This window comes from Paenalcaligenes sp. DL 309 (assembly GCF_057475285.1).
Window position 1 is genome coordinate 1 of the sequence record NZ_JBYBKW010000010.1, and the last position, 44,787, is coordinate 44,787.

The 44,787-nt window shown below is 39.4% G+C and carries 39 protein-coding genes; 8 read left to right on the forward strand and 31 right to left on the reverse strand.

Annotated elements, in window-relative coordinates; genetic code table 11:
• Positions 1-20: 20 nt before the first annotated feature.
• From AC2UZJ_RS11070 to AC2UZJ_RS11140, 15 genes are all read right to left on the reverse strand, one after another.
• Complete coding sequence (locus AC2UZJ_RS11070; RefSeq protein WP_486950217.1) at positions 21-728, reverse strand: hypothetical protein; 708 nt, start codon at positions 726-728, stop codon at positions 21-23.
• Positions 729-943: 215 nt separating this feature from the next.
• Positions 944-1,183, reverse strand: a complete 240-nt coding sequence (locus tag AC2UZJ_RS11075) for a hypothetical protein (RefSeq protein ID WP_486950218.1) — start codon at positions 1,181-1,183, stop codon at positions 944-946.
• An 11-nt stretch (positions 1,184-1,194) separates the two neighbouring features.
• Complete coding sequence (locus tag AC2UZJ_RS11080; protein WP_486950219.1) at positions 1,195-2,919, reverse strand: DUF7146 domain-containing protein; 1,725 nt, start codon at positions 2,917-2,919, stop codon at positions 1,195-1,197.
• Between the two features lie 68 nt (positions 2,920-2,987).
• Complete coding sequence (locus AC2UZJ_RS11085) at positions 2,988-3,380, reverse strand: hypothetical protein (RefSeq protein WP_486950220.1); 393 nt, start codon at positions 3,378-3,380, stop codon at positions 2,988-2,990.
• A 629-nt stretch (positions 3,381-4,009) separates the two neighbouring features.
• Positions 4,010-4,540, reverse strand: a complete 531-nt coding sequence (gene radC / locus AC2UZJ_RS11090) for a RadC family protein (protein ID WP_486950221.1) — start codon at positions 4,538-4,540, stop codon at positions 4,010-4,012.
• Positions 4,541-4,614: 74 nt separating this feature from the next.
• Positions 4,615-4,872 carry a hypothetical protein gene (locus AC2UZJ_RS11095; protein ID WP_486950222.1) on the reverse strand — a complete coding sequence of 86 codons (258 nt, stop codon included), beginning with the start codon at positions 4,870-4,872 and terminating at the stop codon, positions 4,615-4,617.
• Entirely contained in the window at positions 4,853-5,233 is a 381-nt protein-coding gene (locus tag AC2UZJ_RS11100) for a hypothetical protein (protein WP_486950223.1), read from the reverse strand. Before AC2UZJ_RS11100 ends, AC2UZJ_RS11095 begins: the two co-directional genes overlap by 20 nt.
• A 70-nt stretch (positions 5,234-5,303) precedes the next feature.
• Positions 5,304-6,866, reverse strand: a complete 1,563-nt coding sequence (locus AC2UZJ_RS11105; protein ID WP_486950224.1) for a VWA domain-containing protein — start codon at positions 6,864-6,866, stop codon at positions 5,304-5,306.
• 68 nt (positions 6,867-6,934) lie between these two features.
• Complete coding sequence (locus tag AC2UZJ_RS11110; RefSeq protein WP_486950225.1) at positions 6,935-8,071, reverse strand: DUF3150 domain-containing protein; 1,137 nt, start codon at positions 8,069-8,071, stop codon at positions 6,935-6,937.
• Positions 8,072-8,291: 220 nt separating this feature from the next.
• Positions 8,292-9,299, reverse strand: a complete 1,008-nt coding sequence (locus AC2UZJ_RS11115; protein ID WP_486950226.1) for a YqaJ viral recombinase family nuclease — start codon at positions 9,297-9,299, stop codon at positions 8,292-8,294.
• Between the two features lie 66 nt (positions 9,300-9,365).
• Positions 9,366-10,328, reverse strand: coding sequence for a phage recombination protein Bet (gene bet, locus AC2UZJ_RS11120; protein WP_486950227.1), 963 nt, complete (start codon positions 10,326-10,328; stop codon positions 9,366-9,368).
• Positions 10,329-10,398: 70 nt separating this feature from the next.
• Positions 10,399-10,875, reverse strand: a complete 477-nt coding sequence (locus tag AC2UZJ_RS11125; protein WP_486950228.1) for a single-stranded DNA-binding protein — start codon at positions 10,873-10,875, stop codon at positions 10,399-10,401.
• A gap of 64 nt (positions 10,876-10,939) precedes the next feature.
• Positions 10,940-11,410 (reverse strand): hypothetical protein, encoded by a 471-nt coding sequence (locus AC2UZJ_RS11130; RefSeq protein ID WP_486950229.1) that lies wholly within the window; start codon positions 11,408-11,410, stop codon positions 10,940-10,942.
• Between the two features lie 4 nt (positions 11,411-11,414).
• Positions 11,415-12,380 carry an AAA family ATPase gene (locus AC2UZJ_RS11135; protein ID WP_486950230.1) on the reverse strand — a complete coding sequence of 322 codons (966 nt, stop codon included), beginning with the start codon at positions 12,378-12,380 and terminating at the stop codon, positions 11,415-11,417.
• A 93-nt stretch (positions 12,381-12,473) separates the two neighbouring features.
• Positions 12,474-12,869 (reverse strand): hypothetical protein, encoded by a 396-nt coding sequence (locus tag AC2UZJ_RS11140; protein ID WP_486950231.1) that lies wholly within the window; start codon positions 12,867-12,869, stop codon positions 12,474-12,476.
• A 709-nt stretch (positions 12,870-13,578) separates the two neighbouring features.
• On the opposite strand from AC2UZJ_RS11140, the gene AC2UZJ_RS11145 reads away from it, so the two are divergent.
• Positions 13,579-14,499, forward strand: a complete 921-nt coding sequence (locus AC2UZJ_RS11145; RefSeq protein WP_486950232.1) for an ATP-binding protein — start codon at positions 13,579-13,581, stop codon at positions 14,497-14,499.
• Positions 14,493-14,783 carry an STAS-like domain-containing protein gene (locus tag AC2UZJ_RS11150; protein WP_486950233.1) on the forward strand — a complete coding sequence of 97 codons (291 nt, stop codon included), beginning with the start codon at positions 14,493-14,495 and terminating at the stop codon, positions 14,781-14,783. The genes AC2UZJ_RS11145 and AC2UZJ_RS11150 overlap by 7 nt, the downstream gene beginning before the upstream one ends.
• 120 nt (positions 14,784-14,903) lie before the next feature.
• Here AC2UZJ_RS11150 and AC2UZJ_RS11155 read toward each other — a convergent pair whose 3' ends face one another.
• The 4 genes from AC2UZJ_RS11155 to AC2UZJ_RS11170 form a co-directional block, all read right to left on the reverse strand.
• Positions 14,904-15,095 (reverse strand): hypothetical protein, encoded by a 192-nt coding sequence (locus AC2UZJ_RS11155; protein ID WP_486950234.1) that lies wholly within the window; start codon positions 15,093-15,095, stop codon positions 14,904-14,906.
• Positions 15,096-15,114: 19 nt separating this feature from the next.
• On the reverse strand, positions 15,115-16,089 hold the full coding sequence (locus AC2UZJ_RS11160) for an SDH family Clp fold serine proteinase (protein ID WP_486950235.1): 975 nt from the start codon (positions 16,087-16,089) through the stop codon (positions 15,115-15,117).
• A gap of 670 nt (positions 16,090-16,759) precedes the next feature.
• Complete coding sequence (locus AC2UZJ_RS11165) at positions 16,760-17,008, reverse strand: hypothetical protein (protein ID WP_486950236.1); 249 nt, start codon at positions 17,006-17,008, stop codon at positions 16,760-16,762.
• Between the two features lie 108 nt (positions 17,009-17,116).
• Positions 17,117-17,398: a hypothetical protein gene (locus AC2UZJ_RS11170; RefSeq protein ID WP_486950237.1), complete on the reverse strand. Its 282-nt coding sequence runs from the start codon at positions 17,396-17,398 to the stop codon at positions 17,117-17,119.
• A 417-nt stretch (positions 17,399-17,815) separates the two neighbouring features.
• Here AC2UZJ_RS11170 and AC2UZJ_RS11175 point away from each other — a divergent pair, with 417 nt between their 5' ends.
• From AC2UZJ_RS11175 to AC2UZJ_RS11185, 3 genes are all read left to right on the forward strand, one after another.
• On the forward strand, positions 17,816-18,091 hold the full coding sequence (locus AC2UZJ_RS11175; RefSeq protein WP_486950238.1) for a helix-turn-helix domain-containing protein: 276 nt from the start codon (positions 17,816-17,818) through the stop codon (positions 18,089-18,091).
• Between the two features lie 258 nt (positions 18,092-18,349).
• Positions 18,350-19,162 carry a hypothetical protein gene (locus tag AC2UZJ_RS11180; RefSeq protein ID WP_486950239.1) on the forward strand — a complete coding sequence of 271 codons (813 nt, stop codon included), beginning with the start codon at positions 18,350-18,352 and terminating at the stop codon, positions 19,160-19,162.
• 161 nt (positions 19,163-19,323) lie between these two features.
• A complete protein-coding gene (locus tag AC2UZJ_RS11185) occupies positions 19,324-20,172 on the forward strand; it encodes a hypothetical protein (RefSeq protein WP_486950240.1) in 849 nt (282 codons plus the stop codon).
• 269 nt (positions 20,173-20,441) lie between these two features.
• Here AC2UZJ_RS11185 and iscB read toward each other — a convergent pair whose 3' ends face one another.
• The 10 genes from iscB to AC2UZJ_RS11235 form a co-directional block, all read right to left on the reverse strand.
• The gene (gene iscB, locus AC2UZJ_RS11190; RefSeq protein WP_486950241.1) at positions 20,442-21,776 is read right to left on the reverse strand and encodes an RNA-guided endonuclease IscB; all 1,335 of its coding nucleotides are present in this window, start codon (positions 21,774-21,776) and stop codon (positions 20,442-20,444) included.
• Positions 21,777-22,096: 320 nt separating this feature from the next.
• A complete protein-coding gene (gene traN, locus AC2UZJ_RS11195; protein ID WP_486950242.1) occupies positions 22,097-24,832 on the reverse strand; it encodes a conjugal transfer mating pair stabilization protein TraN in 2,736 nt (911 codons plus the stop codon).
• A gap of 144 nt (positions 24,833-24,976) precedes the next feature.
• On the reverse strand, positions 24,977-25,243 hold the full coding sequence (locus tag AC2UZJ_RS11200; protein WP_486950243.1) for a hypothetical protein: 267 nt from the start codon (positions 25,241-25,243) through the stop codon (positions 24,977-24,979).
• Positions 25,244-25,421: 178 nt separating this feature from the next.
• The gene (locus tag AC2UZJ_RS11205) at positions 25,422-26,438 is read right to left on the reverse strand and encodes a TraU family protein (protein WP_486950244.1); all 1,017 of its coding nucleotides are present in this window, start codon (positions 26,436-26,438) and stop codon (positions 25,422-25,424) included.
• On the reverse strand, positions 26,422-27,093 hold the full coding sequence (locus AC2UZJ_RS11210) for an EAL domain-containing protein (RefSeq protein WP_486950245.1): 672 nt from the start codon (positions 27,091-27,093) through the stop codon (positions 26,422-26,424). The genes AC2UZJ_RS11205 and AC2UZJ_RS11210 overlap by 17 nt, the downstream gene beginning before the upstream one ends.
• Positions 27,090-28,391: a TrbC family F-type conjugative pilus assembly protein gene (locus AC2UZJ_RS11215; protein WP_486950246.1), complete on the reverse strand. Its 1,302-nt coding sequence runs from the start codon at positions 28,389-28,391 to the stop codon at positions 27,090-27,092. The genes AC2UZJ_RS11210 and AC2UZJ_RS11215 overlap by 4 nt, the downstream gene beginning before the upstream one ends.
• Before the next feature lie 28 nt (positions 28,392-28,419).
• Positions 28,420-28,965, reverse strand: a complete 546-nt coding sequence (locus AC2UZJ_RS11220; RefSeq protein WP_486950247.1) for a S26 family signal peptidase — start codon at positions 28,963-28,965, stop codon at positions 28,420-28,422.
• The gene (locus AC2UZJ_RS11225; protein ID WP_486950248.1) at positions 28,958-29,194 is read right to left on the reverse strand and encodes a hypothetical protein; all 237 of its coding nucleotides are present in this window, start codon (positions 29,192-29,194) and stop codon (positions 28,958-28,960) included. Before AC2UZJ_RS11225 ends, AC2UZJ_RS11220 begins: the two co-directional genes overlap by 8 nt.
• Before the next feature lie 107 nt (positions 29,195-29,301).
• Positions 29,302-31,758 carry a type IV secretion system protein TraC gene (traC, locus tag AC2UZJ_RS11230; RefSeq protein WP_486950249.1) on the reverse strand — a complete coding sequence of 819 codons (2,457 nt, stop codon included), beginning with the start codon at positions 31,756-31,758 and terminating at the stop codon, positions 29,302-29,304.
• 18 nt (positions 31,759-31,776) lie between these two features.
• Complete coding sequence (locus AC2UZJ_RS11235) at positions 31,777-32,499, reverse strand: DsbC family protein (protein WP_486950250.1); 723 nt, start codon at positions 32,497-32,499, stop codon at positions 31,777-31,779.
• 292 nt (positions 32,500-32,791) lie between these two features.
• Here AC2UZJ_RS11235 and AC2UZJ_RS11240 point away from each other — a divergent pair, with 292 nt between their 5' ends.
• Positions 32,792-33,772: an endonuclease gene (locus AC2UZJ_RS11240; protein ID WP_486950251.1), complete on the forward strand. Its 981-nt coding sequence runs from the start codon at positions 32,792-32,794 to the stop codon at positions 33,770-33,772.
• 222 nt (positions 33,773-33,994) lie between these two features.
• On the opposite strand, the gene AC2UZJ_RS11245 is transcribed toward AC2UZJ_RS11240, so the two are convergent.
• Positions 33,995-34,141, reverse strand: coding sequence for a hypothetical protein (locus AC2UZJ_RS11245; protein ID WP_486950252.1), 147 nt, complete (start codon positions 34,139-34,141; stop codon positions 33,995-33,997).
• Positions 34,142-34,341: 200 nt separating this feature from the next.
• Here AC2UZJ_RS11245 and AC2UZJ_RS11250 point away from each other — a divergent pair, with 200 nt between their 5' ends.
• Together AC2UZJ_RS11250 and AC2UZJ_RS11255 are read left to right on the forward strand one after the other, a co-directional pair.
• A complete protein-coding gene (locus AC2UZJ_RS11250) occupies positions 34,342-41,844 on the forward strand; it encodes a sacsin N-terminal ATP-binding-like domain-containing protein (RefSeq protein ID WP_486950253.1) in 7,503 nt (2,500 codons plus the stop codon).
• Positions 41,837-44,488 (forward strand): DEAD/DEAH box helicase, encoded by a 2,652-nt coding sequence (locus AC2UZJ_RS11255; RefSeq protein ID WP_486950254.1) that lies wholly within the window; start codon positions 41,837-41,839, stop codon positions 44,486-44,488. Before AC2UZJ_RS11250 ends, AC2UZJ_RS11255 begins: the two co-directional genes overlap by 8 nt.
• A 97-nt stretch (positions 44,489-44,585) precedes the next feature.
• Here AC2UZJ_RS11255 and AC2UZJ_RS11260 read toward each other — a convergent pair.
• Positions 44,586-44,787: integrase core domain-containing protein (locus tag AC2UZJ_RS11260; protein ID WP_486950255.1), on the reverse strand; the 202-nt coding region annotated here is incomplete at its 5' end.

Below are 44,787 nucleotides of genomic sequence, written 5' to 3' on the forward strand. Positions count from 1 at the left end.
AATCGAGGGATATTTACCCGTCAGCGAAAAGTAATACCCCTCTGGAGGCCACAGATGGCGGGGCCTCCAGAGCACTTTGTCGTTTTTGGACGGAAAATCCCTAGTACCCCATAGCGCTTATTCTTATAGGCCATTACTTCAGCTGGAATGGGTTGGCGCTCTAGCTCAGGGTGTGATAATCGTCTTAAGAGAGAGCGAAGCGGAGAGCTAAGGTCATTGCCGGAATCAATTCTTTCTTCATAGCGTTCTACAGCGTGATTACTTATAGCTACACGGCCTAAAGCAGCGAAATCAGTGGGTTCATAAGGCATCTGAAATAACTCACTATCCACAACTAGATCGTTAAACTCTAAGCCTGACTCATCACCTGTAGGTACATATTCATTTTTTCTTTTCACAGCATAGCTTAGCTCAGTTAATCTAACGCGCAGGAATCGGGCATAAGGTATGGCTTCTTTCTTAGCGGATCGTCCTAATGCTAATTTCTTTATAGCACCACTTGAGGAGTTGATCCGTATACCTTTACCATCAATCGTTCGTGCGCCAAAGACTTGGTTTATTACTAATAAGTAGCGAATTGCACATATTTCTGCAATCAATATGGATTCATTATAAATTTCAGGTAAGTTAACACATAAAACCCCTCTTTTTACTCCACCTGTAGACCATAAAACATTAATAGTTTTTGGGTCATTGGTAGTAACAGGCTTAGTATTTAATTCCATCATTTTTACACTCCTTATTTAAAACAAGACTTCATTTAAAATAATCGATTCAGCCTTTAATTGAGTAATTAACATGATACACTTCTTTTTATTTTTGCAAATACTGGTATTAAAAAGCCGACTAAACGAATAGTTGGCTTATAGAAATGGTTTAGCATAAAAAATGAGGGATTAACCCCGAAAAGGGAATTAATCCTTTCGGGGTTAAAATTAATTAACTAACATTCTGTACTGCCAATCCACTGCACACCTAAAAAAGCATTTGCCCCTTCAGCTATAATCTCTTGAAAAAGAGTTAAATCTAAAGAAACTAGCTTTTCATGCGTCCATGGACCGGAAGTAGGCAAAATGGTAGCGATTTCATTGTCATCTAAGTCACGAATAATCAACGCTTCATGATTAAAGCCTTGGATTATGCATGGTTCGAATGAGTTAAGCCTATCTGTTGCAAAGTACATGGTTTCACTCCTTATAAACGCTGTAGATCGTTTGAACGTTCTACTTTGCTATATCTATTGGCCTTATCAAAAAAACGCTTGATATGACTTGCGGAAGGAAAACCTAAAATACCTTGCTCAACGAGAACATCGTTCCAGTCTAAGCTTTTTTCTCCATTTGGAATGGGGTAAGCAGGTAGTAAAACTCCTACTTTTAACCCTTTTTCCTCAAGAGTGTTTTTTAGATAATTAGCTGCTAACTCACCAGTTAACGAATTATCTAAGTCAGCCCAAATTAAAACGGTATGAACGCCTTCTGGTATTTCAACAGACTTCATAAGCGTAGCGTTTACAGTAGACCATGTAGGTATACCTGTAGCCCTAAACGCAGATAAAGCTGTCTCTACACCTTCAGCAATACCTAAATAACCCTCTTTAGTAGGATCACCTAAGCGTATTGCACCACCGTTTACATCTAAGCCCTCTGGTATAGGCATCATTTTCTTTGCTTTAGCTACAAAAGGTTTTGTTTCCTCTGTACCTTCAGTCAAATAAATACGATGCAATGTAATAAGGTTGCCATCTACATCACGAATCGCAGCAATAATGGCAGAGAAATTCCCTTCCAGTTTGCGATCTTTGTTGTAGAAAGGTAGTGCTGGATGAAAACGAAAACAGTCACCTTCTATAAGCATTTTCTTCCTTACAGTGATTTGACGACTGTTTAGGTATGCCCATACTGGATAAGCGCGTTCTGAAGTTATCGGAAAACACTCATTCCAAAGCTGTTGATGCTTAGTAGAAAGTTGGGAGTTGTAAGCAGCCCTTCTTTTCTCGCTTTCAGCCATACGGTCTTGAACCTTTTTCACCCAATCTGGTGTTGTATCTATGCCTGATTTTTCTTGCTCATTGTGCTGTAAAACAGTCACTTCTGAGTTAAAAGAAATATCAGATACATCATCTTCGATAGGAGTAGACTCAACCACAATTAAGCTCTCAAATTCATCATTTGATGCTTGGCTATGATTGACTATTTCCCATTCATTTCTATGAGCAGAAATCTCTTGCTCACCTACTACACCTTGATCAGAAACAATTTCTTGCTTAATAGTTACGTGCTTTTTACCTAATGAAAGTAAGGTGATTTCATTCCCTTTCTTGGCCTTAGCAGCTTCTATGGCGCGTGATAAGTCTGCGCCCCAAATAACTTGCTTATAGCCAGTAGAATGTTGAATGACAACAAAGTAACTTTCTGATTTTGATGGGTCGTTTCTATATGGAGCTGAGCCAAAATCAACTAAAGTGCCACGTGCTTTTTCTTGAGTTTGACCAGGCGTAGGCTCATTAACTTGTGTACGCTGTACACTTTGCTTTTTGTAGGTTTTCTTGAATGTTGGTTTTGGTTGTACTTGTTCAGCACGCCCTTTTTTTGTTAAATGTTTAGGTGCATTTACAAAATCGCCAACCGCTAATAAGCAGTCTTGGAAAGACAACCCTTTTAGCCACATTAACAAGCCAAACCCATCTGGGCGTGGGCCGCAGGTATTACAAATCCCCCCACCTGTACGGTGAGCGTCTTTGAATAGCCTAAACCCATCCCCCTTACGCTTAGCTGTACCATGTACAGGACAAGATGCATGCCTTCCAGGAGCCTCTAAAGCTTTAGATAGTTCTGGTGCAAGTCCATACAAAACGGCCAGCCAATTATCACCTAAGATATGTTTTACTTCTTCTATTTTATAAAAATAAGACATCATATACTCCTAATAATAAATAAGACGTAATGACTGTGCTTATGCTTAGCATTACGTCAAAAGACAAGGTTTTAATGAATCCAGCGCGAGGCTATTTCATTGAGACAAACGTATTTTTCAATGTGTTTGTACCCAAGGTTAAAAGCTGCTTTGATTGCACTTTCAGGAGTGGAATACACTCCATGACCAAAAAAACCTTTTCGGTCAAATAAGGCGTAGCGATACGCATTACTTTTATCACTAGGTTCTTTAGTAATGATTGCCCACTGAGAACGGTCTGTATGAGCCAAGATAAGCCCTAGTAAGCCGTTTTCTTTTGTGTGGTTATGTATTTCTATCCATTGATCATAGCGACTAGATAAAGCGCGTTTAAGTGCATTATCTTGAAGGCTATTTAATATAGATAGCATTTTAGAAGATGGCTTAATTGCATGAGCCATCTGTTGAGTAGGGTACATTTTCATGATGTGCGCTCCAAAAATAAAAAAGAGGCACACCACCCTTGTAGGGCAATATGCCCCACAGGGATGAATAAACTGGGTAACGTCAGTTAAGACGCTAGGCCCAATTTAGGCTGAGTTTATAAGCGTAATCCTAAAAATAGGCTGCTTATCTGGGTAGGTTACTGATTGTTTTTATAGGCCAGCTACCTAATTAAAAACTACCAACTGGCAGTTAAGAAATTGTTTTCCAAACACCGTTTATATAAAAGACGACGTTGTAGAACACAGTATAAAAGCTGCATTTTTATTAGATTAGTTTAATTTTCTTTCTGAGAAGATGCCGCACCTCTTGGTAGTCCAATCCAAGAGCAGTACAGCACAACACAAAAGATAGCCCCTTATTATCATCACTGAATACCCAGTCCATAATTTCAGATCGGGAAACGGAGGAAGCCCTAGAACTATTCAGTATTTTCAAATTAGCATGTAAAAACTCCTGAATGAAAACGACTAATTCCGAGTCATGCCATTCTATTTGAGTAAACAAATCTAACTGTCGATTTAGCGGCTGCTTAACTTTCATGATTGTGACCCTCCTGTTAAGAGAAAGGGCCACTTGCCCCTATCGGGGGAAATGGCCCGATAGGGTTTTATAGATAGCCTTCTTCCGAAAAAGAAATGCTTTTTACACCTGCAATAAGTATGTGATCTAACAACTTAACATCTATTAGATCAAGTGAATCTTTAATGACTTTTGTGATGTGTATGTCTGCATGACTAGGCTTATCTGTACCACTAGGATGATTGTGAGAAATAAAAACAGCTGCTGCATTAAGACGCAGTGCCGTTTTAGCGATCTCCCTAGGATAAGCGATAGTGCTGCTAATCGTGCCATGAAACATTTCCCGATATTCAATTAAACGTAGCTGATTATCAAGAAATAGACACGCAAACACCTCATGTTCAAATCCACTTAACTTCGCGCTTAAAAAAGCCTTAACCATGTATGGCTGATTCAGTGTTTTACCCCTGTTGAGAACACGGTTAACCTGAACACGAGCTGCCAGTAAGACTTCTTTTGTTGGTGCTAGTTTATACTCACCTGCTTCATCTTTAACGTATAAAGCTTGGGTTTTTGAATTTAAATCATCGAAAGATAAAAGTTCGTTTTGTGTATTCATGACTGACTCCATCAATAAAAAAGGAGCCAGCCCTAACGGGTGACTCCCGCTAGGATGAATAAAGCTAATAGTAGTTAAAAGTAAAAATCAGGGTAAGGATTAATAGGATGTTCACTTTCTACTTTCTTCTGATTATGAGCATTTGCCTCAACTTCTGGCACATATTCAAATTCAGGTGAAAAAGCAGGGTGAAAACTCCGATTCCAAACAACTATATCGTTGTCTATATCTAAGTACCCATGTTGTTTTAAATCTGTGTCATAGCAATACAGCCAACGCCTACCGTTTACGGTAAAAGGTGTCTCAGTGCCATCACAGGCTGGAACAAGCATAATCGCCTCCTATCGCTACAAAACATTCAAGCTGACTCAGTTCCTCTATAGCAAAAACCAAGTTTTGCTGACGATGTGCTGATATCATGTTTTGTTTGTTAATGGCTTCTAAATAGAAAAATACCGCATCTATCCAGCACCAATAGGCTTTAGCTTGTATTCCACCAAAATGCGTAATAGTACCTGCATGGTAGCGAAACATAGAGGCAAGAGCTTCTAGGTTCGACTTATCATAAAGATAACTAAGCACTTCGTTTGTAGTATGGTCTAAACTTTTTTGAGCTATGTGCAGTATGTATTTTGTTGATTGCAAAATACGTTGCTCTAACTCAGAGTTATTTATTGGTTTTGGGTGGTTCATAATGACCTCTGTATAAAAAAGGGGCCATTACACCCAATTATGGGGATCATGGCCCCATAGGGTTTTTAAATTAAGCTGCGACTAACATATTTTCCATGAGAGAAAATAACGTTGATCTTAGTTCTGAAACTTTGTCGATATTGATGCTGTTTTTAAAGTAATTAAAAACAAGAGGTGAGCTGATGCCGATACCTATAAAATCAATACCGCTATTTTCACTAAGAGCAATAGCTTCTTTTGCTTCACTTGCGCTATTTGGTTCACCATCTGTTATCACAAGAATAATCTTACGTTCTTGTTTAACTTTGGTTAGTTGATAGGCTGAATACCATATACCTTCAGCCAATGGGGTTGTGCTGTGAGGTATGTAGTTAAAGCAACTTGCTCTTTGTCTCACCTTTTCACCGTGCTTAACAACGGAAGTAACTTTGTGGCTTCCACCGTTGAAGTAAGTAACCGCTACATTTAGCCCGTTAATTGACTCTAAGGCTAACGCAAGCGCAAGAGCAGACTCTTGAGCTACTTCAGCGCAGGTCTTTTGTTCGGTGCTAGAGGTTGCAGGGTTTCCCATAGAACCACTCATATCAACTAAAATATGAACGGCTGTATTTGGTCTTACTCGCTCACTAGGTGTTGTGAAAACTCGATAATTACCAGACACTACACGACTAATGCGTGCAGAATCTATGCGCTTACCTCTACGTTCAGTCCTTTTCGCAGTATGATTTTTAGCTTGTACTAAACCATATAGCTGTTGACGAATACGTGTTGATTCACTTGCTACATGATCCAGTAAAGCAGTGTTTTTAGGGTTAGGGTATGTACTCTTAGCTTCTGTTATTTGCATGTAAGACGATGAAGATAAAACCTCATTAAAACCTTGTAAGGTTTCTTTGAGCTTATCCCTAACATCCCCTTGCAGTTCATCTTTTGAAGCATTGAGAGCAGCTTTTATTGGGTTTTGACCTTGATCTTGGCTATCACCTTGATCTGAGCTGTCGCTTTGATCTTGGCTGTCACTTTCATTTTTAAGTAAAGCGATTATTTCTTTAGCTAAAGTAGCGACTTCAGCAGTAGATAAGGTTGTTTTAACGTTATCAAGAATAGATGTTATTTCATCTACTACATCTAACGAAATTACATATCCAATCGCTTTTTTAGCAGCATCTAAAAATGGTTTTAATACAGCTTGATCCATGTAGTGATACTGCAAATAATATAAACAATATCCAGCAATAACTTGTGCTGGGTGACTGTTTTTATCAAGCATTTCATAATGGCCTTGCTCAGCCATATATTCTGCTACGGCGTTTAAAGTGGAAAAAGCACCAGGGTATATTCGGCACATTTCACGCTCAATACGGGTATCTTCAAGAATATTGAGTAAATCCCCATAAAGATTGTCAGGGCGATTAATAAACTCAGTAAACCGCACATGAGCCGCTTCATGAGCTAAATAGCCCCAAATCACATCCATGTTTTTAAAACTATCGGAAACGTATGGAATGTTGATTTCTTTACCGTTGGTATATGCCATATTACCGCCGACATTTACCTTTACGCCAAACTTTTCCCCATACGCAGCCGCCACAATGGGCAGTGCGTTGTGGATGGTTTTTTGATGCTTTTTCATAAGATGCTCCAAAAAAGGAGGCATCTACCCCAATAGGGGTATGCCCCCTAATGGGTGATTAAAATGAATTAGAAAAACTTCCAGCTAGGAGTCTGATCAGCTTGATCGTCACCTGCAACTGAGACTAGTTCTTCTATTTCTGGTTGTAATAAGTCAGAAAAGAAATCATCAATATCTGGGAATTCATTCTGCTCATTATCATTTTGATCCTTGTCAGTTTGTGTAGGGCTAACTTTTTCAGTAGCCTCTACATCTATAACATCTAAGGGTTTTGACGAGGGTTCGGGATTATCTACATCCTTTAAGTCTGCTATTTCTAAAGACGTAAAAGAAGGTGGAGTACCATCCTCTGCTTGCTTGCTCTCTGTTTCAATACTGATAGTACCTGCTAGATACTGATCAACCTTTGATTCATCGGAGCAAATTAAAACAGCACCTATGACTTGCCATAAGTAGGGAGTTGTTAAATAACGCCCTTCTGCATGTTGATAACTTTCAACAGCAGCCTTAATTAAATCAGCAAGTGGCTGGATACGGTTACTTAAAAAGGCTAAGCCCTCTAGCTTCTCACTCCAACCCAGTAGGGTTGATCGAGTGCGGATATTTAGAGTGTCTTTGCCTAACAAGTTATTAAGATAAAAAGCTTTGGCCTCATTGATGATCTCAGCTATAAGATCGTCACCAAGGCCATTTATTTTTCGATTTATTCTTTCATCATCTTCCTCAAGAGGTGTGATTTTGAATATTTGGTAATCGAAACTGATACGCTTTTCAACTTCTTGGTTAGTTAATGAGCAGGCTCTAATTGCTTCTTCCATTTCTGGATTTTCTAAAGCCCATTGATCAATCGCTTGATCATACTCATTAAGAAAAACCTGTTTCTCTTCCTTAAATTCAGCTTCAATAGCATCAAGAAACTGAACTATTTGGTCAAGTTTGCTAATAGGTACAGCGTACCCATTCATAAACGGCATACCTACACGATGCAATATGCGCCGGTAAGATTGTCGTTGGGCGTGGAATACCTTCAGTCTGGAAGTATCAATGATTTTTTTACTACCAAGTTGGGCTACTCGCTCAGGTGGTAAAGAGCCACCAACGCCTAGTTTAATATCCTCTGGATTAAGTTTAGTTTGTCCACTCCAAATAGATAAATCCACTTGAACCACAGCTAAGGACTCTAATTGCTTAATTTTTTTAGACATAATACGCACCTTTAAAAATAAAAAAAGGGCGCATTATCTTTTCCCATACAGGACGAAGACATACGCCCTGTGAGGGTTATAAAAATAAATAAAATACTTGTTGTTTTAACAGGCAAGCTACCTGCTTTAAAAACTACCATTGGTAGTTAAAAACTTACTTTCCTTTATTCTCTGTGAAAAAACATAAAGGAAAGTAGGGGGCCTCCCCTACTATGTTTTCCTAGAAGAAAGACCAAGTGGCTTTTTCCTCTATAGTCTCCAAAGGCTTAATCGCCTCACTATCTGCTAAGTGACGAGGCATCACAGAATCCGATACTGTCACTCGACAACGTAAGGAGCTTTTACCTCTATATTGCTCTAAGAGATCAGGATCATAAATTTTCTGATCCTTTAGGTATTTCTCATAGTTGATACGACCAGATACAGCATATCGTGTCACCATGAGGCCACAATAATCAGCGTGAAGATAGTCACCCATTAAGGTATGCATTTCTTCAAGCAGTGGCTTTTTTTGACTCTCTAACTCTTTGAGTTGAGCTTTAAGTTCACTTGCTTTATCTTTAATGGCGCGATACTTCTCAGCTAAATAAATCCACTGATTTGCATCGTCCTCTTGAGGAATATACAAGTCTTTTTTCGGGTCTTTTTCAGGTTCTTTTTTATCCATCACAGCTTGATGAAACTCTTTTGCTTTGGATAACAGCTTACTAAGTAAGGGCTTATCAACAGAAATAGTAAATATTTTCAGTTCACCCTCAAAGTAAAACACGAGGTAGCCCTTTTGGGAGCCTGTGACTAACAGTTGATGTTGAACTTGTGCATAGTACATTTTGTACGCTGCACTTTGTTCGCCTTCTGTAGAAACTTCATCCCATGTTTTTTGACTTGGGCATTTGATTTCAACAGGACAGCCATCACTCGTAATACCATCTAAAGACGCTCTAAATATGTCGTCAACGCTAGATTCCGCACAGATCGGCATACATATATCATTAATATGCTTTTCAAACGCTTCTCGTGCTATTGGCTCAAGCTCAACGCCTTTTCTTACTAAAGGATTAAGGGAGAGATCAACTGGCTTCATATAGCCTGTTTTTTCAGCCCATAAGCGCCACACGGTTTTATACGGTGAAAGCTCTAAAAGAATAACAGCGTCCGTTGCCGTCACTCCTTTATTGCGCCATGCTAACCACTCGTCACCCTCTTGAGTAAGATTAATAATTTTCATGGTTTTGCTCCTTTGTGAAAAACAAAGGAATAACCCCTAGTAGGGGCTATTCCCTACTGGGGTTAATTAATAAAATCCGACACTCTCTCCAAAAGAAGCTTGTTCAATCTGTACATCAGGAACGATCATCTGTTCTGGCTGATTAGATTGAGCAGGTTGTTGTAGTTGTTCAGGTTGAACATCATGAGCGACCGCTTTTGAAGTTGGAGTTTGATTTTTATTTTGCTCAGCCTCTTTCAAGAGAGCGTTAAGTTTTTCTTGAGTCTCATTACAAAAATTATCCTCTACATAGTGATATGCAGGTTGCCAATTTTTGTATTGCTTTGATCTGCTTATGAGTTTGGCAAGAATATCAGATATTTCATCTTCGTTTAACGTTCTATTAGCTGAGTTTCTTTGAGACTTAGCTGCGGGCTGCTGTGTAGAAGATTGATGCGTGGAAGCATTTGTATCTACTACGTCAGCACTACCCATATCAACAATTCGTTTAGCCTCATCTTCGTCATAAATACCACCAAATGAGAAGGCGATTCTCGCGCATTGGATAAGTCCTTTGTGGCGTAGCATACGCTTAGGATGCGTTTGCCAAGGGCTTGCATACTTTGATAAACGGTATACTTCATCAAGGTATTCACGGATCGTTGTTGCAACTTTACGGTCTTTACGATGGATGGTTACATCTACCCATTCAGGGCAAGAAACGATCATCCCTTGTAGCTGGATCATATTTTCTGAATATGAAAACTCAACGCCGTCAAAATGAGGATGCTCATTCATGATGCGAGTCCAACCATCAACACTAACAACAGGTGTAACCCCGTTCATAGTGGGATAAGCGTAAATCTCTTTAGTAAATGGGTTTAAGTTGTATTGCTGAATGACTACCAATAGTGCAATCATCTGCTCCTTTGTGACTTCTGCATCATTTCGTTGTCTAAATGCAGTATTCATTAAGGTAGACAATACATCTTCTTTTTTAATACGGAATCTGTCTGAGAAACCGTCTAGTAACATTTTTTCGTTGTTCATGTAGCTTACTCCAAAAAAAAGAGAGCCACACCCCTAAGAGGGCAAGGCCCTCTATTGAGGTTAAAACAAATTAAAAGTCAGGGTTATTCATCCAACCATCTTGCTGCGGCACTTGCGGCTGCTGCTTTTGTGATTGCTGTTGCTGTCTTTGTCGCTGTTGCATTGGCTGTTGCTGCTGCGGCTGCGATTGAGACGAATTAGCTTGTTGAGAAGCGTCACCAGTGGCGTTTAATGGGATCAATTGATCCGCATGAACCTCTGTAACCCACTGCTCTACTCCTTGGTCATTCACCCATTTACGTTTTCGGCTTTTGCCTTCCACGTAAACACGAGAACCTTTTTTCAGGTCTTTTTTAGCTTTATCAGCTAAATAACCATTAACAATAATGGTATGCCAGTCAGTACGCTCTTGCCATTCACCAGTCTGATTTTTCCATGACTCAGAAGTGGCTACGCTAAAGCGTCCGAAAGGATTACCTTTACTGTTTTGACGGATTTCAGGGTCTTGACCGACAAAGCCTAAGATGGTGTGTTTATTTACTGTCATGATTTTCTCCAAACGGAAGCAAACCACGGCCCCCTTTGGGTTAGCAGTGAGCTTCCCACAAGGGTTAAAAGTAAAAGTTGATATTATGTATAGACTGAATATCAGTCCATTGAAATGGTTTTTCTACCAAATTCAATTTAATAGCCTTATCTATAAACTCGTCAAAATCAATATCTAAAGCCTCCACAGAGTCTTTTATCTCAAATAAATCTCTATGATGAGGTAACGCTCTTCCAGCACTGTTATACAAACGAAAAATACAATCTACATGATGCTCATAGTAGATTAAGCCTAATAATGCGTCTGCACATCCAGCATTGAAAAACCTTCCGAAACCCCAGAAGTTATGTTGCTCAACGCTATTGATACGTTTTGTACCGTGAGGAACAAAATCAATAGGATTTTTAGAGTTGATAAATTTTGAGGGTTCTAGTGGTATATCAAAAAAAGAGTGTATTGCTACTCTTGTTTCATTTACCTCTTCCTCATACGAGTCATAGCCTATTAATTCCCAAGAAATTTTGTACTCTTCCATGGCATTACGTCCATAGATCACCAAAAACATCTTTAGCAATTCGAGTAATAGCTTCTTTTTCCTCTGTTGAAGAACGGATTAATAAGGTTTGATTTAACGCCTCAGCCATTGGGTTAGGCGCTCCATTAAACATCAATGAAAGCTTAGCCCAACGAACAAGCGTTCGTGTTGACATAGTAAGACTAATTTGTGAGCCATGATCTTCGTTTCCCATGAATAATCTTCTGATTTCATTTGCAATCCGAACCATGCCTTCTTTAATTGCTTTAGGTAATGATGGCGCTACTTTGTCCAAGATAGACATTTCAGTCTCATCATCTGTATAGCCTACTTCCATAAATCTATAACGATCCATAGAAGCTAGGTTTTGCATTAAGACCCCTTGATAGAATCCTGTTGCATCCCCTGAACCTACTGAATTACCAGTAACAACTATTCTAAACATGTGGTGAGGTTGAACAATCTCACCTGCGTTTTGAGAAATTACTAGAGGACGGCCTTCTAAAATATCATTGAGTCCTGCCATTTCTGCTGGATCGGCAAGGTCAATTTCATTGATTAAAAGGATATGTCCATACTTCATGGCGGTCGCAAGCGGCCCATACATGAATTTCATGGTAGGTGTATCACCTGCACTTTCAGACACTAAGGTATGGAATCCAATTAAATCGGAAAGCTCCATACGTCCATGCGCGGTAATTTGCTGAACAGGCCAGTTAAGCCTAGCTGCAAATTCAGTGATAAGGGAAGTTTTTCCTGACCCGGTGGGGCCAGTGATAAATAGTCCATCCCCTTCTGGAAAAGGTAAAAACGCACTCAGGTAGCGGATTAAATCCTTTCTGAACACATACTTATCATCTTTATTGGGAATAAATGGATTGGTATCATCCGAGTAGCCTCTAATTTGAATTTTAGAAGGGATTTCTTGGATGTTAGTTATTTCAGCGAGTGAAAAGTTTTGAATGGTCATAATACGCACCTTTTTGGATATAAAAAAAGGGCGCACTTATCACCATATAGGGCGAGTAAGATACGCCCTATGAGGGTAGATTAAAGCATAAGACTAAGAGAGAAACTTACCAAGCCGCACATAAGTAGGTTCGTCATATTTGCTCCATTCTTCAGGAGTCGTTGGCATAACAAAACCTTCTTCACCGACTTCTGGAACATAGTCAGAAGATGAAGTTGTCTCGATAACACTTTCTTCTATAGTATTAGCTACAGATTTTTGCACTACAAAAGGTTCTTCACCTCTTGAGTGTTGGGTAGACGTGTTTTCAATTACAAATTGAACACTATCTCGATTGGTTTTTACTGAATTACGATCACGGTTTACTGTGTGATCATTTTTCAAGTAAAGATATTTAATATAGTAAGCACCTGCTAAGAGCAGATTGTAGGCAACTTTTAGCAGTAAGAAGCCGACTACTATTACTATAATATCTAGTAAATTAAACATCGTAAGACTCCAAAAAATAGAGGCTTACGAATTTACCCATTCAGGGGTTCGTAAACCCCTTGGGTGTAAAATAAAATACTTGTTATTTTTGGATGCAAGCTACATCGCTTTAAAGTCATAAAAATGACTAATGAAATTTAAATGTAGCAAAAAGAAGAGAAAATGGCAATCAGGCTATATGTTTTTGAATTTAAAGGAGGTTGTTTAAACCTTACTCTTCAATATTGATGAAACTTTAATCAATATGCTACTTTTCCCTCTTCTAGCTCATGCTCTGGCTTCATTTCACAGGCTTCCAGACCAGCGTATTTATATTTTCAGTTGTAATATGTGATGCTACTAATTTCAGGCTGGCTGCAAACATCACTGATCTCCATGCCCGCATCCGCTGCTTTTAATACAGCAATAATTTTCGACTTTGCAAATCATGTTTTTTCATAATTATTTCCTACGCAAAATATCTAAGAAAACACTAATTATGACTGTCTCAGTTTAGGGGAAATGGAAAAGTTAATAAAAACACCGGTCAAAAGCATGAGCAACAAGGGCTAATCTATTATGGAACGCCACAGTAAAGTAAATCTAATATCTATGATTTTTATATAATCCAAAACTGGACTAAAACTTAGTAAGATTATATGCTTACATCTTTTAAGCTCATAGAGTCATACGTTAAATTATACTATTGACTCCTAAGAAAAGGTTGATAATGCTTCAAATAAAAAATCAAAATTCCACGCTAAATGGTGAGTTGATAGATGTTTTCAATCAGGAGACTATGTATTATTTAGTATCTAGCATTATCGATGAAAATCTTGATGTAATACATGGAAATGTTTTTTTAGATTTCTCCCAACTAACTAATATCAGTGCGGGTGGTATATGCGCATTATCAAATGTTATTGAACTCATCCAAAGATCAGGTGCAAATATTGAAATCCAAAACACGGAAAAATCTCCATGCTTTAAAAAGCTAAAAGATTTTGGATTTATAAGCAACTATGTCAACTTTGAAGAGCCTGCTGAAAAGAACCTCTGGCATAACCCTTTGCATAAACTCACTACTGAACAGACTTTCTCATACCTTGAATACAACTTTATCCCTTGGCTATCATCTGGTTTTAACTGTGATGTCATTCAATTAGATTATATAAAAGCTAGCCTTACAGAAATTTTTAACAATGTTTTTGATCACTCTGCCGTTGATGTATTTAGTTTATGCGCATATAACAATCTTACTAAGGGTGAACTTAAAATATGCGTTTCTGATTTTGGAGTTGGTATTCCAACTAAGATCAAAACAGCATTTCCAAATCTCACAGATAAGAGTGATATGCTGGCAATTGCAAAAGCTCTAGAAGACGGATTTACATCTCAAACCACACCAAGAAACAGAGGTGCTGGATTACATTTACTGTGCAAATGGATTGTTGAGTTACATCATGGCGTCATTAATATTCACTCAAATCATGGTATATATAGAGTGAGCAAGAATGATCGTGGGCAGCGAGTTACACGGGGTGAACACTCCCAGTGTATTTATCCTGGAACCATGATCGTAATAGATTTGAAAAAGGAAATGTTTTTAGGAAAAAAATCACCCTTAAGAGAAGAGGAGTTCGAATGGTAATTAAAGTATACAACCTAACGCCAGAATGCCAAACAAATGCAGATGGCCTTAAAGTGTTTCAAGTAATTGCACCCATGCTAAAAAAAGGGGAGCTTGTAGAGCTATCTTTTGAGAATATTCGTAGCATTCCATCCTCTTTTGTTAACACAGCATTTATCGATTTACTTGAAATTATTTCTTTTGATCAAATAAGGAAACAATTGAAGTTTTTGAATACTACCCCACAAATAAATGATGTAATTAAAACTCGATTTGCAACTGAGCTGACTAGACAGAAGCAATGAAAATAGAACTCATATAAAATCCATATTTTAAATACCAAAAGCCCCTAAGAGGTTGGCTATTTATCCAATCTCTTAGGGGCTTTTGGTAGGAACAGCGTTAAACTGCATATCACACTTAGTTTACCAAGGTTGCTGTAATCGCATTCTTTCTTGCTGCTTATAAATAAAGGAGCTAGCTTGAGCTAAATGATTATTTTTTGCCATAGATTTTTGTAACTGATCATAAAAAACATTGCTTTGAGCCTCTTTTTTAGAGGCGCTCTCCTGCTTTTCTAACGCTTCTTTGAGTTCTTTTATACTTAAAGTTAACATTTCTTAATCCTAACATTTATTAAAAAGATTTTTCTGAATAAGAGTCCTGATTTTGCTCGCTTTTATTAGATCTATCGCTTTGATCTTGATGTTTCCGATTTTTCTCGCCCTCATTAGAACCATCGCCTTGAACTTCGCTGCCATCTTCAGATAAGAAAAAGTCAATTAAGTTTAACACTATAGGACTGGAGCGATCCATTGAAATACCCAACATTCTTGTAGTTAAGTTTTGTAACGGTATTATTTCTGGTTGTGGCGCGCTCACATTTTCAAATAACTCTTTTGCCTCTGATCTATCAATAACAAAACCGTGGGTAGGGTAGCTATGAATTAGTTTGTTCAATGCCTGATCTTTAAGTGATTTTGTTTTGCTGTTTAGGCGCATACCATATTCATTGGCAATCTGTAAAGCTGCATTCATCTCCCCTAGCCTGAGAGGATCGATTTGAGCGTAAATCGGATTGTATAACCCTTTAACTAAGTCTCCAGCAATTTCAGCGGCAATTTTTGTGCTAACTCCTCCCATACGATTTATATCAAAAAGATATTTTTTAAAAGAGTTAAGCGCCTCACTTTGCAAGTATGTAATGCCTCTTAATATGTCTAAGCCTGAGTTTCTTTGAAAAATTTCATCTTGTTTATGAATTTGAACGTCCAGAGGCCCCAATTCTCCAGCATCAAAAACTATCAATTTACTGGCTCCTATACAAACTAACGTTCCAGCGCTTTTGCAGACAGAAGGGATTGCAATATGAAAGTTTTCATGACCATAATGATGGATGATGGCTCTCGCTATTCTGTAACCCGCATTGGGGTCTCCACCATAAGTAGCTAAAAACAAGATGATTTTTTTATGCTTATCATTCTTTTCAATTTCATTTAAAATTCGGCAAAGCTCATCATAGCCTTCCCTATCAATAGGGCCAGCATAGAGCAAAACATCATAGCCATCTTTCTTTAATTTAGAGATAGAGGGGATCATAGTGTCTTTCACGTTAACTCCTTATTGCTGTATTATTAAGTAGTGGAATACCTCTAATAGCTGCATTGGTCTTCTCGTTTTTATAAGGCCATAATCCTGCTACCGATTTTTTAGATACAAGATCCAAACCCTAAGTCAACTACGGTACCATTAACTTTGGTTTCATTAAAATTAGGGGCGTTGGAAGGATATTCTGTTTCATTAAACCACTACAGTTTCGCCTTTCCGCAAAAGGAGCACTCCACCTCCACCTCTCCTCTCTACGTAAGTTCAGTCCCTATACAACGATCATCTGACCCAACATACTCTACTTCACGATTCTCCCATAAAACATCAAATGCCTCGTTACACCCTTTACAGTCAATGGAACTTTTATTAGATGTCATTACCATTACTCTTTCCTTTTAAGACTCTATCATATTACGTAACGAAATAATTCAAAGCAAGGTTAACGCCAACGTCACTAGTCAGTATAGCGACTGACGGTGCTACGAAAGGACTGAGGAAAATAACCAAGAGCCTACGTGTAAAAGTCGCCAGTATGGCAACAAAAAACGCCTTTAAGACGCTTTAGTTCGTTTAATCCATTAGACAGTACTCTATCTAAGCCTCTATGGATACGGCGCATTAAGTTTCATTCTCGATTACAAATTAAAATATCATAAAAGTAACTATTGTTTTTTTAAGTAGTAGGTGTATCAGGTAATTCAATTAATTGCTTGTAGAAGTCATCAGCCATCATAGCTAATATCTTGGCCTTCGAGTTACCATCTAAGACCTTCTCTTCTTCGTAGAGCGCCTTTACTTTTAGCAATATTTTCTCAAGGTCTTGTACCGTATCTGGAGCCGGTAAGTCAGCTATCTCACAGAAGGTTTCAACTGTTCTCCATTCTTTTGGAGTTAATTGAATTTGGTTTCCCGAACGCTGCATGGTTCTACTCTCATATCGTTAAGCTTAAATGTCTCTATAGAGCATATCTAATGTGCTCAAGACACATCATGTTATAGCAGACCTAGAAATCACATATACCTTACAAAATTACTTGATTCCGGAAAACGCTCTTCTAGCTTTCACTTCATCCGCGACGCAAGGTAACCCTATCAGCCGATGATAAAAATCTTCTGCCATCACAGCTAAAAGTTTTGCTTCAGGGTTATCGTCAAACTTATTCTCTTGCTCGTAATAAGCTTTTGCATCTAACAAAACTTTCTCAAGTTCTTGCACAGTAGTTGGCGCTGGCAAGTGAGCCCCATCACAAAACAAATCAACGGTTCTTTTCTCTTCTTCGGTTAATCGAATTTGGTCGCCAACTCGCAGCATGATTTATTTCCTATGTGGGTTAAGTAACCTATTCTGTCTGAAACTTATTATTACACATAAGGCCCATTTTTTTGGTTGAGCCTCTTTTATTTTAATTATTCGTACGTGGGTAAGGTATTTTGAGTGTCAGCCTAGTTGTCGCCTAACTATTTTAGAAGATAACCATGGCCCCTTACTCACAAGAAGGTAAGAAAAGTAGCTTAGATTTTTTGTCTGCTGATTATGGTAAGGAAGAAAAGGCTGTCTATCTACTTCAGCGATATTCTTCCAAATAGCACCAGTAGCTAAAGACACGTGAAGTACACTAACAGCCAAACCAAGACAAAATATTCCTACTGTAGTAGGATTTAGAGTCTTATCCATTAATTAACATCATTTATTCCTACTGCGGTAGGATTTAATTATTTCGGTACTACAATGAAAAAACATGTTCTTACAGCTAACCATCTAGGCCATGCCGTACGTGCAGCACGTAAAAGTCATGGCATCCGTCTCGATGACTTAGCCAAGGTGCTAGGTGTCAGCAAGCAAACCACATCAAATGTAGAGCTGGGAAAACCTACTGTGCAAGTCGGGACCGTCCTACGCCACCTACAAGGAATGGGCATCCATGTTTATTTAGATATTCCAGATACAGCTAAGCAAGAATTTGAAAAGTTATTGGCTTCAAAAGAAGATGATGCCAATAAGTAATAATCACTCTCTATATAGAGGACGTATTACCCGTTGATTTTCTCGGTTGGCCAAAGCCAAGGTAATTTTATTATTATTTGTACATAAAAACTTCAAAGGCATTTTCCATGTAAAATTCTCATTAAGTATGGCCCAAAAATCTATGGCAACCTCTGTTCGTAAACGACTTAAATAGGCCACTCCACATAGCTGTAGTTGCTGCCACTTATTTTATTCTGACATAACAATCATGTTCTCATCACTTAAAGAGAGGTTTGTATGACAGACGTAAAAACTACTATCAATGGCAAAACACCGCCTGTAAAAGCTAAGAAAAAAGCAACAAAAACATCGAAAACGGCAAAAGCTATAAAAATATCAAAGGCTTCAAAAATCTCAAAGGTCGTAAATAATACTAAGAATGTGCAAAATGGACGTAATAGACCACCTGTTTCTCAACCAACGATAACTAGAAAAGTAATTATTAATACGGCCTCAGTCCAAAATCTTATGGACAGGTTTAGTCGGCTTGAAACGGCACTTTTTGTACTTGATGTGCCTTTATTATTTTCAAAAAATATTAGTACAGTCGAAAAATATCAAATTGCTACCGATAAAGCCTATGAAAACCTTAAAAACGAACTGAAATTAGCCTTAGAGAGTGCGAAGCAACTAGCTGAAAATAACAGTATTAGTCAAAGTGTGGTTTACGAAGATGCTAAAGAGTACACCTTGACTATACGCACACCTAGGGCCATGGCTTTTCTTAATTTGATTTTATTATTTGATAAGTTGATCGTATGTGTAGATAACCTTTGGATGAATGATGCAAACTTGGTAGGCGGCAATAGAAACCGTATGGAGCATCATCAACTATGGGAGAAAAGACTTTCTCGATTCTTCAGAGAAATTATTCACTCCCAGATTCAGTTGTATAGAAATCGTAATCAGATTAATGAAAGTATAGAAAAATCTAACGTTAAAAAAAATATGTTGGAGGCTATTCCAAATGATCATGACGTTAGTAGCGAGGTTAGCCCCGAAGCATTGAAGCCCAAACAAAGCCAAGAAAGTGAACACGCTACCGCTTAAATCTTGATAATATTTTTATTCAATATAACCCCCATTTTTGGGGGTTTCTTGCTTAAAGACCATTAGTTGATACTATAGCTAAAAAGTAATAAATGATCTTATAACTGTTTATGAGGAGTCGAGAAAACACTAGACCATCCTATCTGAGTTTTCTTGAAAAAATGATGAAAAAAATAATTGCTATTTCAATAGCCACATTAGCTTTGCTTGCAGGTTGTTCAACTGTAACCACCAATATTGATCCAAAAACAAACAGCGAAGCTTTGCAAGTTGCGAGGGCTGCAACGATGTGGGAATTAAGGGATCAAGCGATACCGCAAACAGAATTTGACCGACTAGCAGACAGCACAGCCTATAACGCAGCATGGGCTACCACCATGTACTTTAATCCCGCTATGGGCTTTTCTTCTGGGTCTAGCTTGGCGTTAGGACTTACGGGTTTACTTCTAAGTAATAAGCCAAAAGATAGCTTTAGCCATGTTCTAGCATGGATGCCAAAAGAGTTAGCAGAAAACTCAAAAGAAGCACAAGAAAAAATGGATGAAATCTTGCTAGATGCTTTAATAAAAACCGTTGCAGATTTAGGCCACAAAGATTATATCACTGAGAAACTTAGATCAAGAGGGCGAAATATTACGGTTATATCTATAGATGATGAACGCTTAAACTGTGCGATAGAAAAAGGTTTTTTATGTGGGTTAGCGAATCGTCTTAATGATCCAGAATTAAGAATAGCCCCCCATGTTTTAAAAAAATATAGTGATCAGCCTGTATATTTCTTTCCTTTGAAGGAAACCAGTTCCATTGTATTTCTTGATAGAAATGCAGACCTTCAAAAACTAGATCAGCTAAAAATTGTCACCACTTACAGTAAGCATTTGCCTGATTGGGTTTACCTCTATATCGCTCCAAAGACTATTCATAACGCAAACGGAGAGCCGCTTGAATATCCATTCATTTTGCACCAAGGCAAAACCCTCCTATTCGTAAAGCCAGAAGAGGTTAACTAATCATTAATTGGCTTTACTATGTCATAGAGTTTTTTTATACGCAATAAGCTAACAATCGGTTCTTTTCCCCGTGGAGTCACTACTGTTTGAAAGTATGTGACTCTTTTTTTGGGTGAGTGTTTTTCAATACGCCAAAAATAACCTTTTTCAAAATACTCTTCAGTCGGACGATAATGTGTCATCAAGATGTTGCGCGAGATAGCCCGTCATTTATGGCGGGGAGGGATAGCGCGTTGGCGTAAGCCAACCTTGCTCTCGCTTCTCCGTAGTTAATTGCTATCCGATCTAAGTGAATATCCGTAGCCATCGCTACGTTGAATAAGGGTGCAGTATCGATGGCTGATGCCTTGAACTAAACCCTCTGCTGTTTGAATGTTAAAGCTACCTGAAGCCCTAACAGCAACGCGACCCTTGTACGTTCCTATCTTCTTGCCTTTAGTGACTAGAGCTTTCACCATGTCGCCGGTCTGAAAGCCATGAATTCGTTTTTGCCGTGTTAAATAGCCTCGCGGGAAGCCAAAACGATTAAGGCGTGTGCGTTGATAACTACCGCGCCCAGTGGCCTTAATCTCTAACGTCGGCTTTTGCCACTGCTCTACGTTATCCACTTGGCCGACACATACAGCATCTAGGGCATGCGTTTTTGGAATGCCTAGCTTTGAGCGATTACATTTCGTTAAGCCGCCAGAGCCGAAGCGTACAGATAACCTTGTTGCTTTGAGTGCGTTAAAAAGCGCCCATCGCGTGGCGTTAACCGCAGCGGCGTCTCGCAAGGGGCGCTTCGCCTGAGCTTGAATCGTAGCGAGGCGTTTGGGGTCTTTGACTAGGAACTGCGTAACAGCTTGTGCGGCCTTCTTTAAATTACACGGCGCACACGCGAGCGTTAAGTTACTGACACGATTCGAGCCGCCACACGCTTTGGGGTGTATATGGTCGATTTGCAGCGGCACATTTGACGCATCGCAGTAAGCGCATTGTCGTCGCCACTTTTCCAATAAATACTCCCGTACCTCATAGCCCGCTAATTCGCCTTGCTGGTATTCCACGCCCGCTATCTCTGGGTTTTCAAGCTGCTGCATATCAAAACGAACCAGCTCTTGTGCAAGGTGCGTAATTGGTGCCACGTTTCGTAGTCGCGCAACCCACGATAACGTAGTATCAATTCGATGCTGCAAACTCGGCGCTAACCACCCTTTGCCTTTGTTTTTTCGGTTAAGGAATCGAGGCGCACGGTAACGTAAGTTGGCACTACGGCGACGACGACGCATTTGGCTTCTCGCTGTTAAGGCGTTACTGATTTGAAACCCGCGATGTATCAACTCGAACAGATTTAATACATGCGCTGTAGTTATTATCTCGCCCGTTTCCGCATTAACGGTATCGCTATTGCGAACCAGCGCTAGCCCTGACGTTTTACTGCCAGGGTCAATCTTAAGCTCTATCGGTTGTAACTCACTTTGTGCCTCCTCCCTATCAATCAAGCGAATCGTAAAGGGGATCAATCGATGCACCCTTGCTCGCCCTCGCGCTAATAGAAGTCGTGCTCGCTTCTCGGAGCACGGCATCAACGGCGTTTGACGTCTATCTACTACAAAAACAGCCATGGCTATTTTCTCCTAATAGTTGCCCTTACGGGCCTTGTGACGGAGGCTTGCGCCTCGCTCCCCTCGACAAGGTTGATGTCCCGCTAGATGCCTAAAGCACCATGCGGTAGCCCGTTTCGTGCCTACCCTAGGCGTGTCTGCTGCTACCGCTTACAGAGCTTGGAACTGAGGAAGCATTCCAAGGTGCGTCTTGAACGTAACACCAACATAGCGCTATAACAGCGCTGAGTCTGGTCAATCTAGGCAAGCACAGAACGAATCTGGCAAGCCTCGCCCTTTAGGGCGGGGTTATTGACTACAGTCTCCGATGCTTAATACCTTTACGGTTGGCCTTTATGCGGTGAATAAGTCTCTGTTACTCGTTGGCGTGTTTGGTCTACCGTAGAGTCCTCTAAACGCTCTAAAGCGCGTTCTGCTGCATCGGGTCTACCACCAAAATCCAGTGTTGTACCTTCACCTGTTAAGTAGGGGATATTTAACGAGTTTAAACTAGGCCAGTGTCCTGTTTCTTGTAAAATACCTAACCATTCATCTAAGTTAATGGCATCCCAATTTACCTCATGAAAACGCTCAATCGGTAAACCGCCACAGCTAGGGTTTTTAGCACTTCCATAACCTAAGCCAAGCTGCGGCTTAATCTGCTCTTGTAAGATTCTTGAAAGTGGTGAGGAATAGCAGCAATACGATTCCCGCTTTTCAATACAAACACCCAAAATCTTAGTGTGGCAATAAGAGCCTATATAGGTGCAACTTTTAAGCTGTCTTTTGACCGTAAGCTCCAGCTCATCTTGAGTACATTTAAATATTATTTTTAGAGCTAACATCGTAACGCTATAGATTGTATAGACGGTACTAACAAACTGAAGCGCCTGACCTGCGCCAGTTTCCATAAATGAAGCGGCTACACTTTGAGCGCCTTCCCCCGCTATACCAGCCCCCGCCTCACCTGACAAACCTCCAAATACTTTAGAAAATAATTCATCTATTTTTTTCCCTATATCCGTCATGACTGAGTCAATGCTATCTTTAACTGCACCTACAGAACTAGATATAGAGTCAAAACTACCAGCAAACGGTTTGGATATTTCAGTAAAACTATCGACTACCACCCCTTTCATTGCAGCGTAACTACTACCTACGGAATAGCCTTTTTCCGAAAGCCACATTAAGCCTGTATCTAGTTTTGGAGTTGCCATAATAAGCGTAATGTAGTCGGCAAGTGATACCCCGCCCGGATTTTTACAGCAGTTAATTGCGCCACCTACAGCCTTTTTACACTTTCCAGCCTCACCGGGAAAAACTTCACACATAACATTTTCATCACCCGTGAAGCTACCGTCCTCATTAACTCCTGAACACTCCATGTCTTGACCCATAAACTGCGCTGCATTTAAGAGTGCCGCTACTTGAGCAAAGTCATCATTTTGTTCATGGTTAACATCTATACATTCATCACCCATACAGCGAATGGGACCAGCGCATTGATAGCTCGTATTTTTGTTTAAACTTTCTAAATCTACGTTGTAGCCACAGTCGTATTTATCTTCAAATAAATAGCAGGTTCCACTATCGCCTCTAGCCATACCAACGCAACTAGAACTTATAAAACCGCATGATGGGTTATTTTCAAACTCGCCACAGTTATCTTTTATTTCGCCCTCATTCCAAGGGCAGTGGGTTTCACCGTGTATATCTGTCCAACACTCTAAATCTCCCCTATAGAAGTCGTAGTCTGCATCTACATCTGCTTGTAAACATAGATTGGATAAGCCAGTAATGGGTCTAGGAAGGTCACTTTCACATACTTTGACACCATGTACTACAGTGCAACCATCCGCCCCTACAGGGCCAACAAAATCTTTGCATTCCAACTTACCACTAGCAAAGTTATCACTAATCGCAACACCCGCTTCTACGCACTCCTTCGTACTCCATTCCCCATCTTGAATGGCTTTGTTACGGTCATAGCGAATTTTTATGCGTCCAAACCCCTCACCATTACCTGACACCGAGACTCGGATTTTAAAATTAATAATATCGCCTTCTTTAGTGTTTTTAAAAAACCGTGTGACATCAATGTTTTGCTCTTGCTTCCAGCTTGTAGATAGCTCACATTCTCCTTCTGTTTCTGGTGGAAAAAGATCATTAGGGCCATTAAACACCTGTGTTTCCCGACCTAGAGGGCCAACAGACACTTGCATGTAGTCGTCATACTCCACATACTCTAACGTTGCAGAAATAATCGCATCTGGATTAATCACTTCTACACGGGTTTCTTCTTCAAAAATAGAACACCAACCCGACCAATAGTTATCCCCTCGCTTCCCTATCCAAAGTTCCATACAGTTATCACCGCATGTATCTAGGTTAATAGGCCCGGAATGATGTTTAATGACCCCTACCTTTAGCTCATGCTTCAAATTACACGCTAAGCTTTTATCAACGATGCGTTCACACAGCTCATATTCGGGCATGTGAATAGGACGATCAACGGTAGAGAACGATGTGTTTTCTGAACAATCACCAAACTGAGAAGTAAATACATCAATGTTGTTATAGACTTGGTGTGATTGATTAAACATTGGGTCATTTGTCATGTCAGGACGAGACGTATTAGATGAATCTAATATCACCCTATACGCTGACCCTTGCACTGATGGATTGCTACTATGAGCATCACTCCACAAAACTTCTTGCGATCCATACCCTAGCTCATTCATTTGACGGCTAGAGTCATGGATAGACTTAGCTCCATCTACGTTTGTATCGTACCCATCGGGAAAGTAATAGCTATTAGGTTGTTGGTTAGTGCTGCTAGTGCCGGGATATAACTCATTGATGTTTAATGAGTCGCCGCCATCGTGAAGAAAAACATCATTCCCACTAATGTTTGGAGTCTGAAAAGAGTTAAGTAACTCTTTTCCAAAACTTTGTGTATCGCGCCCAATTTGTTCAAGGCTTTGCGAAGATTGTGCAATCACAAAGTTAGCTGTTAAAGGCTGAGCAACGGCTAATATTAGAGCCACTATTTTTTTTATAATATTTCGTTTGAACATATTCAACTCGGAAACGCCCTATCTATAGCAATCATGCATAAATAGTACCGAGCATCAAGGTGATCAACCCCTTGTCAAACGACCAGAATCAGCGACAACGACACACGTAGTTAACAAATAGCTCTATTTGTATGACGTAACATTCTATTCTTCTGGATTTACAACCTGCTCTATAAGCTTCAAATTAGCCACACATCTAAGATAGGCATTACTAGCACTCTGTATGAGGCAGCCAACCTCTTTAGCCGCATCGGTAGTTGTATACCCTTCAACTAGAATAAGTCTTGCCGCTTCTTGTGCGGGGCCATTGCGAAATCGTGAAAGTTTCGCTAGTGCTTGAAACTGTTTATCGGTTAGCTGTTTAATCGTCATATAAAAACCTATTGAATGTTCTGTCACAACTTTCTTCAACTATCTGCTATAAAATCAACAAGTGATATTATAGCACCCTACTTTCCATGCTGTAACGTGTAATTTTAGTAAATTATTTCGGCATGCCGAAACTTCATAGTTTTAAAGCAAAGCGGTACGATAGTAAAAAATAATAAAAAACCCCTCAATTTTGAAAGGTAAAAACGCAAAAGCAGCTCTAATAATTACAACAATCCTTCCAGCGCCAAACGGTATAAATAGGATGTTCACCGACTGCTGGAATCCTACGTCCAGCACCCCAACGCATACTGGCCTCTCCTACTACATGAGTTGAGTTAGCTTCTGCGACTGGATGAATCATTCCGTATTTATATTGGGTCTTGGGAAAGGTTAGCTGCAATTTACCATTACACATTGCATCTGATCCCATCGTACCCCAAGCTAACCCTCTACGATGCAAAGCGGCTTGCACTCGTGCCTTATATAAGCTTGTGTTATGTAAGAGTTGACCTGTACCTGCATGGTTTCCACTTAAAGGATAAAGTGATCCCCATGACCCCGCACACCAAAATAACTGCTTAATCGGTTTTTTAGAAACGGTTGATGAAATGGCATCAGGAATACATGCTAATGCTGCTACAGGATTAGCGACTAAAGCCGCTTCTGGGTTAGTGAAAAATGCTAACTCATCATTATTCCATGTGGGATCAACCTCAGACAAATACATTAAATCTAAATCCATCATTCCCCCTGCATTGCAATGTGGCCCGATGAACAAATCCAACATTAACATTAAGGGAAAAGCATAATAATGATAGTGCATAAAAGAAAGATCACTATTATCTTCAGCTCCGTTACCTTGTGTACCTACAAAGGTGCGATTAAATGGGAACCGTATGCCCCCTAATACCGAAGAGCAGCCCGGTACAGTCTGAAATTCAACAAGACGGTACGGCTCCCACATAGAGGTCGTAATGCCGGGTCGTGGTACGCCTAAGTTGTCTGTACATAAACAAACAGGCCGCTTAACCGCTTCACTTGGATAGCCGTCACCACTTGGACTAATCCTAAAACCCGCTACACGAATAGGAAAAACACACGTCCAACACACATCGGCAATTAACTTCGGGCCGATGATTTTAGCGTCATGACAGCCAGGTTCAGCATAAACGCTTGTACTAAACCCGAAGGAAACCAACAAAATAAAGAAAAAACATTTAAGCCATTGGCGCATTTTCTTCCACTTCCTGTAAGAAAAAAGGTAGCCCATATAAATAGCCTTGATGCTGCTCAAGCCCATATTGAAAGGCTTTTTGCGCCCAGCGTTCATCTTCAACTCGCTCAGCGATAATTGAAATGGATTGTTTTTGGCAAAACTCTAAGGCCGTAGAGGTGATCATTTCATCTTGAATATCAAACTTACAAAAATCCCATTCGTATTGCCTCAAGCGATCTAAAGTTGAATGATTTTTACCAAAGTCATCTAAGGAAAGCGTAGCCCCTAATCGCTCTAAATCACTCCACCTTGCTTTTAATGTGTCATCTTGCACGTTCTCTACAATCTCTATGGTGATGGGTAAATTAACCAGCCATAAAAGATCAAGTATTTTATTTTTCCAACACTCAAATCCCCGATCACTTTCTAATGTTTTCTGGCTAACATTAATAAATAAACGAGCATCTAACTGGGAAATATGTTCAGCACCTTGGGTTAAGCAATTGATTATTTCCTGATCCACATGAGGCCAATACGGAGTGCCATGGTGAGGCTGCAAAGCTAATACGCCATCTGTCCAGCGGGCTAACACTTCATAGCCAATCACTTGACCTGTAGCGCCATTAATTACGGATTGCAAAGCGGGTTTAACGGTGAGTGAGTTAAATGTCATTGTTCGATCTCCACATTTTCAGGTTTAAAAAGTTCATGTATAACGAAGTGCGTACTATTAGCAGTAATTACACTTGGTGTAGAACGCAGCTCAAACCGATCTTTTACATCGGACGTAAGTAGATAAACATGAGCATCCATTTCATCGGTTAATGCCTCGTAGTTATCCCACCCGTCATCTGTTTCAAACTGAGTTGCGATATACATTACACTTTTAACCCCTTCGCTTTGTTCTATAGCGGGTAAAGCATCCCGAATCCAGTGCATTTGTCTTTTTTCAGTTGGATCAAACACAATAATGGCTTGAGTAAAGGGGCGCGTATCTAGTGGGTTAACCGTATCACCTGCATGGGCGATGAATTGCCCGTCTGAAGTCATAATGTCGCGTGTGGCCGTAACGGACGCATCCACATGACGTATTTGCTCTTTCGTGTTTGTAGGTAGATGAATAAACGTCTGGTTACTCCAATAGCGTTCTTTGGCTAACCGCTTTTTTTCCTCCCAATCTATTTGCAAAACACGCTCTTTCATTACTTCCACTAAGTCACGCTCTGCAATTTCAAGCACTGGCCCCTTTATGCCAAAATCCCCGGTTTCTCCATGGTCAACTTTTCGTTTAAGCCATGCTGGATCAGATAAACCGCTTACTCGTGCAATTTCTTTAGACTTTGTACTTGGCTCTAATGCTGTTTCATCACCGTCCTCTGTAGGTAGTGTATTTAGCTCATAGTCTGGATGTAGCGGGTTATACTTTTTTTCCATTTCCTCTAGGGATGTAGGCTCATCTTCGGGTTCGGGTTCTTCTTGATCAATTAAAACGAGAGTGGGTACGATTTCTACGTTGTACTTCTCAAACAACGTAGGGTCTAAAACGATATTAGGCATAGGCTCAAACTCTGAGGCCATTTGCTGAATTTGCGCCATCCCCTCCCACACATCCATTCCTTCTGGTATTCCCCTCAGAACCAAGGCAATACTTTGGTCATAAGACGCGACTTCAAGCACATCATTTAAACCCTCTTCACCTAATGAGTAAGAGATAAACAAGAGGTTTTGGTAGATTTGATCTGTCTTAAAATCATTACCTTCACCCGCATCATTGGCCATGGGGTTAGCTTTCACCATACCTTCCCGAATCGCTTTAGCGTGTTTTATTGCTTCTGGACTAAATGTAGTGGCTTCTTTTAACCAGCCATCCCCCACAATGTTTTCACTGTTCTTTCTGATGTTTTCGGTGTGATTGAGCAACCACGAATTATCATCATTCAATTGTGCAAACCCCGCTGTCTGTACTGTCATACCCAAAGCCATAAAAAGCAGTGTCTTTTTAAAACAAGGGATAAGCCCGTCCAATAACCTGATCTTCATGGATTGTTCCCCAATAACGTGAATCGAAACTTAAATCACTCGTACCCATCATCCAATACTGATTTTCGGGCAGTGTTCCTTTGCCGAAAAAATCACTTGGCTCTTTACCTAATCGTTCACTTAGCCAAAAACCAAACCCGTGATCTTCCTCGTTGATGTAAATAAATTGTTCGGGTGTGATAGTGACAACATCGCCCGGCTCACCACGTACAAACTTCACCATCTTTGTGTCATCTGGAAAAATAGGTTCTAAGCCTTTGGCATAAAACGCATACGTTTTGTCTTTTTCTATCGTGGTGTCTTTACGATCAATCAAATAAAACGATATGCCTGGTATGCACTTCACTTTTTGAGGATCAAGTCCAATGCTATAGCGGCTCATAAAGGCATAAACCACCCCTACTACCACTAGCGACAATAGGGATAGCTTAATAAAGTAAAGTGACCATGATTGTTTTTTACGTACAAAGGTAAAGCGATTGGGTGTCGCTTCCTCTTTACTCATAAATGGCCTCCTGCGGTAGATACAACTCACTAGGTGCAGCAATTACATTCTGAGCATCCAAAACTAAAAACCCCGCATCATGAAACCTTGCAATAAGTTCGCTCGTTTTAATCATGATGCGATCACTTTCTTCTTCGTCTTGAGGAAGGTCTTTAAGCACTTGGGCGTAATCAACAATAAGAATAGGTGGCGCAATGGATTCCTCTTGCTTGAAAACAAATTGATTCAAAAGAAAAACACATAGCACACTACTTATTACACTAGCGGCAATTGTGATCCATACGCTTTGTTGATTCTGTACTTTTTGACTGTTTTTTTGCATTGTTCTCTCACCTATTAAGCCGCCTCAATCTGTCCACGATCCTGCATGACGCGATAGATGGCATCGGTCACATTCATGCCTTGGTTTGAGTAAGTGGTTATCGCAGCAATATCGTCTGGATGGGTGGAGTACAGTAGCTTATGAAAATCACTCACCACTAAGCGCCCTACACCAACCCCCGCATTAGTACGAATAAAAATTTCAGAATAAACGCCAGCAATCGTATGAACACCACGCAAGATATTAAAGCCCCCTTCTGATAGAGAAAGACGGCCTGAACGTTTAACTGACTCTACTGTTTCTTCGGTCTGGCCCAATAAGTACATACTGGCCGAGTTCTCTGCAATGGCTCGACCTACTGCGTTTTCATACAAGTCATTAACAGACTGCGTTGCAATAAGTACCGACCCCCCGTATTTACGGAATTTTCGATAAGCGTGTTCCATAAACACAGCCACCTCACCTTCTTTAAGCAAATCCCAAGCCTCGTCAATAATCACGATTTTTTTACGGCCACGTTCACCTAAAAACACTTCCTGTTGAATTTGATAAATAAGTTGAAGCAAAACCACTTGTCGTAAGTGCTGTCGCCCTTGTAGGTCATCTAGCTCTAGTACAGTTAGTTGGTTTTGAAAGTTAACGTTGTTATCACTGTTGAAATAACGACCATAAGAACCTTGGGAGGTAAATGCGTGTAATTGAACACCCACATCACGTAAGCGTAAATCTTCACTTTCTAGGCAACGTTTGGCAATATCATCTATTTTCATGTCTTTGCCTAGTTCATCCCATAATGTCGCCATGGTTTGTTTCAACGATGCCCCTTGCCACTCGTCCAACAACCCCTTGGCAGATGCCATCGTAGAAACAATGGAAACCAAGCCATCTTCTTCTTCGCCGTAGTTTTCAACTAGTTCAAAAGGATTAAGGGAAATGCTGGTACTTTCTTCAAAATGAACAAAGTCACCTTCTAGTACCTCACACAGCTTTTCATAGGAACGCCCTACGTCAATAATCCAGACCTGCGCCCCTTCGGATAAATACGATAAAGTGATTTCGTTTACTAAGAATGATTTTCCAGAACCCGACTCAGCAGCCACCACTGCATTTTTGTTAGTGGTACTGTCATGCAGTGACAAGCTCATTACTTGGCCATTACGTGAAAGCAACGAGGCATGTTGTGTACCTGTACCCTTCCATTCACCAAAGATAGGAAGTAACACAGCCGCCTGTTCTGTCGTCATAGACTTATAACGGTATAAGTCACGCACCGCCTTTACATCAGCCCCAAACGGCAAGCAATTTAAGAAAATAGGTAATTGAATAAACTTATCTTCTAACATTTCAAAACGCGACTCACTCCATAGCCCTCTAGCGCGTTCTGCGGCTTTATTTACCCCATCTTGCGTATCAGCAAACACCACTAATGAATAACTGATCTGAATAGGTTTATACCCTTCCTTCATGGAGTCATATAACGTATCAAACCCTTCTTTTTTATCCCCTAAAATGGGAACAAACTTGATCATTGGCCCGTAAGCTTGGTTTACTGCAAATTGCCGTCTACGGTCTAGTTGTGATTTTGTTTTTTCAGGATCAGGAATAAATATATTAGTCACTACCATGTAGTTACCATTCAAGCGCGAATCCCCTCCGCTTAAATCTCCTACGAATTTAATCGCATCACCAAAATACATGGCATCTGGTAAGCGTTTAGCCGATAGCACTTTTGCATAAGACTCGCCAAGACGTAAGGTGTTTTGTTCACCTAGCTCTAAGTCCGTGTCATAGTCGAAGATTTGTTCTCGAATGGGTACGTCTTGATCCCAATCCACACCATCATTACGCCAAGGAGCGTGATCACTCCAATTAATCAGCGTATTCATAAAATGAAGATACTGTTGCGCGTTAAAAGGGCGCGGCACTAGCCCTACTGTTTGTAAAGAGGACTCCATACGCAGCATAAATGCCTTAGTATCCTCTATTTCTTTTTCTGTAGGTATCGGGTTATTAATGGGTACTTTCATCGTGATGCATAGCTTGAGGTCTTGCACCACACCTAAGTTAAAAAACCCTTGCGAGGATCGAGTCGTTAAATCATTAAACGTATGTTGACGAAAAAACGCTTCCCGTTCATTGATAACTTTGCTCATAATTGGGTGACGAAAATCATTGCGTAAATCCTGCATTTCGTACATTTGCTGGCTAATATCTGGCGAACGAAATAAGCAAATTTGAATAACGGTGTTGGTAGGTAGCTCTTGATTTAAAAAACTATTAACACGGTCTTGGATTTTTTCATCCCCATAAATCAAGGGCTGGCAAAAGAAACCAAAACCCAATGAAGAGTCATCCATAGCAAAAAGCTTTGACTCTTCATCGTAGGCCACCACAGGCAATAAGGACGCTGCACGGCGGTAAGAGTCTAAATACTTTTCACCGAACTTATGACGAATAGGCACAATACTCATTATTTTTCCTTAGAATGTTTATTCAGAACTTTTAAGCCACGCCTTCATATCAACTGGCTGACCGCGCATAATTTCCCCGGTTGGAGAGACTAAAAAAGGCACTCCATTAACTCCCGCCATATCGATAAACAGTAATGTCATGTCATACACTTCATTACCGCAATCTGGACGAGTTTTTAACTTAGCCATACTTTCAGAAAGCAACGCAGGGATTACATCGTCTTTATTTTGAGCACAATGTACTTTTCTTGCTAAACGGTGAGACGCTTCACCAAGGACAGGTACAACAATAAACGTAAAGGTGTAATCGTCTTGTAGTGCTTGAGCTTGCTCAATGACTTTGAGGCAGCTAGGGCATTTTGGATCAATAAAAATTGTGACTCGCTCTGAGCCTGATCCAATCGAAACAGAATTTAAATTATCTAAATCAAGGCCAAGATTAGCTATATCAATACGATTAATTGCATCCTCTACTTGAGCCAACGTATCTAAGGGCTTACGCTGCATCACATCAATAAGCTGGCCTTCAAATACAAAACGCCCGTTTTCCGATACATAGTGAATTTGCCCTTCACTTTCGATAACTTTAATGCTGCGTACAGGGATTTCCACCATGCCCTCTAGCTCTATAGAACGCACCGCTTCAATTAGCTCAGGTGATACTTGAGAGTCGAAAATAGGGGAGGCTATTGCAATGGAGGTGAAACTAGAAAGCAAAAGAGCCAATGCTGTTTTTTTCATGATGGAAGTGTCCTATGAGTTAACTGAAAATCAGTTTACTTAGCACTTCGTTATTCTCATGGCGTAGAACAGCCCTTTTTGGGTCATTTAAAAAACAGGTGATCTCAAAAGCAGACAAACTAAAAAAACGGCTAAAAGCTAAAATTGATAGTTATCTCATCGCATTTTGCGTTAAATGCTTAACCATGTATAACTTGCTTTGCAATATCGGAAAGGCTACAAGAAAACCTAACCAATGCCGTACGGGTGAGGTAATGCTAATCCGTGTAATGAGATCAAAGGAAAAATATAAATGTACAAAGAAAACAAAGTCAGTATTAAGTCCATACTACTTTTATGCTTGCTAGTAATATTTTCAATATCTGCTCAAGCTGCACCGCAGAATTTCCCACAAGCTAAAAATGAAGCGCGGCAATATATTTACCACGACAGAAATCAAAATGCAGGTGGGGATTTGTATTGCGGGTGTGACTGGAAATGGGTAGGCCGATCTGGTGGCCGTGTAGAGCTAGAGTCATGCGGGTATAAAATCCGTAAGCAGCCAGTAAGAGCAAAGCGAACTGAATGGGAACATATCGTTCCAGCATCGAACTTTGGCCGCGCCCGGCAGTGTTGGCAGAATGGAGGACGCAAAAACTGTACTTCTAATGATCCTGTTTTTTCCAAAATGGAAGCAGACCTACATAATTTAGCGCCAGCCGTAGGTGAGATTAACGCAGATCGCCAGAACTATAACTTTGGCTATGTAGAAACAAGTGCAGCAGATTATGGGGCGTGTGACTTCAAAATAGACTTTAAAGGTCGTACAGCCGAACCTAAAGATGAAATAAAAGGTATGGTGGCACGAGTCTATTTTTATATGCATGACCGTTACGATTTACCCATGTCACGCCAGCAACAGCAGCTGTTTATTCAGTGGGATAAGCAATACCCGCCTAATGTATGGGAAATAGAACGCGATCAGCGTATAGCGCAACGTATGGGCCATAACAACTCATTCATAACGAAAGAAGCAAAGTGGGAGCTAGGCCATAAAAACTCTAAAGAAGGCTTAAATGTTGATAGCGTACAAAGTACACCTGTAGCTGTTACTTCCCCAAGTGAACAGCAAACTCAAGGTGAAATACGGGGCAACCGTAACAGCAAGGTTTATCATTTACCCAAAGGTTGCCCTTCATACAGTCGCGTATCCCCTCAAAATATCGTTTCTTTTAAATCAGAGGCAGAAGCGCAAGCTGCTGGTTATAGGAAAGCAAAAAACTGCAATCCTTAAAATAAGAGCAAATAAAATTAGGATAAAAACCTAGCTGTCCACCTTCACATTATCGATAACAACTAAAAAACTTTAGTTTAAAGCTGTGTCTCTAGTATGGGAATGGACAGCATAGTTATTTTTTATTTTTTAGACATCGTTTAAAGTACGTTGATTATAAGACGAGTTACAATGCAGATTAGCGTATAAGAAGAGCCCTGTGAAAGACTTTATTGATTTGTCTCATAAACGACCGTTTTTGATTTTGCAGTAGTGGCACATGACATTATTAATTTCATGCCAGCAGCAAACATCACTGGCGTTCATGCCCGTATCCAACTCTTTTAACAGAGCAGTGATTTGCGACTTAGTAGAACGTGATTTATTCATAATCGCCTCCTACGTAAAGCATCCCAGAAAACTCCAGTTATGACTGTCTCAGTTTAAGGGAAGTGGACATTCTAGATTTCTATAATCAATTATTTTTAGCAGAGAATGGTAATTACCAACTGAGTTTGGTATATATTATGGTTGCTTTGTAAACAAAAATTACAAAAATGTACTTTATTATTTTTTAGCGAGCTTAATGCATGGCAAGATTTACTACAGACTACGTTAATTTAATTGTTGATAACTTGCGTGATCGCTATAAAAGTGGCTTTCCAATCCTTAAGGAGCTAATACAAAATGCTGATGATGCGGGTGCTAAAAATCTAGTTTTCGGTCATCATCCAGGTTTTAAAGAAGCGGTGAATCAGTTACTTAAAGGGCCGGCATTATGGTTAATAAACGATGGTCGATTCTTGGCTGAAGATAAAGCGGCAATAAACTCATTTGGGTTAAATAGTAAAGCAGCAGAAAAAGGGGCAATAGGAAAATTTGGGCTTGGCATGAAAAGTGTATTTCACTTATGCGAAGCCTTTTTTTATGTGGGTTACGATGGAACTCAAGAGTACATAGAAGTACTAAGCCCTTGGTTTCAAGACGGGCTAAATGAAAAGCATGCAGATTGGGAGCAATTTTCTCAAGATGATCAAGACGCATTATTATTAAAAGATATTGCTCACCAGCAAGCAGAAAATTTTAAATCAAATAACTGGTTTTTATTGTGGATTCCGTTACGTCAGGTGAGTCATGTAGCGCAAGATAGTGCGCCTATTATGAATGTTTATACAGACGAAACCACATCACAGAATAGTGAGCTTTTTTCTCAAGAAAATATAGAACAACAAATTGCAGCGTTGCTCCCCTTGCTGCGACATATAGAAAAAGTTCAATTTTTAGGCGGTGAGCAGCAAGCAGCATTTGAGACTAAATTAACCCTATCTAACGAACATCAACGGTTAGATCATATTAGCCCTGAGCTTTATATGAAAGGGCAGATTAAAGATAAAAATACAAGTAGTGAGCCTTTGTATTTTTTCGCACATCAGAAGGCATTAACTAACGACCCCTTTTTTACTAAACTAAAACAACAAGACGCTTGGCCAAAAGTAAATGTAATTAAAAACAGAATAAATACTCCAGTGCCGGACAAGGCGGAAGCAGAGGGAGCTGTTCTTTTTGCGCATCAAAATAAGTCTAGAGGACACCTAAGTATTCAATGGGCCGTTTTTTTACCTGTAGAAGAACAAGAGCTTAACTATGAAATTACTATACCCAATAGTTCAAGAGAGTATCGTATCGTGCTTCACGGTCAATTTTTTGTTGATGCAGGCAGGCGTGGCATAGAAGGAGCAGAATTATTTAAACACCCTGTACCTACTTTGGATTTTGATGAAGATTATAAAGAAGATGAAATTCATAAAGCTTGGAATCAAGGTGTTGCCCAAAAGCTAGTTTTACCTTCTTTTTTACCAGTTTTGGCTCAATATATCGACCAGTATAAATTAACTGATAACGAGGTAGCTGCTTTAGTTGGAGCCTTAAAGGACTGTAAAAACAAGAGTGGATCTTTTATTAATGATTTTGAGAAATTCATTTGTGTTGAATATAGCTATGTACGTCGCCTAACAAAACGAGGTTTACACTGGGACTTAGTTAAATCGGTAGGAGGGTCAACACGATTTCTAGCGATCACTACGCCAAAAAACAATGACTATGAGCGTCCTTGGAAAGCATTGCCAGGATTGAGTGGGTTAAAGGCTTTATTTATTGATAAAAATGCTCCATCTTTGATGTTGTCTACTGCTACATGGCATGAAAATGACTTGCTTAATGTGATTAACTCCATGCATATGGAGACTTTAACGTCAAAAAATTATTTAAGTTATACAGTAGAGTTTTTATCGACTCACGTACTTGTGTTACTTAATTACTCTACTGTACAAGCTGCACTTGTGCAGCGTATTCAAGAGCTGTTACAGTTCTGCTCTTTATCTGATATTCGTCAAAATAGAGCTATTTTTATAGAATTAATAAACCTCTTACCAAAAAAACTAGTATGTGGCTTAGGCTCAAGAGATCCAAAAGAACGACTAGCAATACCTGAGTTTTTATATAAAAAGCTTCTGCAAGTACCAACAGACATATTGGTGCTACCCAAAGATTTAACGGCAACGGAGCACAATAACCCAGATATCCATAGAGATACGGCAAGCGCTTGGCTAAAAGTTATTGGCTTAGAGCTACAGCAAATAAGCACGCCAGAAGTTTCGTATATTGAGTTGGTTAAATCTATATTTAACAGCTTGAAAGATAAGAGTTTTACTGTCTTTATTTTAAAGCAACATTTTGATTTACCACTATTAGTCGCATTTTCAGCCAGAGATAAACGAGAAATAGCTATTTCTTTAAAAGAGCTAAGATCTACCCAAAGTAAGGAACTTTTATTTAGTAGAGTAGCCCCTAATGAAAGAAGTTTTTTAGATGATTTAATTAAAGTAGTAGAAGATTTAAATCCTTTATCAATCACTAGAGATGTACGCGATTATACGAAGTTAAATACTAGAGCACCGAATGATTCTAACGCTGTTTTTGGTGCTATAGGAGCTCAGGTTAGCCCACCATTTTTAAATGATATAAATACACGCTCTCAATTTTTATCTAAAGCAATAAGCGCCTTGGAAGCGAATGATATATATGCAAAAAAAGGAGCTCGGTATTTGCTGCATGGTGACTCAGAGAAGTTTTCTGATATTGACTCTGTGCTTTGGAGCTCAAGCCAGACTAAAGAGCCCGAATGGAGGAAGCTCTGGCAGATGGTTGAGCCTAATACTTGGGCAGTTTTAATGCCTCAGCTAATTGATACAATTCCACCTGCTAAATTTGAAATATTAAATGTTAAATCTATAGATGCAAAAAGTGTCATAGATTTTTTAAAAAACGACATAAGTCGAATTGATGCTATCGATTCAAGTAAATTTTCCATTGAAGAAAAAGAAAGAATTTTAAATCATGTAAAAAATGATGAGAAGCTCTGGAAAAAACTACCATTTCATCTAGATGTTAATGGTATACATGGTCCTATAGATGAAAACTGTTTTTTAGGCATAGAGCCTACATTACCAACTGATATAGCAGATAAAGTGCGTTTAATCACCCCTAGTCAAGATAAAAATCTTCAAGGTGTACAGCATGATTTTATAGCTGGTTGGTCACCTGAAAAAGCAGCAGAAATAATTTTAAAAAATCATTCTGATCCCTCTTTACACTATGACTATTTATTAGAAAAAATATCTAAAATCAAAAATGGTGATAGTTTAAACTTATGGAAAAATACAGCTTGGCTAAAACTAAGCAATGGTAAACCTATAGCGCCTAAAGATATTATTTACTTACCTGAGATAGAAGATGAGCTTAGAGGTTTTTTAGAGGAATCAAAAAGTATTTGCGCTTTGTCAAGTCAGCTAACTGATGAAATTCAAAAACACATCAACTATAAAAACTTGCATGAAATACTGTTTGATGAGTATCAGTCTTTACGTAATATTGCTGATGAGATGGTAAGGGCTGGCTATAGTTTAGGTGCAAATGTTCAGATTAATACAGATACTACAAATAGTTTATCAGCACTTTCTGCACTAAAAAGTGTACCGGGTTGGCGTATTATCAATAATCTAAGTGCCACTATTGATATAGATATATTAACTCAGCACGTTACCCCTAAGCTAAATAGCCAATTAATTACAGAACAGGTTGAAAGTGCTCTTTTGGAGTTATCTTCAAGTGCAGACACTAGCAAAGCGTCACTATTTATCAACTTTGTTAAAGAGTGGATAAATAGTGATTCACTCCAGGCTTTAAAGCCACGTCTAGGTCGTTTAACGCTATTAGCTAAAGATAATAGCTTTCAACCAGCCACCCAACTTGTAGCTGGTGTTTCAGGTATACAGACACGCTATGAGTTACACCCAGAACTAGTAAATATTTTAGGAAATATTATTGATATAAACCGCTCTGAAAAACGAGTGGAAACAGATGATTTATCAAATGACTCATCTGAGGTTGATAGTAACTATGATCTAGATTCTCATTTGAGGCAATGGATTGAGGATATTCCTACTAACTCCAGTAGTTTCCAGAGTTTAGGTGCTGCTATTGGTATGTTTGGCACAAAGGCAAAAGATTTAACAGAGCACTTATTAAGCCCAATCTCTTATGAGAGTTATATAAATCAGCTTAACTGGCAACACCCTGGGTATGAAGATGATCAGGGTAGAAGGAGGCTTAAATGGATGACCTCATCTGTTAGAACAGTTGAGCAAGCCATGGATTACTTCTCCATGTACATTGAGGTTCTTAAGTCAAATTTTATCGAAGTTAATACAATTTTAGGTAATGAAATCTCACTAGAGATCCAACCTCTGGAAGCGGTAAGTAGCTTATATGTAAAAGATAAAGGTAGTAGTAAACAGTTTATCGTAATCATGCGCTCTCTGTCTGAGCTTAGTCGTTTTGAAAGCGCGGATCAAAAACGAATTCTACAGCGCACAGCAGAAGATTTATTAAAGAACATCTATAAACAAGAAAATGTCAACTTAACAACTCTTTGGAACAGTTTTGAGAAATCTAATCAGATAGAGTTAGCCGTTGCGAAATCCCTTATCTTAGATAGTATGCCAGCTATGCTAGAGCAATATGCTGAAGCTAAGAAGCAAGAAGATATTCGTCAAGCATTAATAAATTATGATAGAGCACGTGTAGATAAGAAAAATGCAGAAATTCAAAATGATAGCACCGAAAAGGCATCTGCTAAGCTTAAAGAGGCTGCTAATAAACTATCAAACTTAGTAGAACATAATGCTGATGTACAGAATACGATTCTTTCTGCTATTAAAAGAAAACTTCAAGATAGTCAGTACCAACTATCAAGTATACCCTTTGAAATTTTGCAAAATGCAGATGATGCTGTTAGCGAGTTTCAGGAAATACAACAGATAAAAAAGAGACCTACTTTTCCCAAACAAGAGATAGGACATTTTGCTGTACTAACTACTAATCATAGTGTTGTACTCATACATTGGGGTCGGCCCATCAATTACTCTGAGCACAATGAAGATAGGTTTTATCATTATCGTCAAGATATAGAGCGTATGTTAATGCTGGGGGCCTCAGGGAAAAGTGATGAAAACGTAACAACAGGAAAGTTTGGATTAGGTTTCAAAAGTACTTTTTTAGCTTGCGATAACCCGATAGTAGCCAGTGGGGATTTACGCTTTAAAATAGTAGCGGGTTGCTTACCCGTTTTAGATGATATAAGCAGTGAAGCGAAAGAGAAGTTAAAAGCTATTCAAGGTACAACAAATCTACAACCAACCGTTGTTGAGCTAAGTGTAAAGCAAGATAATAAATATAATTTGCTATCTCGGTTTAAGCGACTAGCGAGCTTGTGTACGGTGTTTACTCGTAATATAAATCATATAACAATATCAGAGCATGCATTTCGATGGAAACCTGATTGTTTATTATCCGCTGATAGAAATGAATCTAATTGCTTCCTAGGTCAAGTTAACATATCTAGTAAAAAAGGCTTTGCTGTTATTAATTTACTAGTATTTGAATCTAGTTTAGGGCATCTGGCTTTATCATTAGATAGTAGCGGCATTAAGAAAAACATTTCATCTAGAAAAACTCATGGAATCCCTGCCGTATGGGTGAATGCGCCGACCCAAGGTATGGAGGCTCAAGGTATGTTGCTTAATGCTAATTTTTCTATTGATACGGGTCGGGGAAGTCTACCTCAAGGTGAAGCAGCTGCGAAAAATCAGAATCTAGCTGAAAGACTGGCCAAGGAAATAGCACCCTTAGTCATTACCCTCATAAATGAAACATGCCAAGATTGGGTTACATGGTCTAAAAAGCTGCACTTAGCAAAATCTATGACTGTAAATCAGTTTTGGCTTAGTTTTTGGCAAGTCGTGAAGATGCACGAAAGCAATGATGATGACACGTCTATTTCACAAGATAGTGTTTTATTAAGTCGTTTTGGTAAAGAGCTTTTTAAGCAGGTGGTAAAAGTAACAAAACTAGTACCTAGTGGGTTAAATATACCTGACCATACAGGGTTAATGGAAATCAATCAGCTACGTCTAGTAATTAAGCAAAATATTCCTATTGAGCTTCTGTCTAGTTGGCCACTATTTGGAAAAAAACACTCAATCCAAAAATGGGTAAGTAATAGTGTTTATGAATGGTTATTAGAAGCTGAGATATTAGACACTAATAAATCATCAGTAGTTATTTTAGATGAAGAAGTTTTGGTTAATACCTTAGGTCACGAGAAGCGATTACACTCTGAGGACCTGCCTTATCTTGCCAGAATCATTGAAAGTTGGCCACATTACTTCACAGAAACTCAATGGGATAAATACTTACAAGACATAAAGCTCAAAAGCAAAAATAATAGCTGGAAGTATATAGGCAATCTTGTAAATTTAGATGCTTTAAAAAATAGACAGGGACTAAATACTCTGGCACCAGCTGAGTTGCAACTACATTCGGAATATCACTCTATTGAAGGCTGGATTAGCTTCTCCAACTACTTAGAGTTTTACTCTCCCTTATATCATGAGCAAGCACAGTGGTGTCTTGATGCTGAAACCTTCGAGCAAAAAAGTGCTGTACTAAGAGTACTAGCTAGATCATTGGATGAAAGTGATGTTTGGAGATTTATATTAAATCATAAACATACGGGAAACTGGCTTTTTGATCTAAACGCTGATGATAAATGCTTTAGCGAATGTACAGATCGAGAAAAAACAGAGGTTCTTAGAAGGCTAAACGATTCATCTATTAATGAAGAGATGGAGCTTACGGTAGGACTATACTCGCTACCACCCACCTTATCAACTATTTCAAAATGGTGGAAAGTGCATCGTAATGAATATTTAAAGAAATATCAAAAAGAGTTTTGGCCAGAAGAAGTAGATATAACGGGCTTAGCCAATGATGACAAAGAAGCCTGGATGACACTATTTAGCCTTGCTGTTTTTACACGCATGGGACGAGTAACAGATCAACAGCATAAAGGATTTGTTTCTTTTTTAAATGAAAAAGGCTGGTGGGATACGATTGTGTATGAAAACCCTGAAACTAGCGAGCAAGAGTGGATGGCCATTTTGCGTGAATACGCAGAAGACAGTAGATTAGATACCAGGTTTGAATATTGGATTGATAACTTCCCCAGACTTTATCGCGTTGCTCGTTGGTTTGATGACTACGTTGAATTATTTAAAGGTATTGATTACAGGGAGTCAAATCAAGTTGCTAACTTATTGACTCCAGAGGCAGATTCATCATTAAGTGGTTCGGGTTTAAATATGCCTTCAATAGAGAAAACACTACATTTAGGTCATCATTTGATTATCAGAGAGTTATTACGTACAGATGTCCTCTCATCAGAGATTGCAAAGAAAATGGCATACATGCCTAGACAACGAGTTAAAGATTTTCTAATGGAGCTGGGTTGTCAGGAAGTAGAAAATAGTCAGGATATATATGATTTTTTGCAAGATGAAATAACAGACCCAGAAGCTAAAAACTTTTATGGTGATTATGATATCCCTCTACTCATTCTTTCTAAGGATGAAGGTTTATTGCATGAAATCTCTCAATGGGATGAGGAATTAGATAGTAGGGATTATCATGCATAACTTTAAACCAAGCATGAGTGTGATACATGCTAGGCATGGACAAGGCACTCTTATGATGCTTGAAGTAGACACTGCTGTTATACGTTTTGCCCATGGTATAGAGCAACTACTTCTTAGTGAGTTAACTCCGGTAGTAAACGTAGAGGACGCGATTGCGGAGCAGCTGATTAGTCCTTCAACAGAGGTTGTTTTAAAAGCGCAAGCTGAAGCAATCGCCTCTGTAAATAACTCATGGGGAGTATTTACTCGATCCCTTATTTCATTATTACCTCATCAACTTTGGGTATGCCATCAAGCGTTAAAAACGTGGCCAATTCGTTTACTGATTGCTGATGATGTGGGAATGGGCAAAACTATTGAGGCGGGGCTCATTCTTTGGCCTTTATTAGCTAATCGTAGAGTACAACGATTACTTATTCTTACCCCTCCCAAGCTGGTTGAGCAGTGGCAGCAGCGTTTAAAAAGTATGTTTGACATAAGAGCATCAACTTACCATCCTCAACAGGACACTGAGCGCACAGACTATTGGGGTATTCATTCCGTAGTGATTGCCTCATTATCTACATTACGCACAGACCATAATGATAGACACCAACGACTACTTGATGCCCCTGCTTGGGATATGTTGATTGTAGATGAAGCCCATCATTTAAATGTAGAGCATCGATCCAGTAGGACCTTGGGCTTTTCTCTCGTTGATAAGTTACAACGTGCTGGCAAAGTAGATTCATGTATTTTATTTACAGCAACTCCGCACCGAGGTAAAAGTCATGGTTTTTGGTCGTTGATGAGCTTACTAAACAGTAATTTATTTGGTCCTAAAAAAGATGAGGAGCAAATGTTAAAAGCGTTACCTAACTACCTTATTCGTAATGCCAAGCAAAAAGCCACTGATATGCAGGGAAATCGACTATTTCATCCTGTACAACAATTTCCAGAAACTTTCACTTATACAGACGCAGAAGAAAAGTTCTACCAAAGGATGTCTGAGTTTATTATGGCGGGTAAAGCCTATGCCTCATCCCTGAGTAAGACAGAGGGGGGACAAGTAATATTAGTACTAATTGCTCTGCAAAAGCTTGCCTCAAGTTCTATTGCTGCTGTCGTGTCAGCTCTGAAAAATCGTCAAAAAAGATTATACGAGGCGGCTGAAGTTTCTAAGAAAGAGCTAGAAAACCCTCTGGATGAACCAGAAGACGAAGATGAGAGTATGCATGCTTTAGCTAGATGGGCTGAAGCTGAAAAGCAAGCTCAGTTAAAGTTAATGATAGACGAGCATAATTACTTAACTGAGCTAATCGCAGCCGGTGAAGCTGTAACAGAAGAAACACGCATATTACGCGTCATAGAAATAATTAAACAGCGTTTTCCTGATGAGTCTGTTTTACTTTTTACCGAGTATAAACGAACACAGGCTTTAATCGTTTCCGCCTTAATGACCGAATTTGGGAAAAATACAGTTGGTTTTATCAATGGTGATAATAAGCTTAATCATGTTTTATTTCCTGATGGGCGCATACGCAGTTTAAGTAAACGTAGAGAGGCCACATGCCAAGCATTTAATTCTGGCGATATTCGTTTTCTTATTTCCACCGAAGCAGGTGGCGAAGGGATTGACCTACAACAAAATTGTAGTGCCCTAATTCATGTTGATCTTCCCTGGAATCCTATGCGTCTGCATCAGCGTGTAGGACGATTAAATCGTTATGGACAAAAAAAATCAGTTAAAGTGGTTTCTTTACGTAATGCTGCAACCGTAGAAGCATTAATTTGGGATAAATTAGAAACTAAGTTAGCTGATATTATGCGTACAGTAGGCTCTGCAATGGATGAGCCTGAAGATTTGCTACAGTTAATTTTAGGTATGAGTGGAGATGCAGTATTTGAGGATTTATTTCTCAATGCCTCGAATGTTCCCCGTGAGCGTTTTGATAGTTGGTTTAATGAAAAAACAGGAACTCTAGGCGGTGAGACTGCTGTTAATACAGTAAAGCAACTAGTGGGTAATGCTAAAGGCTTTGATTTATCAGGATTGCAAGACGTGCCTCCCGTTGACCTACCTGAGTTATTACCATTTTTTCAACGTTTAATTGCTTTCAACCAACGCCGTCCATTTGCAGAGAGTGAGTTTGAAATATCATTTAAAACTCCTGAAAGCTGGATGACCTCACATGCTATACGCAGCCAATATAAAAACGTCAGCTTTAGTCGTAAAGGAGAATCTAAGCCTGATAACTTAATGGGAGTCGGTCACCCATTAATGACTAAGGCATTGGAACAAGCTCAACAGTTTAATGGCGTTTTTTGTGTTTTAGAGGGCTTGACTGACCCTCTACTTATTATTTCTGTAGCTACTCTAGTGACAGATCAGTCCTCACGAGTCTATCCAATGTTATTTGGAATTACAGGCACAATCAAAAACCTAAAAATACTAAGAGACTGGGAGGTTTTACGGTTATTAAATGATAATAAACTAAGGCCTAAAAAAGAAGTAGAGGTCATTCCTGGAGATGAAAATATTTTTCAAGAATGGCTTGAAGAGTTTAAGGTTAAAATCCCAAGCTTGCTTTCTGAGATGGGTATTGACGCAACGAAAGTACGTAGTAATGAAATTGCGTTTTTTCAGCCGAGTAATTATTCATAGAAGAATTACAGAGAGCGAATTGTATGTTTTGGATAGATATAGGATGGATTGACCTATCTCCTCAATTAACACCAATAGTTCGATGAGATTTTAGCTATTATGCCACCTGTTTTGCATAAATTGCCGGTGGCAAGTAGTTTAAGGTGCTATGTGGTCTTTCGTCGTTGTAATGGCGTTGCCATTGTTCAATTTCATAGCGGGCTTCGTTAATCGTTCTGAACCAGTGTAAGTTCAAACACTCATTCCTAAATTTACCATTCAGACTTTCCACAAATGCATTCTGCGTCGGCTTACCGGGT

What these genes read in the sequence shown, in the direction of transcription:
- AC2UZJ_RS11070 (WP_486950217.1), bottom strand. Translation starts at nt 728, where the DNA reads ATGATGGAATTAAATACTAAGCCTGTTACTACCAATGACCCAAAAACT.
- AC2UZJ_RS11075 (WP_486950218.1), bottom strand. Translation starts at nt 1,183, where the DNA reads ATGTACTTTGCAACAGATAGGCTTAACTCATTCGAACCATGCATAATC.
- AC2UZJ_RS11080 (WP_486950219.1), bottom strand. Translation starts at nt 2,919, where the DNA reads ATGATGTCTTATTTTTATAAAATAGAAGAAGTAAAACATATCTTAGGT.
- AC2UZJ_RS11085 (WP_486950220.1), bottom strand. Translation starts at nt 3,380, where the DNA reads ATGAAAATGTACCCTACTCAACAGATGGCTCATGCAATTAAGCCATCT.
- radC (WP_486950221.1), bottom strand. Translation starts at nt 4,540, where the DNA reads ATGAATACACAAAACGAACTTTTATCTTTCGATGATTTAAATTCAAAA.
- AC2UZJ_RS11095 (WP_486950222.1), bottom strand. Translation starts at nt 4,872, where the DNA reads ATGCTTGTTCCAGCCTGTGATGGCACTGAGACACCTTTTACCGTAAAC.
- AC2UZJ_RS11100 (WP_486950223.1), bottom strand. Translation starts at nt 5,233, where the DNA reads ATGAACCACCCAAAACCAATAAATAACTCTGAGTTAGAGCAACGTATT.
- AC2UZJ_RS11105 (WP_486950224.1), bottom strand. Translation starts at nt 6,866, where the DNA reads ATGAAAAAGCATCAAAAAACCATCCACAACGCACTGCCCATTGTGGCG.
- AC2UZJ_RS11110 (WP_486950225.1), bottom strand. Translation starts at nt 8,071, where the DNA reads ATGTCTAAAAAAATTAAGCAATTAGAGTCCTTAGCTGTGGTTCAAGTG.
- AC2UZJ_RS11115 (WP_486950226.1), bottom strand. Translation starts at nt 9,299, where the DNA reads ATGAAAATTATTAATCTTACTCAAGAGGGTGACGAGTGGTTAGCATGG.
- bet (WP_486950227.1), bottom strand. Translation starts at nt 10,328, where the DNA reads ATGAACAACGAAAAAATGTTACTAGACGGTTTCTCAGACAGATTCCGT.
- AC2UZJ_RS11125 (WP_486950228.1), bottom strand. Translation starts at nt 10,875, where the DNA reads ATGACAGTAAATAAACACACCATCTTAGGCTTTGTCGGTCAAGACCCT.
- AC2UZJ_RS11130 (WP_486950229.1), bottom strand. Translation starts at nt 11,410, where the DNA reads ATGGAAGAGTACAAAATTTCTTGGGAATTAATAGGCTATGACTCGTAT.
- AC2UZJ_RS11135 (WP_486950230.1), bottom strand. Translation starts at nt 12,380, where the DNA reads ATGACCATTCAAAACTTTTCACTCGCTGAAATAACTAACATCCAAGAA.
- AC2UZJ_RS11140 (WP_486950231.1), bottom strand. Translation starts at nt 12,869, where the DNA reads ATGTTTAATTTACTAGATATTATAGTAATAGTAGTCGGCTTCTTACTG.
- AC2UZJ_RS11145 (WP_486950232.1), top strand. Translation starts at nt 13,579, where the DNA reads ATGCTTCAAATAAAAAATCAAAATTCCACGCTAAATGGTGAGTTGATA.
- AC2UZJ_RS11150 (WP_486950233.1), top strand. Translation starts at nt 14,493, where the DNA reads ATGGTAATTAAAGTATACAACCTAACGCCAGAATGCCAAACAAATGCA.
- AC2UZJ_RS11155 (WP_486950234.1), bottom strand. Translation starts at nt 15,095, where the DNA reads ATGTTAACTTTAAGTATAAAAGAACTCAAAGAAGCGTTAGAAAAGCAG.
- AC2UZJ_RS11165 (WP_486950236.1), bottom strand. Translation starts at nt 17,008, where the DNA reads ATGCAGCGTTCGGGAAACCAAATTCAATTAACTCCAAAAGAATGGAGA.
- AC2UZJ_RS11170 (WP_486950237.1), bottom strand. Translation starts at nt 17,398, where the DNA reads ATGCTGCGAGTTGGCGACCAAATTCGATTAACCGAAGAAGAGAAAAGA.
- AC2UZJ_RS11175 (WP_486950238.1), top strand. Translation starts at nt 17,816, where the DNA reads ATGAAAAAACATGTTCTTACAGCTAACCATCTAGGCCATGCCGTACGT.
- AC2UZJ_RS11180 (WP_486950239.1), top strand. Translation starts at nt 18,350, where the DNA reads ATGACAGACGTAAAAACTACTATCAATGGCAAAACACCGCCTGTAAAA.
- AC2UZJ_RS11185 (WP_486950240.1), top strand. Translation starts at nt 19,324, where the DNA reads ATGATGAAAAAAATAATTGCTATTTCAATAGCCACATTAGCTTTGCTT.
- iscB (WP_486950241.1), bottom strand. Translation starts at nt 21,776, where the DNA reads ATGGCTGTTTTTGTAGTAGATAGACGTCAAACGCCGTTGATGCCGTGC.
- traN (WP_486950242.1), bottom strand. Translation starts at nt 24,832, where the DNA reads ATGTTCAAACGAAATATTATAAAAAAAATAGTGGCTCTAATATTAGCC.
- AC2UZJ_RS11205 (WP_486950244.1), bottom strand. Translation starts at nt 26,438, where the DNA reads ATGCGCCAATGGCTTAAATGTTTTTTCTTTATTTTGTTGGTTTCCTTC.
- AC2UZJ_RS11210 (WP_486950245.1), bottom strand. Translation starts at nt 27,093, where the DNA reads ATGACATTTAACTCACTCACCGTTAAACCCGCTTTGCAATCCGTAATT.
- AC2UZJ_RS11215 (WP_486950246.1), bottom strand. Translation starts at nt 28,391, where the DNA reads ATGACAGTACAGACAGCGGGGTTTGCACAATTGAATGATGATAATTCG.
- AC2UZJ_RS11220 (WP_486950247.1), bottom strand. Translation starts at nt 28,965, where the DNA reads ATGAGTAAAGAGGAAGCGACACCCAATCGCTTTACCTTTGTACGTAAA.
- traC (WP_486950249.1), bottom strand. Translation starts at nt 31,758, where the DNA reads ATGAGTATTGTGCCTATTCGTCATAAGTTCGGTGAAAAGTATTTAGAC.
- AC2UZJ_RS11235 (WP_486950250.1), bottom strand. Translation starts at nt 32,499, where the DNA reads ATGAAAAAAACAGCATTGGCTCTTTTGCTTTCTAGTTTCACCTCCATT.
- AC2UZJ_RS11240 (WP_486950251.1), top strand. Translation starts at nt 32,792, where the DNA reads ATGTACAAAGAAAACAAAGTCAGTATTAAGTCCATACTACTTTTATGC.
- AC2UZJ_RS11245 (WP_486950252.1), bottom strand. Translation starts at nt 34,141, where the DNA reads ATGAATAAATCACGTTCTACTAAGTCGCAAATCACTGCTCTGTTAAAA.
- AC2UZJ_RS11250 (WP_486950253.1), top strand. Translation starts at nt 34,342, where the DNA reads ATGGCAAGATTTACTACAGACTACGTTAATTTAATTGTTGATAACTTG.
- AC2UZJ_RS11255 (WP_486950254.1), top strand. Translation starts at nt 41,837, where the DNA reads ATGCATAACTTTAAACCAAGCATGAGTGTGATACATGCTAGGCATGGA.